The sequence below is a fragment of the Streptomyces avicenniae genome (assembly GCF_000719135.1).
GTDB lineage: Bacteria > Actinomycetota > Actinomycetes > Streptomycetales > Streptomycetaceae > Streptomyces > Streptomyces avicenniae.
Window position 1 is genome coordinate 1 of sequence record NZ_JOEK01000006.1, and the last position, 55646, is coordinate 55646.

At 74.0% G+C, this 55646-nt stretch carries 55 protein-coding genes and 1 riboswitch (1 of these 56 running past the window's edge); of the genes, 24 read left to right on the forward strand and 31 right to left on the reverse strand.

The genetic code is table 11. The annotated features are described in order from the left end of the window. Positions 1-153 precede the first annotated feature (153 nt). Positions 154-792, reverse strand: a complete 639-nt coding sequence (locus IF27_RS11375; protein ID WP_052849371.1) for a DUF305 domain-containing protein — start codon at positions 790-792, stop codon at positions 154-156. Between the two features lie 34 nt (positions 793-826). After that, positions 827-1732: a DUF1996 domain-containing protein gene (locus IF27_RS11380; RefSeq protein WP_052849372.1), complete on the reverse strand. Its 906-nt coding sequence runs from the start codon at positions 1730-1732 to the stop codon at positions 827-829. Positions 1733-1962: 230 nt separating this feature from the next. Beyond that, positions 1963-2073, forward strand: a riboswitch (TPP riboswitch). On the opposite strand from IF27_RS11380, the gene thiO reads away from it, so the two are divergent. The 7 genes from thiO (at position 2065) to IF27_RS11415 (ending at position 9909) form a co-directional block, all read left to right on the forward strand. Further along, positions 2065-3261, forward strand: a complete 1197-nt coding sequence (gene thiO / locus IF27_RS11385) for a glycine oxidase ThiO (protein WP_223291012.1) — start codon at positions 2065-2067, stop codon at positions 3259-3261. (Overlaps the previous riboswitch by 9 nt.) Further along, complete coding sequence (thiS, locus tag IF27_RS11390) at positions 3258-3485, forward strand: sulfur carrier protein ThiS (protein ID WP_052849373.1); 228 nt, start codon at positions 3258-3260, stop codon at positions 3483-3485. The genes thiO and thiS overlap by 4 nt, the downstream gene beginning before the upstream one ends. A 4-nt stretch (positions 3486-3489) precedes the next feature. Then, positions 3490-4320, forward strand: coding sequence for a thiazole synthase (locus IF27_RS11395; protein WP_052849374.1), 831 nt, complete (start codon positions 3490-3492; stop codon positions 4318-4320). A 291-nt stretch (positions 4321-4611) separates the two neighbouring features. Then, complete coding sequence (locus tag IF27_RS11400; RefSeq protein ID WP_052849375.1) at positions 4612-5586, forward strand: hypothetical protein; 975 nt, start codon at positions 4612-4614, stop codon at positions 5584-5586. Between the two features lie 105 nt (positions 5587-5691). After that, positions 5692-7599, forward strand: a complete 1908-nt coding sequence (gene pknB, locus IF27_RS11405) for a Stk1 family PASTA domain-containing Ser/Thr kinase (protein WP_052849376.1) — start codon at positions 5692-5694, stop codon at positions 7597-7599. Between the two features lie 464 nt (positions 7600-8063). After that, positions 8064-8924 (forward strand): lytic transglycosylase domain-containing protein, encoded by an 861-nt coding sequence (locus tag IF27_RS11410; protein ID WP_223291013.1) that lies wholly within the window; start codon positions 8064-8066, stop codon positions 8922-8924. 49 nt (positions 8925-8973) lie between these two features. Next, on the forward strand, positions 8974-9909 hold the full coding sequence (locus tag IF27_RS11415; RefSeq protein ID WP_420822000.1) for a deoxyribonuclease IV: 936 nt from the start codon (positions 8974-8976) through the stop codon (positions 9907-9909). A gap of 9 nt (positions 9910-9918) precedes the next feature. Here IF27_RS11415 and IF27_RS11420 read toward each other — a convergent pair whose 3' ends face one another. Beyond that, positions 9919-10557, reverse strand: a complete 639-nt coding sequence (locus IF27_RS11420; protein WP_052849379.1) for a sulfite oxidase-like oxidoreductase — start codon at positions 10555-10557, stop codon at positions 9919-9921. A gap of 165 nt (positions 10558-10722) precedes the next feature. Between IF27_RS11420 and bfr the strand changes: the two genes are divergently transcribed. Next, a complete protein-coding gene (gene bfr / locus IF27_RS11425; RefSeq protein ID WP_052849380.1) occupies positions 10723-11253 on the forward strand; it encodes a bacterioferritin in 531 nt (176 codons plus the stop codon). A gap of 16 nt (positions 11254-11269) precedes the next feature. Here bfr and IF27_RS11430 read toward each other — a convergent pair whose 3' ends face one another. Together IF27_RS11430 and IF27_RS11435 are read right to left on the reverse strand one after the other, a co-directional pair. After that, positions 11270-11542 carry a (2Fe-2S)-binding protein gene (locus IF27_RS11430; protein WP_052849381.1) on the reverse strand — a complete coding sequence of 91 codons (273 nt, stop codon included), beginning with the start codon at positions 11540-11542 and terminating at the stop codon, positions 11270-11272. A 164-nt stretch (positions 11543-11706) separates the two neighbouring features. Continuing rightward, the gene (locus IF27_RS11435; protein WP_052849382.1) at positions 11707-13062 is read right to left on the reverse strand and encodes a class II 3-deoxy-7-phosphoheptulonate synthase; all 1356 of its coding nucleotides are present in this window, start codon (positions 13060-13062) and stop codon (positions 11707-11709) included. Positions 13063-13309: 247 nt separating this feature from the next. Between IF27_RS11435 and IF27_RS11440 the strand changes: the two genes are divergently transcribed. Continuing rightward, positions 13310-15286 (forward strand): anthranilate synthase family protein, encoded by a 1977-nt coding sequence (locus IF27_RS11440; protein WP_110945774.1) that lies wholly within the window; start codon positions 13310-13312, stop codon positions 15284-15286. A gap of 76 nt (positions 15287-15362) precedes the next feature. On the opposite strand, the gene IF27_RS11445 is transcribed toward IF27_RS11440, so the two are convergent. Beyond that, entirely contained in the window at positions 15363-16166 is an 804-nt protein-coding gene (locus IF27_RS11445) for a lysophospholipid acyltransferase family protein (protein ID WP_420822001.1), read from the reverse strand. Positions 16167-16272: 106 nt separating this feature from the next. Between IF27_RS11445 and IF27_RS11450 the strand changes: the two genes are divergently transcribed. Continuing rightward, positions 16273-17064 carry an alpha/beta hydrolase gene (locus tag IF27_RS11450; RefSeq protein WP_052849572.1) on the forward strand — a complete coding sequence of 264 codons (792 nt, stop codon included), beginning with the start codon at positions 16273-16275 and terminating at the stop codon, positions 17062-17064. Further along, positions 17051-17536, forward strand: a complete 486-nt coding sequence (locus tag IF27_RS11455; protein ID WP_052849383.1) for a hypothetical protein — start codon at positions 17051-17053, stop codon at positions 17534-17536. Before IF27_RS11450 ends, IF27_RS11455 begins: the two co-directional genes overlap by 14 nt. Positions 17537-17559: 23 nt before the next feature. On the opposite strand, the gene IF27_RS11460 is transcribed toward IF27_RS11455, so the two are convergent. From IF27_RS11460 to IF27_RS11485, 6 genes are all read right to left on the reverse strand, one after another. Beyond that, on the reverse strand, positions 17560-18267 hold the full coding sequence (locus tag IF27_RS11460) for an endonuclease/exonuclease/phosphatase family protein (protein ID WP_052849384.1): 708 nt from the start codon (positions 18265-18267) through the stop codon (positions 17560-17562). A gap of 9 nt (positions 18268-18276) precedes the next feature. Next, positions 18277-19218 (reverse strand): ROK family glucokinase, encoded by a 942-nt coding sequence (locus tag IF27_RS11465; protein WP_052849385.1) that lies wholly within the window; start codon positions 19216-19218, stop codon positions 18277-18279. Between the two features lie 84 nt (positions 19219-19302). Next, positions 19303-19902, reverse strand: a complete 600-nt coding sequence (locus tag IF27_RS31550; protein WP_110945776.1) for a DUF5304 family protein — start codon at positions 19900-19902, stop codon at positions 19303-19305. A 63-nt stretch (positions 19903-19965) separates the two neighbouring features. After that, positions 19966-21174, reverse strand: coding sequence for an ArsA family ATPase (locus IF27_RS11475; protein WP_052849386.1), 1209 nt, complete (start codon positions 21172-21174; stop codon positions 19966-19968). Beyond that, positions 21171-21620, reverse strand: coding sequence for an SRPBCC family protein (locus IF27_RS11480; RefSeq protein ID WP_052849387.1), 450 nt, complete (start codon positions 21618-21620; stop codon positions 21171-21173). Before IF27_RS11480 ends, IF27_RS11475 begins: the two co-directional genes overlap by 4 nt. A 68-nt stretch (positions 21621-21688) precedes the next feature. After that, a complete protein-coding gene (locus tag IF27_RS11485; RefSeq protein ID WP_052849388.1) occupies positions 21689-22852 on the reverse strand; it encodes a glycosyltransferase family 4 protein in 1164 nt (387 codons plus the stop codon). A gap of 107 nt (positions 22853-22959) precedes the next feature. Here IF27_RS11485 and IF27_RS11490 point away from each other — a divergent pair, with 107 nt between their 5' ends. Together IF27_RS11490 and IF27_RS11495 are read left to right on the forward strand one after the other, a co-directional pair. Beyond that, positions 22960-23628 (forward strand): hypothetical protein, encoded by a 669-nt coding sequence (locus tag IF27_RS11490; protein WP_052849389.1) that lies wholly within the window; start codon positions 22960-22962, stop codon positions 23626-23628. Next, complete coding sequence (locus tag IF27_RS11495) at positions 23625-24911, forward strand: nucleotidyl transferase AbiEii/AbiGii toxin family protein (RefSeq protein WP_110945777.1); 1287 nt, start codon at positions 23625-23627, stop codon at positions 24909-24911. The genes IF27_RS11490 and IF27_RS11495 overlap by 4 nt, the downstream gene beginning before the upstream one ends. Positions 24912-24923: 12 nt before the next feature. Here the strand turns inward: IF27_RS11495 and IF27_RS11500 are convergent, their stop codons facing one another. From IF27_RS11500 to IF27_RS11510, 3 genes are all read right to left on the reverse strand, one after another. Next, positions 24924-25973, reverse strand: a complete 1050-nt coding sequence (locus IF27_RS11500; protein ID WP_110945811.1) for a C40 family peptidase — start codon at positions 25971-25973, stop codon at positions 24924-24926. Between the two features lie 269 nt (positions 25974-26242). After that, entirely contained in the window at positions 26243-27292 is a 1050-nt protein-coding gene (locus IF27_RS11505) for a C40 family peptidase (RefSeq protein WP_052849391.1), read from the reverse strand. A gap of 350 nt (positions 27293-27642) precedes the next feature. Further along, positions 27643-28968 (reverse strand): NYN domain-containing protein, encoded by a 1326-nt coding sequence (locus IF27_RS11510; protein ID WP_052849392.1) that lies wholly within the window; start codon positions 28966-28968, stop codon positions 27643-27645. Between the two features lie 274 nt (positions 28969-29242). On the opposite strand from IF27_RS11510, the gene IF27_RS11515 reads away from it, so the two are divergent. Then, a complete protein-coding gene (locus tag IF27_RS11515; protein WP_052849393.1) occupies positions 29243-29524 on the forward strand; it encodes an Lrp/AsnC family transcriptional regulator in 282 nt (93 codons plus the stop codon). A gap of 29 nt (positions 29525-29553) precedes the next feature. Here the strand turns inward: IF27_RS11515 and trpD are convergent, their stop codons facing one another. The 5 genes from trpD to ctaE form a co-directional block, all read right to left on the reverse strand. After that, a complete protein-coding gene (gene trpD, locus IF27_RS11520; RefSeq protein ID WP_052849394.1) occupies positions 29554-30618 on the reverse strand; it encodes an anthranilate phosphoribosyltransferase in 1065 nt (354 codons plus the stop codon). Between the two features lie 163 nt (positions 30619-30781). Beyond that, positions 30782-32437: a cytochrome bc1 complex cytochrome b subunit gene (gene qcrB / locus IF27_RS11525; RefSeq protein ID WP_052849395.1), complete on the reverse strand. Its 1656-nt coding sequence runs from the start codon at positions 32435-32437 to the stop codon at positions 30782-30784. Beyond that, entirely contained in the window at positions 32434-33501 is a 1068-nt protein-coding gene (gene qcrA / locus IF27_RS11530) for a cytochrome bc1 complex Rieske iron-sulfur subunit (RefSeq protein ID WP_052849396.1), read from the reverse strand. The genes qcrB and qcrA overlap by 4 nt, the downstream gene beginning before the upstream one ends. Next, a complete protein-coding gene (qcrC, locus tag IF27_RS11535; RefSeq protein ID WP_052849397.1) occupies positions 33498-34307 on the reverse strand; it encodes a cytochrome bc1 complex diheme cytochrome c subunit in 810 nt (269 codons plus the stop codon). Before qcrC ends, qcrA begins: the two co-directional genes overlap by 4 nt. Before the next feature lie 84 nt (positions 34308-34391). Further along, positions 34392-35012, reverse strand: coding sequence for an aa3-type cytochrome oxidase subunit III (ctaE, locus tag IF27_RS11540; protein ID WP_052849398.1), 621 nt, complete (start codon positions 35010-35012; stop codon positions 34392-34394). A 100-nt stretch (positions 35013-35112) separates the two neighbouring features. Between ctaE and IF27_RS11545 the strand changes: the two genes are divergently transcribed. Beyond that, entirely contained in the window at positions 35113-35514 is a 402-nt protein-coding gene (locus tag IF27_RS11545; protein ID WP_052849399.1) for a response regulator transcription factor, read from the forward strand. A gap of 95 nt (positions 35515-35609) precedes the next feature. Here the strand turns inward: IF27_RS11545 and IF27_RS11550 are convergent, their stop codons facing one another. The 4 genes from IF27_RS11550 to ctaC all read right to left on the reverse strand — a co-directional run bounded on the left by IF27_RS11550 (position 35610) and on the right by ctaC (position 40202). Beyond that, the gene (locus tag IF27_RS11550) at positions 35610-36950 is read right to left on the reverse strand and encodes a L,D-transpeptidase (RefSeq protein WP_110945812.1); all 1341 of its coding nucleotides are present in this window, start codon (positions 36948-36950) and stop codon (positions 35610-35612) included. A gap of 164 nt (positions 36951-37114) precedes the next feature. Continuing rightward, on the reverse strand, positions 37115-37513 hold the full coding sequence (locus IF27_RS11555; RefSeq protein WP_052849400.1) for a cytochrome c oxidase subunit 4: 399 nt from the start codon (positions 37511-37513) through the stop codon (positions 37115-37117). Beyond that, positions 37510-39237: an aa3-type cytochrome oxidase subunit I gene (gene ctaD, locus IF27_RS11560; protein WP_052849401.1), complete on the reverse strand. Its 1728-nt coding sequence runs from the start codon at positions 39235-39237 to the stop codon at positions 37510-37512. Before ctaD ends, IF27_RS11555 begins: the two co-directional genes overlap by 4 nt. Then, on the reverse strand, positions 39234-40202 hold the full coding sequence (gene ctaC / locus IF27_RS11565) for an aa3-type cytochrome oxidase subunit II (RefSeq protein WP_052849402.1): 969 nt from the start codon (positions 40200-40202) through the stop codon (positions 39234-39236). The genes ctaD and ctaC overlap by 4 nt, the downstream gene beginning before the upstream one ends. Positions 40203-40401: 199 nt before the next feature. Here ctaC and IF27_RS11570 point away from each other — a divergent pair, with 199 nt between their 5' ends. Then, the gene (locus tag IF27_RS11570) at positions 40402-41820 is read left to right on the forward strand and encodes a cysteine desulfurase/sulfurtransferase TusA family protein (protein WP_052849403.1); all 1419 of its coding nucleotides are present in this window, start codon (positions 40402-40404) and stop codon (positions 41818-41820) included. A gap of 35 nt (positions 41821-41855) precedes the next feature. Here IF27_RS11570 and IF27_RS11575 read toward each other — a convergent pair whose 3' ends face one another. Further along, positions 41856-42830 (reverse strand): carbohydrate kinase family protein, encoded by a 975-nt coding sequence (locus IF27_RS11575; RefSeq protein WP_052849404.1) that lies wholly within the window; start codon positions 42828-42830, stop codon positions 41856-41858. Between the two features lie 130 nt (positions 42831-42960). Between IF27_RS11575 and IF27_RS11580 the strand changes: the two genes are divergently transcribed. Next, the gene (locus IF27_RS11580) at positions 42961-44511 is read left to right on the forward strand and encodes a hypothetical protein (RefSeq protein WP_190232908.1); all 1551 of its coding nucleotides are present in this window, start codon (positions 42961-42963) and stop codon (positions 44509-44511) included. A 122-nt stretch (positions 44512-44633) separates the two neighbouring features. Here IF27_RS11580 and IF27_RS11585 read toward each other — a convergent pair whose 3' ends face one another. Next, positions 44634-44987 carry a HesB/IscA family protein gene (locus tag IF27_RS11585; RefSeq protein WP_052849406.1) on the reverse strand — a complete coding sequence of 118 codons (354 nt, stop codon included), beginning with the start codon at positions 44985-44987 and terminating at the stop codon, positions 44634-44636. A gap of 300 nt (positions 44988-45287) precedes the next feature. Here IF27_RS11585 and nadA point away from each other — a divergent pair, with 300 nt between their 5' ends. The 3 genes from nadA (at position 45288) to IF27_RS11600 (ending at position 48472) form a co-directional block, all read left to right on the forward strand. After that, on the forward strand, positions 45288-46478 hold the full coding sequence (gene nadA / locus IF27_RS11590; protein ID WP_052849407.1) for a quinolinate synthase NadA: 1191 nt from the start codon (positions 45288-45290) through the stop codon (positions 46476-46478). 56 nt (positions 46479-46534) lie between these two features. Continuing rightward, the gene (locus IF27_RS11595; RefSeq protein WP_052849408.1) at positions 46535-47389 is read left to right on the forward strand and encodes a GNAT family N-acetyltransferase; all 855 of its coding nucleotides are present in this window, start codon (positions 46535-46537) and stop codon (positions 47387-47389) included. Positions 47390-47485: 96 nt separating this feature from the next. Then, positions 47486-48472, forward strand: coding sequence for an alpha/beta fold hydrolase (locus IF27_RS11600; protein ID WP_052849409.1), 987 nt, complete (start codon positions 47486-47488; stop codon positions 48470-48472). Positions 48473-48490: 18 nt separating this feature from the next. Here the strand turns inward: IF27_RS11600 and IF27_RS11605 are convergent, their stop codons facing one another. The 4 genes from IF27_RS11605 to IF27_RS11620 all read right to left on the reverse strand — a co-directional run bounded on the left by IF27_RS11605 (position 48491) and on the right by IF27_RS11620 (position 51693). Next, on the reverse strand, positions 48491-49162 hold the full coding sequence (locus tag IF27_RS11605; protein WP_052849410.1) for a response regulator: 672 nt from the start codon (positions 49160-49162) through the stop codon (positions 48491-48493). Continuing rightward, on the reverse strand, positions 49159-50517 hold the full coding sequence (locus IF27_RS11610; RefSeq protein ID WP_110945778.1) for a sensor histidine kinase: 1359 nt from the start codon (positions 50515-50517) through the stop codon (positions 49159-49161). Before IF27_RS11610 ends, IF27_RS11605 begins: the two co-directional genes overlap by 4 nt. 11 nt (positions 50518-50528) lie before the next feature. Beyond that, positions 50529-50807, reverse strand: coding sequence for a PspA-associated protein PspAA (pspAA, locus tag IF27_RS11615; RefSeq protein WP_052849411.1), 279 nt, complete (start codon positions 50805-50807; stop codon positions 50529-50531). A gap of 82 nt (positions 50808-50889) precedes the next feature. Beyond that, positions 50890-51693: a PspA/IM30 family protein gene (locus IF27_RS11620; protein ID WP_110945779.1), complete on the reverse strand. Its 804-nt coding sequence runs from the start codon at positions 51691-51693 to the stop codon at positions 50890-50892. A 264-nt stretch (positions 51694-51957) separates the two neighbouring features. On the opposite strand from IF27_RS11620, the gene IF27_RS11625 reads away from it, so the two are divergent. Together IF27_RS11625 and IF27_RS11630 are read left to right on the forward strand one after the other, a co-directional pair. After that, a complete protein-coding gene (locus IF27_RS11625) occupies positions 51958-52554 on the forward strand; it encodes a DUF3043 domain-containing protein (protein WP_052849413.1) in 597 nt (198 codons plus the stop codon). A gap of 95 nt (positions 52555-52649) precedes the next feature. Continuing rightward, positions 52650-53723: a S1C family serine protease gene (locus tag IF27_RS11630; protein ID WP_052849414.1), complete on the forward strand. Its 1074-nt coding sequence runs from the start codon at positions 52650-52652 to the stop codon at positions 53721-53723. A gap of 58 nt (positions 53724-53781) precedes the next feature. On the opposite strand, the gene IF27_RS32045 is transcribed toward IF27_RS11630, so the two are convergent. Beyond that, entirely contained in the window at positions 53782-54129 is a 348-nt protein-coding gene (locus tag IF27_RS32045) for a hypothetical protein (protein ID WP_420822002.1), read from the reverse strand. Here IF27_RS32045 and IF27_RS11640 point away from each other — a divergent pair. Beyond that, a complete protein-coding gene (locus IF27_RS11640) occupies positions 54128-55309 on the forward strand; it encodes a bifunctional adenosylcobinamide kinase/adenosylcobinamide-phosphate guanylyltransferase (RefSeq protein WP_052849416.1) in 1182 nt (393 codons plus the stop codon). The two genes, IF27_RS32045 and IF27_RS11640, sit on opposite strands and share 2 nt — an antisense overlap. 71 nt (positions 55310-55380) lie before the next feature. Continuing rightward, positions 55381-55646, forward strand: partial view of a nicotinate-nucleotide--dimethylbenzimidazole phosphoribosyltransferase gene (locus IF27_RS11645; protein WP_052849417.1) — the 5' end (the start) only. Its footprint extends 862 nt past the window's final position; the window shows 266 of its 1128 coding nt (coding positions 1-266); the start codon lies at positions 55381-55383; its stop codon lies off the right edge, out of view.

The following is a 55646-nucleotide window of genomic DNA, read 5'->3' on the forward strand; positions in this document are numbered from 1 at the left end:
TAGAACACCTGGTCCGTCGAGCCGACCTCGACCGGCTTGCCCGCGTACATGACCAGCGTGCGGTGGGTGGGGCCTTGGTAGGGGTGGGCTGGGAGGTGAGGGAGGTGTGGGGGTGGGGCCGTGGGGGTCCCGTGGGGGGTGGCTCGGGGGGCGTCAGCCGCCGAGGGCGGTCAGCGTGTCGAGCTGCTCGGTGGCGGCGGTGTCGAGGTCGGCGGCCAGCGCGACGGCCTCGGGCGCCTGCCCGGCGTCCTGCTCGCCGGTCGAGACGGTGACGGTGTGTTCGAGGAATTCGCGGATGTGGGCGCGGGCCTGTTCCTCGAAGGCGTCGCCCTCCGCGGCCGTGACGGCGGCGAGTTCCTCCTCCGTCACCATGCCCGGCATGTTGTGCCCGGCGTGGACGTTCTCGTAGGGGACGCCGTCCGCCTCAAGCAGCGCGTGCAGGGCGGCCAGGTCCTCCTCGCCCGCCGCGGCGAGGTCGGTCGCGAAGGTGCCGAACGCGGGGTCGGCGGCCCGTTCCTCGACCAGGTCGAGCAGCGGGCGTACCTGGTCGGTCAGCGGGATCATCAGCTGGACCCACGCCAGGTCGGTGAAGTTGAGGGCGCGGTCCTCGGCGGGGACCGTCGCGGAGGGCGCGGCGGAGGGGGACGCGGCGGGAGGCTCCGTGGCCGGGTCGGTGGTGACGGGCCCTTCGGCGTCGTCACCACCGCCGTCCGAACCGCCGCCGCAGCCCGCGAGGAGCACGGCGGCCAGCAGGGTGCCGGCCAGGGCACGAGCTGTGGCGGCGGTCGTCATGAGGAGCCTCCCGGTCATACGGTGGTCGGACGGGTCAGGACGGAGTGCCGTTCGCGCCGCACTTGATGATCGGGCGGATGCAGTCCCGCACGCGCCGGTCCATCTCTGCGGTCGGCCAGGCGTTGAAGAAGTCTCCGTGCATCGTGTATCCGGGTCCAGAGGCCAGACGGAACCTGGACGGGTCACCGTTCACGGGGTAGCGCAGTACCTGACGGAGCTTCGGCACGGCCACCGGGTGCGTGGAGGGGCAGGTGCCGCCCACGGGGTAGGCCATGTGGCTCTTGTGGTCCGGGGAGTCCAGGTCGCGGCCGTTCCAGCACTGCGGGAAGTCGAGGTACGACTCCAGCGCCGTGCCTGCCGGGCAGTTCACGAAGTCCTGGGACGGGTTCACGTGTCCCGCGTGCAGACACGACCAGCGCGCGATCGTACCGGCCGGGCTGGTGGCCGTGGCGTTGCCCGCCACGATCTTCAGGCCCTGCGGCAGCGACTGGGTACGGGCGATCGTGGCGTCGTTCACGCCTTCGCCGAGGTAGTAGAACGTGGCGCTCTGCGGCTCCACCGGCTGGTTGTTCACGAACAGCGTGGGCACCCAGTACGAGGACAGGTCGATGGCCGGGTCACAGGTGCTGTCCGAGGCCAGGAGGTCGTCCAGGTTGGTGTACGCGTCCGTCACGGTGGCGCCGAAGAAGCTGTGCGAGTGCGACGCGCCCGGCAGGCCGGGGAAGATGATCGGGTCGTCGGGACGCCGGTGGCTGAACTCGCACTCGGCGAGGAACTCGGCCACCCGGACGACGTTGGGTCCGACGTCCGCCTGCTGCTGCTGGTTCTGGGCCGCACGGCCCGTCGATCCGGTGAACAGCTGCGAGGCGACCACGGCGGCGATGGCCAGGACGGCCAGCAGCGCCTGCCATGGCGGGCGCCGGACTTGGGTCAGGTTCACGGGCTCTCCTTACGGGTGGGGGGTGGCTCCGCGCAGGGTGTGCGGGTGCCAGAGAGCGCTCTCTGACGCCGGACACTAGGAGCGCCCCAGGGGGCCGTCAAGGAGTCCCGCACATTCCCGGAACTCGCCTGTCATTTCCCGGACATGGAGTTCCGGCGTCTTCCGGCCCGCCCGGCGCGCGGGGTGCGGCCCGGCGCGCGCGGTGCCCGCGTACTACGCTGGCCCGCGAGCAGCACACCCACGGGAGCCCGGCGCACCGGGCTGAGAGGGAGGCGGGCGGCCTCCGACCGTACGAACCTGATCCGGGTCATTCCGGCGAAGGGAGGAGTCGCGTGAGCACGCGCGTGTCCACGGCGGAGGACGGGCCTGGCGGCGGGACGGCGTACGACGCCGTGGTCGTCGGCGGTGGCCTGATCGGGCTGGTGACGGCCTGGCGGGCGGCCGGACGGGGGCTGCGCACCGCCGTCGCCGATCCGCGGCCAGGCGGTGGTGCGGCGCTGGTCGCGGCCGGGATGCTGGCCGCCGTCACCGAACTGCACCACGGCGAGGAGCGGTTGCTGGAACCGGCCCTCGCCTCGGCCGCCCGCTGGCCGGACTTCGCCGCGGAACTGGCCGAGGTGACCGGCACGGACGTCGGCCACCGCTCCTGCGGCACGCTCCAGGTCGCGCTGGACGCGGACGACCGCGCGCAGCTGCGCGAGTCGCAGCTGCTCCAGGAGCGCCACGGGCTCGGCACCCGGTGGCTCACCGGCCGCGAGTGCCGCCGTCTCGAACCGATGCTCGCCCCCGGCGTACGCGGCGGGCTGCGCGTGGACGGCGACCACCAGGCCGATCCGCGGCGGCTGGTGGCGGCGCTGCTGACGGCCTGCGAGCGCGCCGGGGTGACGCTGCACCGGTCGGCCGCGGTGCGCCTCACCGTCGCGGGCGACCGCGCCACCGGCGTCGTCCTCGCCGACGGGACGCGGCTGGTGGCGGAACGCACCGTGCTGGCGGGCGGCAGCCGCAGCGGCGAACTGGCGGGCGTGCCGCCCGGGGTGGCGGTGCCGGTGCGGCCGGTGAAGGGGCAGATCCTGCGGCTGCGGATGCCGCGGGCGCGCCCGCCGTTCCTGTCCAGGACGGTCAGGGCGGTCGTGCGCGGCGAGCAGGTGTACCTGGTGCCGCGCGTCAGCGGCGAGCTCGTGCTCGGCGCGACGGTCGAGGAGCGGGGCTGGGACACGGAGGTGACGGCGGGCGGGGTGTACGGGCTGCTGCGTGACGCGCACGAGCTGCTGCCGGGGCTGACCGAGCTGCCCCTCGTCGAGGCACGCGCCGGGCTGCGGCCCGTCAGCCCCGACAACGCGCCGCTGCTCGGCCCCACCGCGCTGCCGGGGCTGCTGCTCGCCACCGGCCACGGGCGCAACGGCGTGCTGCTCGCGCCGCTCACCGGCGACGCCCTGGCCGACACCCTGACGACCGGTGAACTGCCGGGCGAGGCGCGCCCGTTCGCCGCGCGGCGGTTCAGCCGCGACCATCGGGAGGTACCGGTATGACCGGCGGGAAGGACACGGGGCGGATCACGCTGTGGGTGAACGGCCGGGAGCGCGTACGCCCCGCCGGGACGACGCTCGCCGCGCTCGTCGCCGAGCTGAGCCGCGCGCCGTCCGGGATCGCCGCCGCCGTCAACGAGTCCGTGGTGCCGCGCGGCAGGTGGCCGCTCACGGCCCTCGCCGACGGCGACCGGATCGAGGTACTCACCGCCGTACAGGGAGGCTGACCGCATGACAGGGACCACCACCGAACAGGACCACGACCTCGACGAACCGCTGGTCGTCGGCCCGCTGCGGCTGACGTCCCGGCTGATCATGGGCACGGGGGGCGCCACCGGCCTCGCCGTCCTGCGGGACGCGCTGGCCGCCTCGGGCACCGGGCTGACGACGGTGGCGATGCGCCGTCTCGACCCGGGCGTGCGCGGCTCGGTGCTGTCGGTGCTGCGCGAGCTGGACATCGCACCGCTGCCGAACACCGCGGGCTGCTTCACGGCGGGCGAGGCCGTGCTGACGGCGCGGCTGGCGCGCGAGGCGCTGGGGACCGACGTCGTGAAGCTGGAGGTCGTCGCCGACGAGCGGACGCTGCTGCCCGACCCGGTGGCGACCCTGGAGGCCGCCGAGACGCTGGTGGACGACGGCTTCACCGTCCTGCCGTACACCAACGACGACCCGGTGGTGGCGCGGCAGTTGGAGGACGTGGGCTGCGCCGCCGTGATGCCGCTCGGCTCGCCCATCGGCTCGGGCCTCGGCATCCGCAACCCGCACAACTTCGCGCTGATCACCGAGCGCGCCCGCGTCCCCGTGATCCTCGACGCGGGCGCGGGCACGGCGTCCGACGTGGCGCTCGCCATGGAACTGGGCTGTGCGGGCGTGATGCTGGCGTCGGCGGTGACGCGGGCGCGGCGTCCGGTGACGATGGCGCGGGCGATGCGGCACGCCGTGGAGGCGGGCAGGCTGGCGCAGCTGGCGGGCCGTATCCCCCGGCGGCACTTCGCCCTGGCGTCCTCGCCGTGGGAGGGCATGGCCGCGCTCGATCCGGAGCGCCCGGCTTTCCCCGGCTGATATAGCATCCGGTGCACCTGGCCGGGGTGGACGCGCCGGGTGCACCGCGCATCGTTCCCCGGGGGGAAATCCGTGACGTCAGCTCCTGCTCCCGACCCCGAAAGACCCGCGGCTCCGGCGGGCGGGCCTCCCCTTCTTCCCCCTCCTCCCCTCCCTCCCGCTGCTCCTCCTCTCCCCCTGCCGCCCCACGCCCCCCATCCCGCGTACACGCCCCCGCGGCCCGCCGCCTGGGTCGCGCCGTACGGATGGCCGCGGCAGCGGCGGGGGCCCGGCACGAACAGCCTTGCGCTCGTGGCCATCTGCACGTGCCTGCTCGCGTTCCCCTTCGGGCTGATGCTCGGCGTCCTCGCGCTGCTGCGCTCCGAGCCGGGCGACACGGTGGGCCGCAGGCAGGCCGTCGCCGCGATCGCCGTCACCGGCGCGCTGGTCTGCTTCCTCGCCGTCCTCATCCCCACCTACGTGTTCCAGGACGAAGCCCACCGGAACGACCGGCCCCTGCTGTCCGGCGGCCTGCGGGCCGACGAGGCGGCCGGGGGCGGCGGCGTGGAGACGCCGGTGCTCGGCCTCTCGGCAGGTGACTGCTTCGAGGCCCCGGCCGAGCCGGACACCTCCGCGCCGGCCGTCTTCCTGACCAGCTGCGACGCCCCGCACACCTCGGAGGCGCTGGGCGTCGCCCAGGTGCCCGCGGGCGCGGCGTACCCCGACGTCGCCGTCCTCTCCGACACCTGCCTGCCGCTGATCGAGCCGTACGTCGTGGACTTCTGGGAGCTGCCGCTCGACGTCGGCCTCACCTACTACTACGACGACCGGGCGGGCGGGGCGGGCGGCGGCCCGTACGACGTGCTGTGCGCCCTGGAGACGTACGAGGGCGGGCCGCTGACGGTCCCGCTGCGCGGCGACCGCGCCGACTTCGGCGACGAGCAGCTGGCCTATCTCGCGGCGACCGGCCCGCTGGAGGCCAGGCTGTGGGACCAGCCCGCCCCCGAGGAGGGGCTGGCGGCGCAGCGGGCGTGGGCCGACGAGACGGCCGACGCCGTGGCGGCGGACGCGGCGGCGCTGGCGGCGTACGACTGGTCCCCCGCGGTGGCGGCGGACGTCGAGGCGCTGGTCGCGGCGCGCGGGCCCGGCGTCGTCTCCTGGCGGGAGGCGGCAGGGGCCGAGAGCCAGGACGCCTTCGACGCGGCCGTGTCCCGGGCGTACGACGCGATGGGCATCGACCAGGAGGTCGAGGCCAGGCTGTCGCTCGGGCTGACGCTCGGCGGCTGAACGCCCGTACGTGTGTGCGGGCTTCGTCACCGTATCGCTCCAGAACCGCCCCCGCGTCCTGCGTCACGGACGGGGGCGCGCGGGCGGCTCGTAGACTGGGGCGTCGTGGACACCACACTTCACGACCCGCTGATCGGACAGCTCCTCGACGCCCGCTACCGGGTGGACGAGCGGATCGCGGCGGGCGGGATGGCCACCGTCTACCGGGGGTTGGACACGCGGCTCGACCGTGTGCTCGCGCTGAAGGTGATGCATCCGTCGCTCGCGGGCGACGCGGCGTTCGTCGAGCGGTTCATCCGGGAGGCGAAGGCCGTCGCGCGGCTGGACCACCCCAATGTCGTCGGCGTCCTGGACCAGGGCAGGGACGGTCCGTACGTCTACCTGGCCATGGAGTACGTCGCCGGGTGCACGCTGCGTGACGTCCTGCGCGACCAGGGCGCGCTCCCGCCGCGCGCGGCGCTCGACATCGTGGAGCCGATGCTCGCCGGGCTCGCCGCCGCGCACGTGGCGGGGCTCGTGCACCGGGACGTGAAGCCGGAGAACGTGCTCATCGGGGACGACGGACGCGTCAAGGTGGCCGATTTCGGCCTGGTGCGGAGCGTGGACACGCACACCTCGGCGACGACGGGCGCGCTGCTCGGCACGGCGTCCTACCTGGCGCCCGAGCAGATCGAGGGCGGCGCGGTGACCGCGCGCTCTGACGTGTACGCGTGCGGCGTGCTGCTGTACGAGGCGCTGACCGGCGCCAAGCCGCACACCGGGGACTCCCCCGCGCGCGTCCTGTACGCGCACGTCCACGAGGACGTGCCCCCGCCGTCCGAGCGGGTCCCGGGGCTGGCGGACGGGCTCGACGGGCTCGTCGCGACGTCCGCCGCGCGTGACCCGCTGGCGCGCCCGGCGGACGCGGCGGCGCTGCTCGTCCTGGTCAGGATGGCGCGGGCCTCGCTGACGGACGCCGAGCTGGACGCCGTGCCGCCCGGGCACCGCGACCCGCGGGCGTCCGGCGCCGGGCTGCCCGGCACGACGGACCCCGAGGACAGCACGCGGATCGTGCCGCGTCCGGCCGGTGCGGGCGCCGGTGACGGGACGGACCGCACCGAGCGGTTCGCCGCGCCGCCGCCCGGCGGGCCGTGGGGGCGGCTGTCGCGCCGGGGCCGGGTGTCGGTGATCGTCGCCGCCGTGCTGCTGACGCTGCTCGGCACGGGCGTGTGGTACGTCAACTCGGGCCAGTTCCTGCGCACTCCGGGCGTGCTCGCGCAGACGCAGGAGGAGGCGGTGGAGACGCTGGAGGACGCCGGGCTGCGCGTGGACGTGGCCGAGGACTTCTCGGAGACCGTGGACGCGGGCCGCGTCATCGCCACCGATCCCGAGCCGGGCGAGCGCGTCCGGCGCAACGGGACCGTGACCGTCACCGTCTCGCAGGGGCCGCGGGTGTCCGTGGTGCCCGACCTGCGGGGCGTCCCGCTGGAGGACGCGCGGCGGCTCCTGGACGAGGCCGGGCTGGCCGTGGGCGAGGAGACGCGGGAGTTCTCCGACGAGATCGAGCGCAACGCGGTCATCTCCAGCGACCCCGGCGCCGGGCGGGAGCGGCGGCCCGACTCGGCCGTGGACCTCGTCGTCAGCCGGGGGCGCGCCGTCACCGTCCCGGCCGTGATCGGGCTGCCGGAGGACGAGGCGCGCGCGGAGCTGACGGAGGCGGGATTCGAGGTCGTGATCGCCCCCGAGCGTGACTTCTCCGAGCACGAGGCGGGGGCGGTGGCCGGGCAGTCGCCGCCGGGGGACGGCCGGGCCTCCGAGGGCGACACCGTGACGCTCCTGCTGTCCCAGGGCCCCGAGATGGTCGAGGTGCCCGACGTGCGCGGCATGTCGGAGGACGAGGCGCGCACCACGCTGGAGGCGGCCGGGTTCGACGTGAACGTGAACCAGGTCTTCTTCACCGGGACGGTCTTCAACCAGTCGGTGTACGACGAGCCGGCGCCGCGCGGCTCGACCATCACCATCTGGGTCCGCTGAGGCCCTCGCACGCCCACCGCCCCGGCCCGCCCTCGCGCGGGCCGGGGCCGACGCGTTCGCGGGCACCCCGCCCGGGCCCTGCGCCCCGCCGTTCCCGGGCCGGAGGTCCCGGGCGCGGCAGGGTCTTCCGTCCCTGGGAATCCGAGGTGGTTCCGCAGGGGTCCCGATTCGGCCCAAGCGCGCTTGTCGGCCATTCCGCGTAATTGCCGCGAAGAAACCTCCGACCCCCTGTGACGCCAATCATAGGAGGTGGATCACATACGAAAGTACTTAGTGCTCGAATGGCGGCCGGAAACCCGTTTCCCACCGGCCGGTCAGGTGATTCCACGGCGTGCCGCGCACTAAGACTTCTAGTACATAGGGTCATTGCATTTGGTTTTCAAGGGCTGTTAACAAGGTCCATCGCCATCCACGCGAGGAACAGAGGACCCCCCATGCCCGCTCATCCCCGCCCCCGTCCCCGTATGACCCGTCTCCAGCGAACCGCCACCGCCGCGCTCACCACGGCGGGCGTGGCCGCCATGGCGCTGATCGCCGTCCCCGCCTCGGCCGACGCCGAGGACGCGCCGCCCGGCGCCCAGGACGCCCGCGCCGTCCACTGGGACGTGAAGGCGTCCGAGGTGCCCGGCCAGGCCGCCGGTTCCGACCCGGCGGGCGCCGTCGCCCGGCGGCACGCCGCCGACCGCAGCGACCTCCTGCTGAGCGCCGAGGTGGCCGGGCGCCAGCAGCGCGCCGAGAAGAAGGCGTCCGACGAGGCCGCCCGTCAGGCCGAGGAGGAGCGCGCGGCCGACGAGGCGCGGGAGGAGCAGGCCGCGGACGCCAGGGCCGAGAAGCGGACGCACGCGCCGCGCCGCCAGGCGCAGCCGCCCGCCGCCGAGACCCCCGAGCCCGCGCCCGCCCCGGCCGCCACGACCGACGCGAAGCCCGCCGAGCCCGCCGCCCCCGCGCCGACGGCCGCGCCCGCGACCCCGCGGCCCGCCGCCGCCCCGGCCGCCGAGACCTACCCCGACACGCTCGACGGCTGGATCAGGGAATCGCTCGCCGTCATGGCACGCGAGGGAATCCCCGGCACGTACGACGGCCTTTACCGCAACATCATGCGGGAATCCAGCGGGAATCCGAACGCCATAAATCTCTGGGACATCAACGCGATCAACGGGACGCCGTCCATCGGCCTCCTCCAGGTGATCCAGCCGACATTCGACACGTACCACGTGCCGGGTACCCCTGTGGACATCTACGACCCGGTCGCCAACATCACGGCGGCGGCCAACTACGCCTATCACCGGTACGGTTCGATCGACAACGTCAACGGCCCGTACTGACCGGCACCCGCCGGAATCCCGCATTCCGCGCCCTGGCATGCTGGTCGCCGTGCGCCGTCCCCCCTGCCAGAACCCCGCCGCCCCGTCGTCCTCGCCGTCCCCCGCGGCGTCCGGCGGGGCGGCGGTCCGCAATCCGACGGGCGGTCACATCCCGGTCGCCGGTGGCCTCGCCACCACAGGACTGCCCTACGCCCGCGCGATCGGCGCGGAGGCCGTGCAGGTGTTCGTCGCCAACCCCCGCGGCTGGGCCACCCCGCCCGGCAGGCCCGCGGAGGACGAGGCGTTCCGCGCGGCCTGCGCGGCGGAAGGGCTGCGGGCGTACGTCCACGCGCCGTACCTGATCAACCCGGGCTCGCACGACCCGCTGACGGCGGAACGCTCCGTGGTCTCCCTGCGCCACTCGCTGCGGCGTGCCCGCGCGATCGGCGCGTCAGGCGTCGTGGTCCACACCGGCTCGGCGACCGGCGGGCGGCCCCGTGAGGTCGCCCTCGCCCAGGTACGCCGCCTGCTGCTGCCGCTGCTCGACGAGCTGACGCACCCGGACGACCCGTGGCTGCTGCTGGAGCCGACCGCGGGCCAGGGCGCGTCGCTGTGCTCCCTGATGGCCGACCTCGGCCCGTACACCGAGGCGCTGGACCGCCACCCCAGGCTCGGGGTCTGCCTCGACACCTGCCACGCCTTCGCGGCGGGCCACGACCTGACGGCGCCGGGCGGCGTGGCGGCGCTGCTGGACGAGCTGGTGCGGGTCGCGGGCCCAGGGCGGCTGCGCCTGGTGCACGCCAACGACTCGCTCGACGTGAGCGGCGCGCGCAAGGACCGGCACCGCAACATCGGCGCGGGCCACATCGGCGCCGCGCCGTTCGGCGACCTGCTGCGGCACCCGGCGACGGAGGGCGTCCCCTTCGTCGTGGAGACGCCGGGGGGCCTGGACGGGCACGCGGCGGACGTCGCGCTCCTCAAGGAGCTGGGGCGCGGGCCCGCGTAGCCGCCCGCGTCAGGTCTCGGGCCCGTCGCCCGGCACCTCCTGGTAGGAGTACCGCTGCTCACGCCAGGGGTCACCGAGGTTGTGGTAGCCGCGCTCCTCCCAGAAGCCGCGCCGGTCGGCCGTCATGTACTCGACGCCGCGTACCCATTTGGGGCCCTTCCACGCGTAGAGGTGCGGCACGACCAGCCGCAGCGGGAAGCCGTGCTCGGCCGTGAGCTGCTCGCCGTCGCGGTGGCTGGCGAAAAGGGTGTGGGGAGCGGTGAAGTCGGACAGGCGGAGGTTGGCGCTGTAGCCGTACTCGGCCCACACCATCACATGGGTGACGTCGGGTGCGGGCGGCGCCAGACCGAGCACGGTCGTGGCCCTGACCCCGCCCCATTCGGAGCCGAGCATGCTGAACTTCGTCACACAGTGCAGATCGCCGACCACCGTCTCGTACGGGAGGGCGGAGAACGCGTCATGCGTCCAGCAGTGCTTGTCGCCGTCCGCCGTCGCGCCGAAGACGCGGAATTCCCAGCGTTCCGGCCGGAAGCGCGGCACGGGACCGTAGTGCGTCACCGGCCATCCGCGCTGGACCCGCTGCCCCGGGGGGACCCGCTCCCCGGGCGGCCCCGGCACCTCCCCCACGCGACTGTCCGGCTGACCCATGTCTCCATGGTGACAGACCTCGGACAGGCCACCGCACAGCCACCACACCCCGCGCACGACAAACCGGGCATCCATGGGTAAGGGTTCACTTACTGGACGCGACGGCCCGGTGATGCCACGATGCGCGCACGACCCCCCGCCAGCGCCCCGGAAGGAGCACGCCGCATGCAGGGCGACCCCGAGGTCATCGAGTTCCTGAACGAGCAGTTGACCGCCGAGCTGACCGCGATCAACCAGTACTTCCTGCACGCCAAGATGCAGGACAACTTCGGCTGGACGAAGCTCGCCGCCTACACGCGGGCCGAGTCGTTCGACGAGATGCGGCACGCCGAGGTCCTGACCGACCGCATCCTCTTCCTGGAGGGGCTGCCCAACTACCAGCGGCTGTTCCACGTCCGGGTGGGGCAGACCGTGACCGAGATGTTCCGCGCCGACCGGCAGATCGAGGTGGAGGCCATCGACCGCCTGCGCCGGGGCGCCGAGGTGATGCGCGCGAAGCACGACATCACGTCGGCGAAGCTCTTCGAGGACATCCTGCGGGACGAGGAGCACCACATCGACTACCTGGACACGCAGCTCGAACTGATCGAGCACCTGGGCGAGCAGCTGTACCTCGCGCAGCAGATCAGGCAGCCGGGCCAGGGCGGTGACGGGCACGGCGACCACGGGGGTGACCACGGCGGTCACGAAGGGTAGGGCCGGGGCCGAACCGCTACGCGGGGACCTCGACGGCTGCCCCCAGCGGGGCCACGCCCGCGGCTGCGGCAAGGGCGACGGGCACGGACGCGGGCGCCGCCGCGGCCTCCACCGTCTCCCGGCGAGGGCAACCGCCCCGGCCGAGCAGCCCCTGGATACGGCGCACGCAGGAGCCGCAGTCCGTCCCGGCGCCGCTGCGCGTGGCGATCTGGCGCGGCGTGCAGGCACCGGCGGCGGCGTGCTCCCGCACATCGGCCTCGGTGATCCCGAAGCACGAGCAGACGTACACGCGCGCCGCCCTCCTCGCCGTTCTCCGTGGGGTCCGGCGGCCGGGTCGAGCGGCACCGGAAGATTCAGGTAAGCCTTACCTTACTTCCCGGCGGCCGGACACGACAGAGCCCCGCGGTGTGGCGCGTGCCACGCCCCGGGGCTCCGTGCGGTCCGGCTTCCGCCTCAGGCGCGGTACATCTCCGCGACGAGGAACGCGAGGTCGAGCGACTGGCTGCGGTTCAGCCGCGGGTCGCAGGCCGTCTCGTACCGCTGGTGCAGGTCGTCCACGAAGATCTCGTCGCCGCCGCCGACGCACTCGGTGACGTCGTCGCCGGTCAGCTCCACGTGGATGCCGCCCGGGTGCGTGCCCAGGCTCTTGTGGACCTCGAAGAAGCCCTTCACCTCGTCCAGCACGTCGTCGAAGCGGCGCGTCTTGTGCCCGGACGCGGCCTCGAACGTGTTGCCGTGCATCGGGTCGCACACCCACGCGGGCCGCGCCCCCGACGCGGTGACCCCCTCGATCAGTCCTGGCAGCGCGTCCCGGACGCGGTCGGCGCCCATCCGCGTGATGAACGTCAGGCGGCCGGGCTCGCGCTCGGGGTCGAGCCGGTCGATCAGGGCCAGCGCCTCGTCGGTGGTCGTCGTCGGGCCGAGCTTGACGCCGATGGGGTTGCGGATCGTGGCGGCGTACGCGATGTGCGCGCCGTCGAGCTGCCGGGTGCGCTCGCCGATCCACACCATGTGGCCCGAGACGTCGTACAGCGTGCCGCTGCGCGAGTCCACCCGGGTCATGGCCGCCTCGTAGTCGAGGAGCAGCGCCTCGTGCGAGGCGTAGAACTCGACGGAGTGGAACTCGGCCGGGTCGGCCCCGCACGCCTTCATGAAGTTCAGCGCGTTGTCGATCTCCCGGGCGAGCGCCTCGTAGCGCTGCCCGGAGGCCGAGTTGCGGACGAAGTCCTGGTTCCACGCGTGGACCTGGTGCAGGTCGGCGTAGCCGCCGGTGGTGAAGCCGCGCACGAGGTTCAGCGTCGAGGCGGACGCGTGGTACATCCGGCGCAGCCGCTCCGGGTCGGGGACGCGCGCCTCCTCGGTGAACTCCGCGCCGTTGACCGAGTCGCCGCGGTACGTCGGCAACGTCACGCCGTCGCGCGTCTCGGTCGGCTTGGAGCGCGGCTTGGAGTACTGGCCCGCGATACGGCCGACCTTCACGACCGGCACGGCCGCCGCGTACGTCAGCACCGCGCTCATCTGGAGGAGCGTCTTCAGCTTCGCCCTGATCTGGTCGGCGCCGACCTGGTCGAACGCCTCGGCGCAGTCACCGCCCTGGAGCAGGAACGCCTCGCCACGCGCCACCGACGCCATGCGGTCGCGCAGCTGGTCGCACTCGCCCGCGAAGACGAGCGGCGGATACCCCTGGAGGTCGGCCGTCACGGCGCGCAGGGCCTCGGCGTCGGGGTAGTCGGGCTGCTGCGCCGCGGGCAGGTCACGCCACCCGGCGTGCGCGGAGCTGCTGGTGCTGGTCTCGGCGTTCACGGTCACAGGCCCCAGATTACGGGGTGGTGTCCACCCGGATTCGCCCGTGCTCGGGTAGTGAGACGAGCGCCACTGTCGTGTACAGTCCCGGGCATGTTCGCGCAGCGACTCCAGGACTGGTGGTGGCGCCTCCCCGAGGCGGCCCCTCCTGCTGCGCGTCCCTGAACCGGACCGACGTGAAGGCCGCCCGAGGGGCGGCCTCCGTCGTTTCCGGGGGCGGTCCCTCCCCCCGTCTCAGGAAGGGACACCCCGCATGAACCCCGCCCCGGACCAGCCCCACCGCCGACGCCCCGCCCCCGCGCCCACCCCGGCCGGTGCCGAGGGCCCGGCCGCCGTCGTCGCCGAACTGCTCGCGGGCCACGCCCCGTTCGCCCTGCTGCGCCGCCGTACGCCGGGCCATGACGCGGACGTCGTGGAGGTGCTGACCGGCCGCGTGACCGAGGCCGCCCGCCTCGCCGACCTGCCGGGCGAGGGGACGGCGCTGGCGCTCGTGCCGTTCCGGCAGATCGCGGAGCGCGGCTTCCAGGTGACCGACGACGCCGCGCCGCTGTCCGTGCTGCTGGCCGACCGGGTGCGCGAGCTGCCCCTCGACGGGCTGACCGCCGCGCTGCCGGGCCACGAGGTGACGGTCAGCGGCGGCGCCTTCGACGTGCCGGACGACGCGTACGCGCGCACCGTCGCCGAGGTGCTGCGGGACGAGATCGGCGCCGGGCAGGGCGCCAACTTCGTGATCCGCCGCACCTTCACCGGCCACATCCCCGGCTTCGGCCGCGCCGACGCGCTGGCGCTGTTCCGCCGCATGCTGGCCGCCGAGCGGGGCGCGTACTGGACGTACGTCGTCCACACGGGGCAGCGGGTGCTGGTGGGCGCGAGCCCCGAGGTGCACGTCAGGATGAGCGGCGGCACCGTCGTCATGAACCCCATCAGCGGCACCTACCGCTACCCGGCCGAGGGCCCGTCCGTGGCCGGGCTGCTCGACTTCCTCGACGACCCGAAGGAGCGCGAGGAGCTGTCGATGGTGGTGGACGAGGAGCTGAAGATGATGTGCGCCGTGGGCGACCAGGGCGGCGTCGTCGTCGGCCCCCGGCTGCGGGAGATGGCGCACCTGGCGCACACCGAGTACGAGCTGCGCGGGCGCAGCACGCTGGACGTGCGGGAGGTGCTGCGCGAGACGATGTTCGCCGCGACCGTGACCGGCAGCCCGGTGGAGAACGCCTGCCGCGTCATCGCCCGCCACGAGCGCGGCGGCCGGGGCTACTACGCCGGGGCGCTGGCCCTGCTCGGGACCGACGCGGGCGGCGCGCGGACGCTGGACTCCCCCATCCTCATCAGGACCGCCGACATCAGGACGGCCGACGGGCGGCTGCGCGTGCCGGTCGGCGCGACGCTGGTGCGCGACTCGGACCCGGCGGGCGAGGTCGCCGAGACGCACGCGAAGGCGGCGGCCGTGCTCTCCGCGCTCGGCGTCGTCCCGCCCGCGCCCGAGCCGGAGGGGGCCGGGCCGCGCCCCGCGCTGGCGGACGACGAGCGGGTGGTCGCCGCGCTGGCCGCGCGCCGTTCGGGCCTCGCGCCGTTCTGGCTGCGGATGCGGACGCCCAGCGGGGACGTCACGCCGCGCGGGCGGGTGCTGGTGGTGGACGCGGAGGACACGTTCACGTCGATGCTGGCCCATCTGCTGCGCTCGGCCGGGCCGCGCGTCACGGTCGTGCGGCACGACGCGCCGGGCCTGCGGGAGCGGGTCCTCACCCATCAGGGCACGGTCGTCCTCGGCCCGGGCCCCGGCGACCCGGAGGACCGGGACGACCCGAGGATGCGGGCGCTGCGGGCGCTCGCGGACGACCTGCTCGCCGGGCACGCGCACCCGGTCGTCGGCGTGTGCCTGGGCCACGAGCTGATCGCGGCGGCGTACGGCCTGCCGCTGGTGCGCAAGGACCGGCCCTACCAGGGCGCGCAGGAGACCGTCGATCTGTTCGGGCGGCGCGAGACGGTCGGCTTCTACAACTCGTACGCGGCGCGCTGCGACGACCTGGCCGCCGCCGCGCTGGCGGAGCGCGGGGTCGAGGTCAGCCGCGACGCGGTGACCGGCGAGGTCCACGCGCTGCGCGGCCCGGGGTTCCGCAGCGTCCAGTTCCACCCGGAGTCGGTGCTGACGCTCGACGGGCCCGGCATCGTCGCCGATCTGCTGGCCCTCACGCCCGCCGCCGTCCCCGGTGACGTGACGGCACACTGACGCCCCGCCGAACCACCCGTACGGGTTCCCGCCGGGCGGCGACGCGCAGGCGTACGCCGCCCGGTGCCCGTGCCGATCAGGCGCGCGGGCGGGGCTCCTCGTCCCCCTCGGCGCCGTCCTTCCGGCCCTCGGCGCCGCCCTCGGAGCGGTCGCGCAGCCCCGACAGCCGTTCCCTGATCCGCTCCTGCGGGCCGACCCTGGCCGCCGCGGCCTCCTCGGCCAGCGCCCGTTTCGCGACGCTGGCGTAGACGTCCACGTACTCCTGGCCGGAGAGTTTCATGATCGCGTACATGACCTCGTCGGTGAGCGAGCGCAGGATGAAGCGGTCGTTCTCCATGCCCTCGTAGCGGCTGAAATCCAGCGGCGCGCCGATCCTGATCCCGGGGCGCATCAGCTTGGGCATCACCTTGCCGGGGGGCTGGATCTTCTCCGTGTCGATCATCGCGACGGGGATGACCGGGGCGCCGGTGGCCAGCGCGACGCGGGCCAGGCCGCCCGGCCTGCCCCGGTAGAGCCGCCCGTCGGGCGAGCGGGTGCCCTCGGGGTAGATGCCGAACAGCTCGCCGCGCTCGATGACGGAGATCCCGCTGCGTATGGCCGCCTCGGCGGCGTCCCGGCCGCCCTCACGGTCCACCGGGAGCTGGCCGACGCCCTTGATGAACGCCGCCGTCAGCCGCCCCTTGACGCCCGGCGAGGTGAAGTACTCGGCCTTCGCGATGAAGGTCACCTTGCGGTCGAGCATGATCGGCAGGAAGAAGGAGTCGGAGAACGAGAGGTGGTTGCTGGCCAGGATGGCGGGGCCCTCCGCGGGCACGTGCTCGCGGCCCTCGACCCATGGCCGGAAGGCGAGCCTCAGACCCGCTCCGAGTGAGTGTTTCATCGCCCCGTACAGCACCTGGTGACCTCCTGTGGTTGACCGGTGCCCGACCCTAGCGGTCCTACACGCCCGTGGCGCCCCCGCGAAGAGCCCGCGTAGGGTGGAACGCGTGCGGCTTCTTCCCGGGGCTGAGCCCTTCTTCTTCTCACCGGCGGGGGACTTCGACGGGCCGGAGGCGAGCGGCATGCTGCTCTGCCACGGCTTCACCGGAACCCCGCAGTCCCTGCGTCCCTGGGCGGAGCACCTCGCCGCCCGCGGCGTGCATGTGTCCCTGCCCCTGCTGCCGGGCCACGGCACCCGCTGGCAGGACATGCAGGCCACCGGATGGCAGGACTGGTACGCGACGGTCGATCGCGAGCTGGCGCGGCTGCGCGAGCGCTGCGCGCACGTCTTCGTCGGGGGCCTGTCGATGGGCGGCGCGCTGGCGCTGCGTCTCGCGGCGCGGCACGGCAACGCCGTCAGCGGACTCGTCCTGGTGAACCCCGCGATCACATTTCCGCGCGCCCAGGGGCTCGCGCTGCCGGTACTGCGGCATCTGGTGCCCAGTACGCGCGGCCTGATCTCGGACATCGCGCGGCCGGGTGTCGCGGAGTCGGGCTACGACCGCGTGCCGCTGCACGCGGCGCACTCCCTGCGTGCGCTGTTGTCGCTGGTCCGCGCCGAACTCCCCCAGGTGACACAGCCGTTGTGCCTGCTGCGCAGCCGGGTGGACCATGTGGTACCGGCGTCGGACGCGGCCCGCGTACGGGAGTCGGTGTCGTCGGTGGACATGGTCGAGCACGTGCTGGAGGACAGCTATCACGTGGCGACCCTGGACCACGATGCGGAGCGTATCTTTCAGATGACGGACGCCTTCATCACCCGGCTCGCGACAAGGAAGACAGCCCGTGACGGAACGTGACCCAGGGCTCGGCGACGGCCGTGACCCGATCGACGAGGAAGCCGCCTGGGCGCAGATCGTCGCCGGGTACGGCGACGAACCCGCGGACCCGCCGGGCGTGTGGCCGAAGGCGGCCGAGATCGACCTGACCGACACCGTGGACCGGGTGCTGCCCAGCGGCGAGAGCGCCGCGGCGCCGCCGCTCGGGCCGCGCGACTGGGACGCGGCCGAGGACGAGGAGGAGGCCCACTTCGTCCCGCCCGAGCCGCCACCGCTGCCGGAGGCGGCGCTGTCCACCAAGCTGGCGTGGGTGGCGGTGATCGGCGGACCGCTGCTGCTGATCGTCACGGTGCTGCTCCAGCAGCGGATGACCTGGTGGATCGTCACGCTGGGGGTGGGCGGTTTCCTGGGGGGCTTCGCCACGCTGGTGACCCGGCTGCGGGACGGGCACGACGACGACTGGACGGAACCGGGCAACGGCGCCGTCGTCTGAGTCCGGGACCACGCGGCGCCGCTTCAGGGCAGCCGCAGCCGCGCCCGTACGGGCAGGTGGTCGCTCGCCCGCCGCGGATCGTCGGGCCCCGGGCCGTCCGGGACCCCGCAGCCGGTGACGCGGACGGCCGCCGTCGTCAGGACGGCGTCGATACGGCGGTCGGGGGCGCGGGCGGGGAAGGTCGCGGCGCCGCCCTCGGGCGCGACGCGCCAGGCGTCGTACAGCCGGTCGTCACCGGTGAGGAGGCCGCGGAACGCCGGTCCTTCCGGCCGTTCGTTGAAGTCCCCCGCGAGGACCGCGTACGGGGTGCCGAGGGCCGCGAGGTGGTCGCGCGCCAGCCGTGCGTGGACGCGGCGTTCGGCCGCGCGCAGGCCGAGATGACAGGAGATCACCCCGAGCCTGGCACCGTCCGCCGTGCGCAGCACGGCCGTCGCGAGGCCGCGCCGGTGCAGCCCCGGGGTGTGCGGCAGCAGCAGGTCTGCGGCCGACTCGACGGCGATGCGGGGCGCGCACAGGATCATCGTGCCGCAGGAGGGCGCGCCGCCCGTGACGAGGAACAGGCCCGTCGCCCGCGCCAGCCGGGACGCGTGGCGGCGCCAGCCGGGGAAGCGGGGGGCCTCCTGGAGGCAGACGACGTCGGGGGCGCAGGCCAGGATCACCCGGGCCAGCGCCCCCCTGTCGTCACGCAGCGAGCGGACGTTGTAGCTGAGCAGCGTGACGTCCGCCGCCATCGCGGCGGGTCAGCCCTGCCGGGCGAGGTCGGCGGCGCCGACGAGTCCGGCCCGGCCGCCGAGCTGCGCGGCCAGCACCTGGGCGTGCGGCCTGAACCGGCCGCCGACCAGCCAGCGGCGGAACGACTTGCGGATCGGGTCGAGGACGAGGTCGCCCTCGTCCGAGACGCCGCCGCCGACGATGAACGCGGCCGGGTCGAACAGCGAGGCCAGGTCGGCGAGTCCCGCGCCCGCCCAGCGGGCCAGCTCGCGGAAGGAGTCCACGGCGACCGGGTCGCCCTGCCGGGCGGCGGCGCTGACGTGGCGGCCCTCGATGCCCTCCGGCGTGCCGTCGCCCTGCGCGAGCAGGATCTCGGCGGAGTCGGGGGTGGCCGTGGCGCGCTGCTGCGCGTAGCGGACGAGGGCGCGTCCTGACGCGTACTGCTCCCAGCAGCCCTGGCTGCCGCAGCCGCACAGCAGGCCGTCCGGCACGACCCGGACATGGCCGAACTCGCCCGCGACACCGAAGCGTCCGCGGTAGAGCCGCCCGCCGATGATGATGCCGCCGCCGATGCCGGTGCCGAGCGTCACGCAGATGACGTCCTCGTGGTCGGCCCCGGCGCCGAAGCGGTACTCGCCCCAGGCGGCGGCGTTCGCGTCGTTCTCCACCACGACGGGGAGGCCTACGCGCTGTTCGACCTTGTCCTTGAGCGCCTCGTGGCGCCAGTAGATGTTGGGGGCGAACAGGACGGTGGCGCGCTTGTCGTCCACGTAACCGGCCGCGCCGATGCCCACCGCGTCCACGGACGTCCCCTTGCCGACGGCCTTGACGGCGTCGGCGATGGCATCCACGACGCCTTCGGGAGTCGGCGGAGTGGCCACCTGGCTGGTGTCGAGAATCGTGCCGTCCTCGTCCACGACGCCGGCCGCGATCTTCGTGCCGCCGATATCGACACCGATGGTCAGTCCCATATGTCCCTCAAGTGATGTCAGAGAATGCCAGCTTCGACCACCGTACCGGAGCAAGGTCGGCCGCACCGCCCCTCTCCGGCGGCATCAGTCGAGGTCGATCCGCTGGGGGCCGCCCTGATCGCCGTTATCTCCGTCTTCGTCACCTTCGCCCCGGTCGGGTCCTGGGCGGTCGCCGCGCTTGCCGAGGTGCACGCCGTCGTCCGCGCGGCCGTCATCCGCACGGTCGGTGTCGGCTCGATCGGTGTCGGCGCGTTCGGTGTCGGCGCGCTCGCGGGGGGCGTCGCCCGTCCTCGTCCAGCGCTGCTCCTGCGAGAGCGCGGCGGCGCGGTAGGCGGCGAGGAGTTCCTGCCCGGCGTTGGCCAGGTGCTGGAACGCCTCGGCGTTGCGCTCGATGACGGGCTCGATCGCCGCGCGGGCCTGCGCGGCGAGCGGGCCGGTGGCGAGCCCGAGGCCGAGCCCGGCGAGACGGTCGGTCACGGCGTCGGCCAGCTTGCGCAGTTCGTCGGCCGCGCTGCCGGGTGGCGGCGGGCCGTAGCGGGCGCGGCGGCGTTCCCGCTCCGCCGCGAGGTCCTCCTCGGCGGCCCGTGCCCAGGCGTCGGCCTCCGGCGCCTCGGCGTCCTCGGGCCGCGGCTCGTCCCGCTGTCCGCCTGCCTCGTGGTCCCGGCCTGGCGTGCTGTCGCTCATGGTGGCCTCCTGGCGCGTCACCGTCCCTTCCGACGGTACCCCGGCCCGGGCACCGGGCGCCGCTCAGCCCTCCCGCTCCCCCGCGCCACGGGGCGCGGGCCAGCGCGCGGGGTCGGGGGCGAAGCGTACGGCCAGCTCGCCGGGGGCCGTCAGCGCGGCGCCCGCGACGGTGCAGCGGCGCAGCGCGGACGGCAGCGGCAGCGCGCGGCGGAACGGGCCCGTGGTGACGAGGAGTTCGTCGCCGCGGCGGACGAGGCCGACCTCCTCGCGGGCCGCGCCTGGCAGCGGCAGCCGCCAGATCAGCAGCCCCTCGGCCGCCAGCCGGTCCTCCAGCACGGGCGCGGGACGGACGGCCTCGTCGTACGGCGGCGGGACGGCCGCCCCCGTCAGGTCGTCGGGGCCCGGCTCGCCGTCGAGCAGCGGCAGTTCGGCGAGCGGCACGGGCAGGTCGAGGGCGGCGAGCACGGCCCGCTGGCGGGCGGCGCGGGCGGTCCAGCGCGGGTCGGGCGAGTCGGCGGGCAGCAGCCGGTTGGCGACGACCGCGTCGAGCGCCAGGCCGTGCAGGGCGAGCCCGGCGCGGGCCGCGTCCAGGGCGGTGGCGGAGCGGGGCCCCGGGTCGATGACGAGGCGTACGGCGGCGCGCGGCCCCGTGACGACGCGTTCGAGCGCGCCGAGGGCCTCGTCCCAGCGGGCCGCCGTGCCGTACAGGCCGTCGGCGGGCATCGGCAGCCCGACGAGCTGGGCGAGGAACGGCCGCAGCGCGCGGGCGCTCTGGCGTTCCGGCGGCAGGAGGCGGCGCAGGTAGCGGCGCAGCTGTTCCGGTAGGGCGAGGAGCCGCAGGGCGTCGGCGTACGGCGGCAGATCGACCACGACGAGCGCGTGGTCCCCCGCGTCGTGGGCCGTGCGGACGGCGTGCAGGAGGGCGAGGTCGCGGGCGCCCGGCAGCTCCGTCAGCTCGTCGTCGTCGAGCGCGTCGGCGCCCAGCGCGTCGAGGAAGGGGCGGGCGTGCCGCTGCCCGGCGAGGACGGCGGCCCTGAAGTCGGCGGCCGGGTCGATGCGCGCGGCGGACGGCCCGGTGGCCGCCCGCCGGACGGCGGGCCAGACGGGCGGCGGGGCGCCGAGCAGCGCCGCGAGCCGCGCGGGCGGCTCGGCGGACAGCAGCAGGGTCGCCGTCCCGGCGCGGGACGCGGCGTGCGCCGTCGCGGCGGCGACCGTGCTCGTCCCGTCGCCGCCCGGACCGGTGACGAACAGGACGCGGGGCGCGGGGGTCATGACCCGGGCAGGCTCTCCACGCGCTTCTTCAGCCCTTCGAGGGCACGGTCGATGATGACCTTCTCCGCCTTGCGCTTGATGCTGCCGAGCATGGGGATCTTGACGTCCACGGTCAGCTGGTAGGTGACCTCGGTGCGGGTGCCGTCCGCGACGGGCGCGAGGCGGTACGAGCCGTCGAGCGCGCGCAGCATCCTCGACTTGACCAGCGACCAGCTCACCTCCTGCTCGCCGTGCCAGGCGTAGCGCAGGGTGTGCTCGTCCTTGATCGCCCCGGCGTCGAGGAGGAGGCGGACCTCTTCCGCGCGGCCCGTGGCGTCGGCGGCCAGGACCTCCGCCTCCTTGACCTCACCCGTCCAGTCCGGGTAGCGGCCGAAGTCGGCGATCACCGCCATCACTTCGGCCGGGGTGGCCTCGATGGTGGTGCTCGACCTGGTGTGTTCGGCCATCGCCCTCGCTCCTTGGGGTCGCTCCCGCGCCGTCGAGCGAAGGCTACCGCGCCCCGGGGGCGGCTCCGTCAGGACGGCCCGTCGAGAAGGCCGCGCAGGCGCTCGACGAGGAGGTCCCAGCGCCACTTCTCCTCCACCCAGTCCCGGCCGCGCGCGGCCATCCTGGCGCGCAGTTCCGGGTCGCCGAGGAGGGCGACGAGCCGGTCCGCCGTCTCGGCGGGGGCCGTGCGCTCGCCGCCGCGCACCACCCAGCCGGTCTCGCCGTCCAGCACGGCGTCAGGCGCCCCGCCCGAGTCGCCCGCGACGACGGGCAGGCCGCTGGCGGACGCCTCCAGGTAGACGATGCCGAGGCCCTCGACGTCCAGCCCGCGGCGGCGGGTGCGGCAGGGCATGGCGAAGACGTCGCCCGCGCCGAAGTGGGCGGGCAGCTCCGACCAGGGCACCTCGCCGGTGAAGACGACCGCGTCGGCGACGCCGAGCGAGCGGGCGAGCTTCTCCAGGTCGGCGCGGTACGGGCCGCCGCCGACGACGAGCAGCGCCGCCGCGGGCTCGGCGGCGAGCACGCGGGGCAGGGCGCGGATGAGGGTGTCCTGCCCCTTGCGCGGCACGAGGCGGGACACGCAGACGACGACCGGTCGTTCCGTCAGGCCGAGGGCGGCCCGTACGGCGGCGCCGCCCGCGTCGGGGTGGAACGTCTTCTCGTCCACGCCGGGCGGCAGGTGCGTCATGCGGGCGGCGGCCTCGGGGCTCAGCGCGGGCGCGATGCGCGAGCGGGTGTAGTCGCCGAGGTACGTGAGGGTGTCGGTGACGTCGCCGACGCGGCGCAGAAGGCGGCGCGCGCCGGGCAGCTGGGCCCAGCCCGCCTCGTGGCCGTGCGTGGTGGCGACGATGCGGCGGGCGCCCGCCGCGCGCAGTGCGGGGGCCATCAGCCCGAGCGGCGCGGCGGCGCCGAACCAGACGGCGGTGCAGCCGTGTTCGCGCAGCAGGGCGGTGGCGCGCCGGGTGGCGGCCGGGGTGGGCAGCAGCATGGTGGTGCGGTCACGGACGACCGGGTACGGCTGTTCCGCGTCGAACGCGGCGGTGGCGGCGCGGCCTTCGGCGTCCCGCTTCCACGTCGAGGCGTAGACCACGACGCGGTCGGGGTCGAGGCGCGTGGCCATGCTGTGGAGGAATGCCTGGATACCACCGGGCCGTGGCGGGAAGTCGTTGGTGACGATCAGCGTCTTACGCATCGGACGAGACGATACCGAGCCGGGACGCGGCGTCCGCGCGCCGGTGCCCCGCACCGGCCGCCGGATCCGGGTGGCGGGGGCGGCTCCCGTCCTGCGAGAGTTCGGCCATGCGCGAACAGTCGTACGAAGAGGCGGCCTTGGGGATCCCCCTCGTACGGGGCGCGTGGGAGGCCCATCTGACCGTGGACTGCCCGGAGCCGGAGACGGCGGAGCTGGCGGCCTGGGCCGCCGGGCGTGGCCTCGGGTTCGTCCACATCGTGCTGGCCAGGGGCCGCGTCCGGTCCCAGCCCATGATCACCCTCACGGGGACGGGCCCGGCCGACGCCCCGGCCCGTACGGCGGGCCCGCTGGCCGCCGAACTGGCCGCGGCCGGGCGGCCCGTGACGCGGGTCAAGGTCGAGACACCGCCCTGGGCCGAGGGCGTCCCGCAGGACGACGCGGTGCCGGGCGCCCGGCACCCGGCCCGCTACTTCGAGCACCACGTGAAGCTGCTGCTGCCGGGGCGCCGCGACAGCGCCGCGCTGGAACGCCTGGCCACCCCGCACGGCGCGCACCTCTCCCGGAACGCGCGCCGCACCCGCGCCGACGGCCGCGAGGAGCGGTTCGTCACCCAGCGCTGCGCGGGCGTGGGCCGCGCCACGGCGGAACGGCGCCTGGCCGCCCTGCTCGACGCCCTGACGCCCTACCGGATCGCCGAGGTGGAGCGGGAGTACGTCGTGCACGACAGCAACCTCGCCCTGGACGACGGCTGGATCACCGAGGAGACCACCCCATGACGACCCCGCCGCCCGAAGGGCGCGCCTCCTGGCGCCACCTGTTCGTCTCCGAGGTGCCGCACGAGCCCCTGGACGAGGAGTCCAGGCGCCGGTACGCACTGCCGCGCACGATGCTGCCGTCCCCCGAGGGGCTGCGGCAGCTCCCCGTCTTCGACCCGGCCCTCAAGCAGTTCGCCAACGCCTACCGCTCGGGCGACCCCGCGTTCGCCGACGACGCCGCCCGCCTGGCCTGGCACCGCGCCCGCCGCACCGCCCTCGACCTGGTGCTCGCCGGGCTCGCGGACGGCCCCTGGGCGGAGCACCTGGTGCTGCGCGGCAGCGTGCTGATGGCCACCTGGTTCGGCGGGGCGGCGCGCGACCCGGGCGACCTCGACCTCGTCGTCACGCCGGCCGCGTGGACCATGGACGGGCCGGAGACGGCCGGGCTGTTCGACGACGTGGCGCGGGACGCCGAGGCGGCCTCCCTCGCGCACGGCGGCGTGAGGATCGACGCGTCCGGGCGCGTCACCGAGGACATCTGGACGTACGAGCGCGTGCCGGGCCGCCGGATGCTGCTGCCGTGGAGCGCCCCGGGGACGGCGGGCGGCACGGTGCAGCTCGACGTCGTGTTCGAGGAGCGGCTGCCCGCCCCGCCGGAGTACGTCACGCTGCGCCCGCTCGGGGACGGCCCGGGCGCCACCGTGCTCGGCGTCTCGCCCGCCCTGTCGCTCGCCTGGAAGCTGCTGTGGCTGGTGACCGACAGGTACCCGCAGGGCAAGGACCTGTACGACGCGGTCCTGCTGGCCGAGCACACGCCCCCGGTCTACGGGCCGGTGCGCGACGCGTTCCTCGCGGCGGGCGGCGAGGGGCTGCGTCCGCCGGGACAGGGGTGGACGCGGCTCGACCACGGCGAGGGCTGGCGTCACTTCGCGGCCGACCACCCGGAACACGACGGCAGGTCGGCCGACTTCGCCGCCCGGCTCGGCCGCGCGCTCGGCCCGCTCCTCGCCGAGGCCGAGCGGCCGGGCGACACCACGCACGACCGGTGGGCGCGCTGGCTGGAGCCGCTGGTGCACGCGACATGCGCGGAGGCGGCGGCCGACCGGGCGGGCGCCCTCGGACGGCTCGCCGCGGACGGCGCCGAGGGCCTGCTCGCGGCGGTCACCGTCCTGCGCGCGATCGAGGGCCCAGGGAACCTGTCCCCGGACGAGGCCACCCGGGCGCTGCTCGACTCCGACGAGCGGTGGGAGCACTGGCGGAAGTACCCGCGGGTGTGCGCGACGGTGCTGGCGCGGCTCGCCTGACGCCGGGGCCCGTCACGGCCTGACCACGCCGCTGACGTCCATCATGCCGACCGGGTCGTACCGCACCGAGGCGCCGGGGTAGGGCGCGTGCACGACCTGCCCGCCGCCCACGTACAGGGCGACATGGCTGGCGTCCGCGCGGTAGACGACGATGTCGCCCGGCTGCGCGGCGCTCAGCGGCACGCGGCTGCCCGCGCCCGCCTGGGCCTGCGACGTCCGGGGCAGCGAGACGCCCGCGCGCGCCCAGGCCCACTGGACGAGCCCCGAGCAGTCGAAGGCCGACGGGCCCGCCTGCCCCCAGCCGTACGGCAGGCCGACGGCGCTGACGGCCGCGGCGACGGCCGTACCGGCGCGGCCCGACGCGGCGGGCGCCTGCGGGGGCTCCTGCGCGGCGGCGGCGGGCGCCGGGGCGTCACGCTCCTCGCGGGCGCTCCTGGAGGCGCGTTCGGCGCGCTCGGCCCGTTCCGCCGCGCGCGCGGCGCGTTCCTCGTCGGTCAGCCGCTCGTACTCGGCGCGCGCCTCGGCCAGGCGGCGCTGGACGGCCTGCTTGCGCCGCTCCAGTTCGTCCTTCTCCGCGGTCAGTTCGGCGAGCCGGTCGCCCGCCTCGGCGCGCTGGCCGTCCAGCGTGCGCTGGGCGGCCAGCAGGTCGCGCAGCTCGCCGGTGCGCCGGTCGCTGGCCCGCCGGAAGGCGCCGACGCGCTCCAGGTAGGAGTCCGGGTCGTCGGAGAGCATCAGCGTCAGCGTCGGGTCGATGCCGCCGACCCGGTAGTGGGCCGCCGCTGCGGCGCCGAGGACGCGCCGCAGGTCGTTGACCGCCTGCTGCCCACGGGCGACGCGGTCACGGACGCGCTCCAGCTCGGTTTCCAGGTCCGCGACCCGTTCCACCGTGCCGTTGTACGCGTCCACGGCGCGCTCGGCCTCGGCGAACAGCCGGTCAACCGAGCGGGCCGCCGAGGCGCTGTCGGCGGGTGGGCGGGCCGGGTCGGCGAGGACGGGTCCTGCGGTGATGGCCGCCGCCGCGGTCGCGGCTGCGGACAGCGCGGTGAGCCGCGCGGCAAGCATCGTACGGGCGTGCGGATGACGTCGGTGGGTGACCACTGCGGGCCGCGCTCCCTTCGGTGGGGACCAAAGCGGAGCAGAATGTAGCCCTGGGAAGACGCGAGCCGGTGCTCGCGCGACACGGGGCGCGTCCGGTCTCGGACGACGCTCCCGCAGGTCACGTGGGGGGCGCCTGGGGCGCGGCTCCACGCCCCCACCACCCGAGCGGCCGAGCCGGACCAGGTTTCGGTCCGGCTCGGAAGGGTGCGGGCGGGTCCGCGCGGCGGCGCGGGTCAGGCGACGCGCACGCCGAACTGGAACGGCATGACGTTCAGGCCGATGTACTCGACGCTGGAGCCGGGGCGGGGCGAGTGGACGACCTGCCCGTTGCCCGCGTACAGGCCGACGTGGTGGAGGTCGCCGTAGAAGAACACCAGGTCGCCGGGGGCGAGTTCGCTCGCGCTGAGGCGGGCGCCCATGCCCGCCTGGGACTGCGAGGTGCGCGGCAGCGCGACACCGGCCTGGCCGTAGGCCCAGCTGGTGAGGCCCGAGCAGTCGAACGAGTTCGGGCCGGTGGCGCCCCAGACGTACGGCGAGCCGAGCTTGCTGATGGCGTTGTTGAGGGCCTGGACCGCGTAGCCCGAGCCCTCGACCGGGGTGATGTCGCCACGGGGCTCGGCGCGCGAGGCGCGCTCGGACTCCGCGCGGTCGGCGGCCTCCTGGGCGGCGATCTCGGCCTGCTGCTCGGCCGTCAGCTCGTTGAGCAGGGCCTGCGCCTCGCTCAGCTTGCCCTGGATCGTCTCCTTCTGGTCGGCCAGGTCGGAGCGCAGGGTCTCCAGTTCGGCCAGCGCGTCGGCGGCCTCGGCACGCTGCTGGTCCAGGGTGCGCTGCTGGTCCTCGATGAGCTGGAGCGTCTCGGCCTGGCGCCCGCTGACCTGGTCGAGCGTGGACGCCCGGCTGAGGTACGCGTCCGGGTCCGAGGAGAGGAACAGCTGCACGGACGGGTCGAGCCCGCCGTTGCGGTACTGGGCGGCGGCGAGCGAACCGAGGCTGCTGCGCAGCTCGTTCAGCTCGTCCTGCCCCCGGGCCGCGGCGTCCTGGAGGTCCTCGACGGCCGCCTCCAGCTCCTCCTCACGCTCCTTGGCCCCGTTGTACTCCTCGGTGATCGCCTCGGCGTCCTGGTAGAGACCGTCCACCTCGGACTGGACCTCGTCGATGCTGGGCTGCGGCGCGGCCTGGGCGGAGGTCGCGGTGATGCCGACGGTGGCGGCAGCGGTGGCGGCGGCGCCGAAGAAGGTCACGCGGGCACGGCTCGGCTGCTTGGGACGACGGTGGGACGCCACTGGGGCGAGCTCCTTCTTCCTCAGCCGCCTGCCGGGTTGGGGGGACCGACGTACCCCGGCCCGCGGCGGGCCGCGGATTCGGCGGTTCCTTCGCGGACGCCCTGGATGAGCGATCTACCGCGCGAAGGTTCGACGACCGACCCTAGCGACAGGGGTTTACCGGGTTCAAATCCTCGCACCGACTTTTTACCCGGCGAGTACCCGCTGCGTCCAATTCCCCACGCTGTGTGGGTGATCGAGATCCGGAAACCATCCCTGACCGGCGCGAAGCGTTCGAACGGCACCGAATCGGGCGAAGAGCGCGGACACCGGCGCGAAGCGCGCGGACGGCGCATCACGCCCGCGGGCGGTCAGGTCCTGGCAAGTCGTTTCAGCAGCAGCACGGAAGGCACCGGCCGCGCGCCCGACCTGGCCACCCCGTCCGCGACCTCGCGGTCGGTGGAGACGACCACCACGGGCCGCCCTGGCGGCTCCGCCCGCACCAGCCGCCTGATCAGCTCGTCCGCCGTCTCCCCCGGCTTGCTGAACAGCACCCGCACACCGCGCGGCGGCGTCAGCAGCACAGGCGCGGCCAGCTCGGCCCCGTCGAAGACACAGGTCATCTCCGCGCCCGTCTGCGCGGCCAGCACCGCGAGCCCGCCCATCAGCCGCAGCCGCTGCTTCTCCAACGGCATCGACGGATAGCCGGACTTGGTGACGTTGTACCCGTCCACGACCAGGTGCGCCTGCGGGAGCGCGAGCAGCTGGTCGAGCAGCGCCGGGTCGTCACCGGCCAGCGCGCGGTGCGCGATCGTCTGGGGGTCGGGGTCGCCCGGCTCGACCGCCTCGACCGTCTGGGCGGGCTTCAGGCGCGTGGGCGGCAGGGCCAGTTCGCGCCGCAGCCCCTGCGTCGCGTCCAGGACGGTGTCCAGCAGCAGCCGCAGCCGCATGTCCTCGATGCCGCGCCCCTCGCGGACCGACTTGCGGCTCGCCTCAAGCGCCGCCTCCGCCTCCGCGAGCCGGGCGCGCAGCCGCCGCGCCTCGCCGTCCGAGGCCGCACGCGCCGCCGCGGCGTCGGCCCGCGCCTCGTCCAGCTCCGCCCGCAGCTTCCGCAGCGCCGCCTCCCCGCGCCGCACGTCGCTGAGCGCGCTGCGCAGCTTGCGGTGGACGGCGTCCGTCTCCTTGCGCGCGGCCTCCAGCTCGACGCGCAGCCGCTCCCCGTCCGTGCGGGCGGCGGAACGTGCCTGCGCCAGCTCGTCGCGCAGCCTGGCCAGTTCGCGTTCCCGCTCCTGCCCGACGCGTTCCTCCTGGGCGCGCTGCGCCTCCTCGCCCGCGGCGGCGACCAGCTTGGCCCAGCCCGCGGGCCGCAGGACGAACGCCACGGCGGCCACCTCGACGGGGTCGGCGGCGGGCGGTGGCGAGCCGTGCTCCACGGCGTCGGCCAGCTCGGGGGCCGTCTCCCGCAGCCGCGCGCCGACGCGGACGCGGAAGCCCGCGTCGTTCTCCAGCGCGGCGGCCATGGCGTTGCCGCCGAACCTGACGCGGCGGGACGGGGTGAACCGCGCGTACTGTCGCAGGGTGACGGGCAGATCGGCCAGGGTCAGGCTGCCGAACGCCTCCCCCGCCAGGGCGATCACACGGTGCCGGACACGCTCGGGCAGCGGGCGGTCCAGGGTCTCGGCCGGCTCGGCGGGCATGTCCTCCGCCTCCGGCCGCTGCGTCCCCTCCCCACTCCGTGCCCCCTCAGTCGGTTCCGTCACCGCGCACACCGTCCGTCAGCCTGTCACTCGTCCCCGTTCACCCTACGGCCTGGTAGCGGTCACGTCTGCCGCGGCGGGCTATGGTGAAGCCTGCGTCACCGCGCCCGGCGCGCCGTCCGGCCACCCGGTGGGCGGCCCGGGGACGCGGCGCCGTCACAGCGGACCGCCGCCACGCGCGCAGAGCAGGACCACCGCCGGAAGGGACCCATCCGTGATCACCTCGATCGTGCTGATCAAGACCAGTGTGGACCGCGTTCCCGAGGTCGCCGAGCGGATCGCGTCGCTTGAGGGGGTCAGCGAGGTCTACTCCGTGACCGGGCCGCACGACCTCGTCGCCATGGTGCGCGTGCGCGGCCACGAGGAGTTGGCCGAGATCATCCCCGGGCGCATCAGCAAGATCCCCGGCGTCGTCGCCACCGAGACGCACATCGCGTTCCGCACCTACTCGCAGCACGACCTGGAGGCGGCCTTCGCCATCGGCCTGGACGCGTAACCGCGCCCGAGGCCGACGGCGGGCCAGGCTCAGCGCCTGCTGGCGGCGACCCAGCGCTCCAGCGTGGCACGCGCCGCGCCGCTGTCGATCGACTCGGCCGCCCGCGCGATGCCCTCGGCGAGCTGCTCCTCAAGCGGCACGTCCCGCGGGTCCAGCGCGGTCAGGGCGGCGGCGGCGTTCAGCAGCACGGCGTCCCTGACCGGCCCGGCCTCGCCGTCCAGCACCCGGCGGGCCACCTCGGCGTTGTACGCCGCGTCGGCGCCGCGCAGCGCCTCGACGGGCACCAGGTCGATCCCCACGCTGCGCGGGTCGAACGCCTGCTCGCGCACCTTCCCGTCCCTGACGACCCAGACGGTGGACGTGGCCGTCACCGTCAGCTCGTCCAGGCCGTCGTCGCCCCGGAAGACCAGCGCGGAGCTGCCGCGCTCGGCGAGCACACCGGCGATGATCGGCGCCATCCGCGCGTCCGCGACGCCGGTGGCCTGCGCCGTGACCCGTGCCGGATTGGTCAGCGGGCCGAGGAAGTTGAACGGCGTCGCGATCCCCAACTCGCCGCGCGCCACCGCGACATGACGCAGCGCCGGATGGAACTTGACGGCGAAACAGAAGCTGATGCCCGCCTCAAGCGCCACCTCGGCGACCCGGGCGGGCGACAGGTCCAGGTTGACGCCCAGCTCCCCCAGCACGTCGGAGGCGCCGCTCGCGCTGGACGCGGCGCGGTTGCCGTGCTTCACGACGCGGGCGCCCGTGCCCGCCACGACGATCGACGCCATGGTCGAGATGTTGACGGTACGGGCGCGGTCGCCGCCGGTGCCGACGATGTCCACGGTCGGGCCCGGCACCTCGATGAGGTTGGCGTGCGCGTACATGGCACGGACGAGACCGGCGATCTCCTCCACCGTCTCGCCCTTGGCCCGCAGCGCGACGGCGAACCCGGCGATCTGCACGTCCGTCGCCTCGCCCGCCATGATCCGGTCCATCGCCCACGCGGTGTCCGCGGTGGTCAGGTCCACTCCGGCGACGAGGGTGCTCAGCACGTCGGGCCAGGTGCGCGCCGCCGCGTGGTCGCCTCCTGCGGGGGTCACAGCGCTCATGGGAATCACTCCTGGCGTGGATCGGCTGACGGGATGTCGGGGGGTGAGGCGTCGGTACGTGCCGCGGTGCGGCGGCCCGGGGGCCACGCCGAGCCTAGCCGAGCGCCGCGGCCCCCACCCGGAGAGGTGGGGGCCGCGGCGGCTGACGGGGCGGAGCGGACGGTCAGTGGTGCTCGTGACCGCTCGTGATCTCCTTGTACTCCTCGCGCGACGGCTTGGGGATCTGGCCGTGCTCCCCGTAGTAGCCGCGGCTGACGCGGGCCCGCGCCCGCTCCAGCGGGCCGACCTTGCGCCGGACGCCGTTCTCGTCGGTCTCGGGACCGATCTCGTACGGCGTGAGCTGGTCGTGCGCGGTGAGGGTGTGGAGCGTCTCCTGCGGGAGCGGCTCGTGCACCTCGATGAACTCGCCGTGCGGCAGCCGCTTGATGACCCCGGTCTCCCGCCCGTGCAGCACCTTCTCGCGGTCCCGGCGCTGGAGGCCGAGACAGATACGGCGCGTGATGATGAACGCGATCGGCGGCAGGACGAAGAAGCCGATCCGGCAGAACCAGGTGATCGCGTTGATCGACAGGTTGAAGTTGATGGCCCACACGTCGTTGCCACCGGCCAGCATGGTGACGCCGAAGGCGGTGAGCCACGCCATGCCGAAGGCGGTGCGGGTCGGCGCGTTGCGCGGCCGGTCCGCGATGTGGTGCTCGCGCGGATCGCGGTTGCCCCAGCTCTCGAAGAAGGGGTAGGCGCCGATCACGACCAGCAGGCCGGGGAAGACGGCCAGCGGCACCAGCAGGCCGAAGTTCAGCGTGTAGCCGCCGGGGATGACCCATTCGAGACCCGGCATCATGCGCACCAGGCCCTCGGAGAAGCCGAGGTACCAGTCCGGCTGGGCGTCCGTGGACACCTGGTCGGGCCGGTAGGGGCCCATGACCCAGATCGGGTTGATCGTCACGGTCGCCGCGATGGCCGCGATGACGCCGAAGACCAGGAAGAAGAAGCCTCCGGCCTTGGCGATGTACACCGGGAGCAGCGGCATGCCGACGACGTTCGTGTTGGTCCGTCCTGGACCGGCGAACTGCGTGTGCTTGTGGTAGAAGACCAGGATCAGGTGCGCCACCACGAGGCCGAGCATGATGCCGGGCAACAGCAGGACGTGCGCGACGAAGAACCTCGGGATGATGTCGTGCCCGGGGAACTCGCCGCCGAAGATGAACATCTGGAGGTAGGTGCCGACGATCGGCACCGCCAGGATGGCGCCCTCCATGAAGCGGATGCCGATGCCCGACAGCCCGTCGTCGGGGAGCGAGTAGCCGGTCAGACCGGTGAAGATCGCCAGGACCAGCAGCAGGAAGCCGAAGAGCCAGTTGATCTCACGCGGCTTGCGGAACGCGCCGGTGAAGAACACGCGGAACATGTGGCAGAACAGGCCGACCACGAAGATCAGCGCGGCCCAGTGGTGGATCTGCCGGACCAGCAGACCGCCGCGGACGTCGAAGTTGATGTCCAGGGCGGAGGCGTACGCCTCCGTCATCATGATGCCCTGCATCGGCTTGAACGAGCCGTGGTACTCGACCTCGGCCATGCTCGGCACGAAGAAGAGCGTCAGGTACACGCCGGTCAGGATGATGATGATGAAGCTGTAGAGGCAGATCTCGCCCAGGAGGAACGACCAGTGGTCGGGGAAGATCTTCCGCATGTTGGCCTTGGCGAGGCCGTAGATGCCCAGCCTGCCGTCGGCCCAGTCCGCGACGCGTTCACCCGCGGGTGCCTTGCTCCCCCGTCGCGGCGCTTCCGCGGGCTTCGGGGCGTCCGTTGCCGTACTCATCCGCGCTCCCAGAAGCTCGGGCCGGGGGGCTCGTCGAAGTCGCCGCGCGCTTCGAGGAATCCGTCGTCGTTCACAGTGATACGCAGCTGCGGCAGCGCGTGGCCCGCCGGTCCGAAGAGCACCCGGGCGCCGTCCGACAGGTCGAACGTGGACTGGTGACAGGGGCACAGCGCGTGGTGCGTCTGCTGCTCGTACAGCGTCGCCGGGCAGCCGATGTGGGTGCAGATCTTCGAGTAGCACAGGATGCCCTCGTGACCCCACTCGGCCGACTTCGCGTCCTTGATGTCGTCGGGCTGGAGACGGACCAGCATGACCGCGGCCTTGGCGATCTCGACGTGGAAGTCCTCGTCGTGCGGGCTCATCCCCTCGGGCATGGCCTGGGTGAGCGAGCCGACGGTGATGTCCTCGGGGCGCAGCGGCTGCATGGTGGACTCGTTGATGATCAGCGAGCCCGCCTTCCACTTGGTGTGGCGCAGCTTGTCGTGCGGCAGCGGGCCGAGGTCGCGCAGCAGGACGACGCCCGCGAGCGGGACGACGGCGACCGCGCCGAGCATCGTGTTGCGCACCAGCTTGCGGCGGCCGATCTGCGACTCGGCGGCGCCCTTGCGGAACTCCGCGAAGACGTGCGCGCGGACCTCGGGCGTCGCCTCGATCGGGTGGCGCTCGTCCGGGGTCTCGACGTCGCTCATCAGGGTGCGTGCCCAGTGCACGGCGCCCGCGCCGATGCAGAAGAGGGCGAGCCCCAGCGTCAGGCCGAGCGAGAAGTTCAGGCCGCTGACATGGCCGAACGGCCAGATGTAGACGATCCGGTCGATCGGGATGGCGACGTAGGAGGCGATGAAGCCGATCGTCGCGAGGATCGAGACGGTGAACAGGAGGGCCACGGTGCGCTCGGAGCGCTTGGCCGCCCGTTCGTCGATGTCCTGCCTGCGGTGCTCGTGCGGCGGCAGACCCGGGTCGGCGAACGGGTCGTCCGCCGGGGTCAGCGCACCGTCGGACCGGTGCTCGGGGAGGTGCTCGCCCGCGGCGCCGTGCTGGGGTTCGGGTTCGTCGTGGCTAGTCATGACTTCCTGGCCTTCGTGCTCCGGGCGCCGATCCAGACGGCGACGGCGATGAGGGCGCCGATGCCGATCGTCCAGGCGAACAGACCCTCGCCGACCGGGCCGTAGCCACCGAGCGCGAAGCCGCCTGGCTGCGCGGAGTCCGAGGTGTTGACCTCGTCGAGCCAGGCGATGATGTCGCGCTTGTCCTGCTCGGTGAGCGTGGTGTCCGGGAAGGAGGGCATGTTCTGCGGGCCGGTGAGCATGGCCTCGTAGATGTGGCGGGGTTCCACGTTGTAGAGGTTGGGTGCTTCCTTGCCGTGCGTCAGGGCACCGCCCTCGCCGGTGAAGTTGTGGCACTGGGAGCAGTTCGAGCGGAACAGCTCCCCACCGCGTGCCACGTCGCCCTGCGCCGGGTCGTACACGTCGGGGTCGGGGACGGCGGGGCCGGGGCCCAGGGAGGCGATGAACGCGGCGAGCTGGTCGATCTCGGCCTGCGTGTAGACCGCGGGCTTGGCCGGGGCCTGCGGACCGGGCTGCTGGAGCGGCATGCGCCCGGTCGCGACCTGGAAGTCCACGGACGCGGCGCCGACGCCCACCAGCGACGGCCCGTCGCTGCCGCCCTGACCGTTGCTGCCGTGGCAGCTGGAGCAGCCGACGTCGTACAGCTGCCTGCCCTCCTCGATGGCGAGGGACTGGGCCGAGTTGTCGGCCTGCGCCTCACCGGCGGGGGCGAACGCGGCGTACAGCCCCCCTGTGGCCGCCAGCGCGAGGAGGAGGACGACGAGCGCCGCCAGCGGATGGCGCCGTCGTGCGGAGAGCTTTTTCACGGATTACCCCGGTATCAGGATCTTCTGCGTCGGTGCTGATGGGTCGGGCATGCGGACGTGCGGTGAGGCAGCGGCGACCGACGCCTACTTGATCAGGTAGATGGTGGCGAAGAGGCCGATCCACACGACGTCCACGAAGTGCCAGTAGTAGGACACGACGATCGCCGTGGTGGCCTGTTCGTGCGTGAACCGCCGGGCCGCGTAGGTCCTGCCGAGGACGAGGAGGAACGCGATCAGGCCGCCGAGGACGTGCAGGCCGTGGAACCCGGTGGTGAGGTAGAACGCCGAGCCGTACGGGTCGGAGGAGATCGAGATGCCCTCGTGCTTCACCAGCTCGGTGTACTCCGTCACCTGCCCGCCGATGAAGATCGCCCCCATGGCGAAGGTGACCACGAACCAGCCGCGGAGCTTCTTGACGTCGCCACGCTCCGCGGCGAAGACGCCGAGCTGGCAGGTCAGGGAGGAGAGCACGAGGATCGTGGTGTTCCCCAGCGAGAAGGGCACGTTCAGCGTGTCGGCCTTCTCGCTCCAGAAGTCAGGACCCATCACCGAGCGCAGGGTGAAGTACATCGCGAAGAGGGCCGCGAAGAACATCAGCTCGGAACTCAGCCAGATGACCGTTCCGACGCTGGTGACGTTCGGTCGGTTGACCGAGGGGGTCGCGTGCCCTGTTTCTACTGCTGTTGCTGTCGCCACGCCCGTCATTATGTCGGTCGCCGTTCCGGCACTTGTCTCGGGGGTGGGGTTCGGTGTGTCCACGGAGTAGCATCCGCGGAACGGAACACTCGCGACCCGCGGAGGAACGATGGGACGCACCGCAACGGTGCTGGTCTACAGCGACGACTCGAACACCCGCGAGCAGGTGCGCCTCGCGGCGGGCCGCCGTCCGGCCGCGGACCTTCCCGAGATCACGTACGTGGAGTGCGCGACGCTCCCCGCGGTGCTCTCCGAGCTGGAGAAGGGCGGCATCGACGTCTGCGTCCTGGACGGCGAGGCGACCCCGGCGGGCGGGATGGGCGTGTGCCGCCAGATCAAGGACGAGATCTTCGCGTGCCCGCCGGTGCTGGTCCTGATCGGCCGCCCGCAGGATGCCTGGCTCGCCACCTGGAGCCGCGCCGAGGCGGCCGTGGCTCACCCGATCGACCCCGTGGATCTCGCCGCGGGGCTGACGGCACTGCTCCGTACGGCCCTGCCCGCCTCCGTCTGACGGGTCCCGCGCACGGCGCTCAGCGGCGCCCGGGGGCGCCGCTGAGGGGGCCGGGGCCCGCGGGCCCCGGTGTCGGTGTCCGGCCGACGGACGGGTCAGACGGCCGGGGTGAGACGGGCCTCGGCCGGTTCCCCGTTGCCGCCGTCCGCGTCCCCACGCCCGGTCCCGGCCTTCTTCTTCGTGGTCTTCCCCGCCTCGCCGGTGCCGCCCGTCTCCCCGGCCGGTGCGTCGGCGGCGGTGTTCTGGAGCGCGCTCCCGGCCAGCCACTCGTCCCAGCTCAGGTTCCAGTCGCCGAAGCCGTTGCCGAACGGCGCCATGTCCTCGCCGAAGCCGTTGACGTGCTCGACGATGTCACCCGGCTTGACGAGTTCGTAGAACCACTGGGCGTTGTCCGTGCTCAGGCCCGTGCAGCCGTGGCTGACGTTGGCCGAGCCCTGCGACCCCACCGACCACGGCGCGCCGTGCACGTACTCGCCGCTCCACGTCAGCCGCGCGGCCCAGTACACGGGCAGGTCGTAGGAGTCCGCCGAGCCCGCCGGGATGCCGATGCTGGTGCCGGTCATCCGGACGTACTGCTCCCGGCCGAGGATGACCTTCTTGCCGTTGCGGGTCGCGAAGCCCTCCTTGCCCGTCGTGATGGGGAGGGTCTTCACCTCCTCGCCGTTGACGGAGACCGTCATGTGGTGGGAGCCGATGTCGGCGACGGCCTCGACGCGGTCACCGGTCGTCAGCTTGAGCTTCTTGCTCTCGCCGCCGCGCAGGTTCTTGCCGACGGCCAGGCCGTCGAGCTGCGAGGTGACCGTGATGGTGGCGTTCGCGGGCCAGTACTCCTGCGGCCTGTAGTGCAGCTCCTTGTCGTCCACCCAGTGCCAGGCGCCCTCGACGGCGGGCTCCGAGGTGACGTTCAGGGCCGCCTCGACCACGGCGCGGCCCGCCTGGTCGCCGACGCCCTTGCTGAGCGTCGCGGTGAGCGGCTGGCCGACGCCGTAGGTGCCCGCGTCGGGGCCGAAGGTGACGTCGAGGCGCTGGGCGTCGGACTCACGGGTACGGAACGTGTGGACGCCGCGGCCCGGTGAGCCGCCGCCGTTCTCCGTACTCACCTTGACGGTGTACTCCGCGCCCGCGGCGAGCGGCGTCGTGCTGCGCCAGCCGCGGCCGTCGGCGGTGAGTTCGCCGGTGAGGGTGCGGCCGTCGCCGTCGGTGGCGACCACGTCGGTGATCCGCGAGCCCGACCCCTTGGCGGTGATGCTGAGGGGCGTGTCGGGATCGACGTCGGCACCGTCGCGCTTGCCTGCGGTACCGAAGGAGAGCTGTCCGGCGGCGTCGTACGCCTCCCCGGCCAGGGGCTTCGCGCCGCCACCACAGGCGGTGAGCCCGGCCATCAGGGGGGCCAGTACGAGAGCGCAGCCGAGCTGTATCCGCGTTTTCTGACTCATGACCACAACGTAAGGACACTCACCCGAGGCGGCACGCTGAGTGACTGCATACGGGTGGGAGGGTGCGCCGGACGGTGGAGGGAACGCGAAAGGTGGCCCGCGCGGAACCCGCGCGGGCCACCCTTCCTGATCAGTACCGGTCTGCCCGGGACGTCACGCGGACGTCACTGGTTCTGGTTCTCGCCCCGGTAGTACTCGTAGACCCACAGCCACAGGCCCACCAGGAGCAGCGGGGCCGTGAAGTAGAGCAGCCACCAGCCGAAGACCGGGGACATGAAGGCGAACAGACCGCCGCCCGCCAGGGCCAGCGGCGCCCAGCTGTGCGGGCTGAAGAAGCCGACCTCACCGGCGTCGTCGGCGACGTCGGCGTCCTTGTTGTCCTGGGCCCCGGCGTCCACCCGGCGGGCGGTGAAGACCAGGTAGAAGCCGATCATGGCGCTCAGCGCGAAGGCCAGGAAGAGGCCGGTGGTACCGACCGGCTCCTGGGACCACACGCCGTAGACGATCGCCACGGCCAGCATGAAGACCGCGAGCCAGCTGAAGAGGTGTCCCTGGATTCTCACTGGCCGGCCTCCTTGCCGGTGAGGGCCTCCAACTCGTGGCGGGCGTCGTTCTCCAGCGAGTCGAGCGCGGCGACCTCGGGGTGGTGCAGGTCGAACGCGGGCGACTCGGACCGGATCTTGGGCAGGGTGAGGAAGTTGTGCCGCGGCGGGGGCGACGAGGTGGCCCACTCCAGGGAGCGGCCGTAGCCCCACGGGTCGTCGGCGTTGACCGGCTCGCCGTACTTCCACGTCTTCCAGACGTTGTAGAAGAACGGCAGCATCGACAGGCCGAGCAGGAAGGAGCTGATGGTCGAGATGGTGTTCAGCGCCGTGAAGCCGTCGGCCGCCAGGTAGTCGGCGTACCGGCGGGGCATGCCCTCCGCGCCGAGCCAGTGCTGGACGAGGAACGTGCCGTGGAAGCCGATGAACAGCGTCCAGAACGTGATCTTGCCGAGCCGTTCGTCCAGCATCTTGCCGGTCCACTTGGGCCACCAGAAATGGAATCCGGCGAACATCGCGAAGACCACCGTGCCGAAGACCACGTAATGGAAGTGGGCGACGACGAAATAGCTGTCGGAGACGGCGAAGTCGAGCGGCGGGGACGCCAGGATGACACCGGTCAGACCACCGAAGAGGAAGGTGATCAGGAATCCGATGGACCAGAGCATCGGTGTCTCGAAACTCAGTGATCCCTTCCACATGGTGCCGATCCAGTTGAAGAACTTCACACCGGTCGGTACCGCGATGAGGAAGGTCATGAAGGAGAAGAACGGCAGCAGGACCGCGCCCGTGACGTACATGTGGTGCGCCCACACCGTCACCGAGAGACCGGCGATGGTGATCGTCGCGGCGACCAGGCCGATGTAGCCGAAGATGGGCTTGCGGCTGAACACCGGGATGACTTCGGAGATGATGCCGAAGAACGGCAGGGCGATGATGTACACCTCTGGATGGCCGAAGAACCAGAAGAGGTGTTGCCACAGGATCGCGCCGCCGTTGGCCGCGTCGAAGATATGGGCCCCGAAGGTCCTGTCGGCCTCCAGGGCGAAGAGCGCGGCGGCCAGCACCGGGAAGGCGAGCAGGACGAGGACACCGGTCAGCAGGACGTTCCAGGTGAAGATGGGCATCCGGAACATCGTCATGCCGGGTGCGCGCATGCAGATGATGGTCGTGATGAAGTTGACCGAGCCCAGGATCGTGCCGAAGCCGGAGAACGCGAGACCCATGATCCACATGTCGGACCCGAGTCCTGGTGATCGGATCGCGTCCGACAGGGGTGAGTAGGCGAACCAGCCGAACCCGGCCGCGCCCTGCGGCGTCAGGAAGCCGCCGACGGCGAGCAGGCTGCCGAAGAGGTACAGCCAGTACGCGAACATGTTCAGCCGGGGGAACGCCACGTCGGGCGCGCCGATCTGAAGGGGCATGATCCAGTTCGCGAAGCCCGAGAACAGGGGCGTCGCGAACATCAGCAGCATCACCGTGCCGTGCATGGTGAAGAGCTGGTTGAACTGCTCCTTCGAGACCATCTGCATGCCCGGCCGGGCCAGCTCGGCGCGCATGACGAGCGCCATGATGCCGCCGAGGATGAAGAAGGCGAACGAGGTGATCAGGTACAGCGACCCGATCGTCTTGTGGTCGGTGGTCGTCAGCCACTTGATCACGGTGGAGCCGGGCCGCTTGGGCCGCGCGGCCGGTGGCGGCGGCGCCACGGTGTCGGCCGCCTGCCGTTCTTCGAGGATACTCACGCTCGCCCCTCGTTGGTCTCGGCGTTGCGGGCCGCATCGGTCTGCTCGATACCGGCCGGCACGTAGCCGGTCTGCCCCTCGTCCGCCAGGTCCTGGAGGTAGTCGTCGTACTCCTCGCGGGAGACGACCCTGACGTTGAAGAGCATGCTGGAATGGTCCACGCCGCACAGCTCCGCGCACTTGCCCCGGAAGGTGCCCTCACGGGTGGGGGTGACCTCGAAGCTGTTGGTGTGGCCGGGGATGGCGTCCATCTTCATGAGGAACGGCAGCACCCAGAAGGAGTGGTTGACGTCCCGTGAGGTGATGATGAACTGGGTCGGCTCGTCCACCGGGAGCACCAGGGTCGGGCCCGGGTCGCCGGTGTTCGGGTCGTGGTCGGCGGGGGTGCCCACCTCGTACACGCCGTCCGCGTTGTCGGGGAAGCGCTCCTGGAACCGGTCCGGGATGGACTCCAGCTCGGGCGCGTCCTCGGCGAACACGTCGGTGGCGCCGACCGGCTGGATGTAGTTGAACGCCCAGCTCCACTGGAAGCCGACGACGTTCACGACGTTCGGCGGCCGGTCTGAGGTCTCCAGCAGTTCCGTCTGGTCGCGCGCGGTGAAGTAGAACAGCACCGAGACGATGATGAGCGGAACGAGCGTGTACAGCGCCTCGATCGGGAGGTTGTACCGGTTCTGCGGCGGTACCTCGACCTTGGTCCGCGAACGGCGGTGGAAGAACACGCTCCACAGGATCAGGCCCCAGACCAGCACGCCTGTGACGAGAGCGGCGGCCCACGAACCCTGCCAGAGGGACAGGATGCGCGGCGCCTCCTCCGTCACGGGAGTGGGCATGCCGAGGCGGGGGAAGTCCTCGGATGTGCAACCTGTGGCGGTTGCCAGGACCAGGCCCGCAAGGAGCGCCTGCGGCAGAATCCTCCGCCGCATCGGGCGCCGCGACGAGCGGTCGGAGCCGTTGGGACTCACGTAGCGCCTTCCCGGAGTCTCGCCCATGGTCCGGGATGCCTTCGCACGGAGCGGGGGCCGGCCCTGACACGGGCAGGGGTTTGGATGTTTATGCGGACCAAACCCTACTGGACGCTTCCGGGCGCCACGCGAGGAGGGTGCGCCTAACGCGCCGGACGCGGCCGGGGGCATCGGCCGGTGAGGTATTAGCGTTCCGGGCGTGCCCTACTTCGACGCGGCCTCGTCGCTGCCGCTCCACCCGATCGCCAGGGAAGCCCTCCTCGCCGCGCTGGACGACGGCTGGGCCGATCCCGGCCGCCTGCACCGCGAGGGCCGCCGCGCGCGGCTCCTGCTGGACGCCGCCAGGGAGACGGCCGCGGCTCAGATCGGCTGCCGCCCCGACGAGCTGGTGTTCACGGCGTCGGGGACGCGGGCGCTGCACACCGGGATCGAGGGCGCGCTCGCGGGCCGGGCCCGGGTGAGCCGCCGTCTGCTGGTCTCGGCGGTCGAGCACTCGGCGGTGCTGCACGCGGCGGACGCCCACGCGGACGCGGGCGGCACCGTACGGACGGTCGGGGTGGACAGGGGCGGGCGCGTGGACCCGGCCGAGGTCGCGGCGGCGATCGACGAGGGTCCCGGCGCGGCGCTGGTCTGCGTGCAGTCGGCGAGTCACGAGGTGGGGACGCGGCAGCCGGTGGAGGAGACGGCGCAGGAGTGCCGGGCGCGCGGCGTGCCGTTGCTGGTGGACGCGGCGCAGTCGCTGGGCTGGGAGGAACCGGCCGGGGCGTGGTCGCTGCTGGCGGCGAGCGCCCACAAGTGGGGCGGTCCCGGCGGCGTGGGGTTGCTCGTGGTGCGCAAGGGGGCGCGTTTCGCGCCGCGCGCGCCGGTGGACGAGCGGGAGTCGGGGCGTGCGGCGGGCTTCGAGAACATCCCGGCGATCGTCGCGGCGGCGGCCTCGCTGCGCGCGGTGCGGGCGGAGGCGGCGGCCGAGGGGGCGCGGCTCGCGGCGCTCGTGGACCGGATCAGGACGGAGGTACCGCGCCTCGTGCCGGACGTCGCGGTCGTGGGCGACCCGGTGCGGCGGCTGCCGCACATCGTCACCTTCTCCTGCCTGTACGCGGACGGCGAGGCGCTGCTGCACGCGCTGGACCGGGCGGGCTACTCCGTGTCGTCCGGGTCGTCGTGCACCTCAAGCACACTGACGCCGAGCCATGTGCTGGTCGCGATGGGCGTGCTGTCGGAGGGGAACGTCCGGGTGTCGCTGCCGCCGGGGACGACGGAGGAGGAGGTGGGGCGCTTCCTGGCCGCGCTGCCCGGCGCGGTGGCCGGGGTGCGGGCCGAGCTGGCGCCGCCGCCGGTCGCGGAGGCGGGGCCCGCGGACGAGGGGACCGACGGGCCCGACGGACCGGCGACGCTGACGCTGGACGCGCTGGGCAAGCTGTGCCCGCTGCCGGTGATCGACCTGGCCCGCGAGATCGGCCGCGTGCCGGTGGGCGGGGTCGTCACCGTCCTGGCCGACGACCCGGCGGCCCGGCTCGACATCCCCGCCTGGTGCGGCATGCGGGGGCAGACGTTCCTGGACGAGCGGCCGAACCCCGCGGGGCCAGGCACCGCGTACCGGGTGCGGCGCGAGAGCTGAACCGCGCCGCGCGGGCCGCCCGTCCGGGGCGCGGCTCAGCCCAGGTGCGCCCGGACCTCGGCGGCGGCCTCGTCGCCGTACGCCTTGGTGAAGCGCTCCATGAACGCGTCACGGCCGAGGGTGTACTCCTGCGTGCCGACGGTCTCGATGACGAGGGCGGCGACCATGCAGCCGACCTGCGCGGCGCGCTCCAGCGGGACGCCCCAGACGAGGCCGGCGAGGAAGCCGGCGCGGAAGCCGTCGCCGACGCCGGTGGGGTCGGCCTTGGCGCGCTCCTCGGCGCAGCCGACCTCGATCGGGGGCTCGCCCGCACGCTCGATGCGGACGCCGCGCGCGCCGAGGGTGGTGACGCGGACGCCGACGCGGGCGAGGATGTCGTCCTCGCCCCAGCCGGTCTTGCTCTCGATGAGCGCCTTCTCGTACTCGTTGTGGAAGAGGTAGGCGGCGCCCTCGGTGAGGGTCCTGATCTCCTCGCCCTCCATGCGGGCGAGCTGCTGGGAGAAGTCGGCGGCGAACGGGATGCCGCGCGTGCGGCACTCCTCGGTGTGCCGCAGCATCGCCTCGGGGTCGTCGGCGCCGATGTGCACGAGGTCGAGCGTCCCGACGCGGTCGGCGACGGTCTGGAGCTCGATGAGGCGGGCCTCGCTCATGGCGCCGGTGTAGAAGGAGCCGATCTGGTTGTGGTCGGCGTCGGTGGTGCAGACGAAGCGGGCGGTGTGCAGGAGTTCGGCGATGCGCACCGAGCCGGTGTCCACGCCGTGCCGGTCGAGCCAGGCGCGGTACTCCTCGAAGTCCTGCCCGGCCGCGCCGACCAGGACGGGGGCGGCGCCGAGCTGCCCCATGCCGTACGCGATGTTGGCGCCGACGCCGCCGCGCCGCACGTCGAGGGAGTCCACCAGGAAGGAGAGGGAGACGGTGTGCAGCTGGTCTCCGACGAGCTGATCGACGAACCGGCCGGGGAACGTCATCAGATGGTCGTGGGCGATCGAACCCGAAACAGCGATACGCACGGTGGTGTGGCTCCCCTGGGAGGCGGCTGCGGAAAGGCCCCAGGCTACCCGGAGGGAACCGATCGGCACGCGGCCCCGTCCAACCGGCGTAACGCAGACGGCACTTCCGAGAGCGCGAGGAGCGATGGTCGTGGCTGAGGACGAGACCCCCGGGACGAAGGACGAGGAGGAGCCGGCGGCGGGACCCGCGGGACGCCGCCGGTGGTCCGTGGCGATCGCCGCGGCGGTCGCCGGAGCGGTGATCGCGGGCGGGGTCTGGGGCGCCGCGGCGCTGCGCGGTGACGACGAGGGTGACGGCGCGTCGGGCGCCGCGGCGGACGGCAGCAGCGCCTCCGAGGTGCTCGCGCTGGACGCGGCGGGCGGGACGACGGAGGCGGGCGCCGCCGAGCCCGCGGGCGGGATCGCTCCGGCGGGCGTCGAGCTGACGGCCGAGGGCACGCTGCCCGACGGGCCCGACCTGGCGAGCGTGCAGCGCTTCGACGGCGGCGTGGACGAGGGGACGGCCGCCGGGCTGGCCGCCGCGCTGGGCGTCGAGGGCGAGGTGCGCGAGAACGCGGGCGCCTGGACGGCGAGCGGCCCCGACGCGGACGGCGGCGTCCTCACCGTGCAGCAGGCGGCGCCAGGCGGCTGGAGCTACGGCACCTCGGTCGTCGCGGCCGACCCGGACACCCCGGTCGAGCAGGACGCGGCGGCGCAGGTCCCGGCGGGGGACGTGCCGGGTGAGGACGAGGCGCTGGACGCGGCGGGCCCGCTGCTGGCCGAGCTGGGGCTCGCCGGGGGCGACGACGCGGTGGTGGACGCGTCGGCGACGGCCGGGGGCGTGCGGCTCGTGCGGGTGGTGCCGCTGGTGGACGGCCTGCCGGTGAGCGGCATGGAGACGACGGTGCACGTCGCGACGGGCGGCGCGGTCGTCGCGGCGTACGGCTCGCTGGCCGAGCCGGTGGCGGCCGAGGAGCGGGCGGCGATCGGCGCCCAGGAGGCGCTTGAGGAGTGGAACGCGGCGCTGACGGCGGGCGGCCCGGCGGATCTGCCGTCGATCGAGCCCTGCTTCCCGGTCGAGACGCTGCCGGTGCCCGAGGGCGGGACGCAGGCGGAGCCCGACGGCGGCGCGGCGGACGCGCCCGACATCCTGCCGTGCGCGGTCGATCCCGCCCCGGCCGCGGCGGAACCGCTCGCGGTGACGGCGGAGTTCGGCCTCGCGCTGCGCTACTCGGCGGACGAGCCGGTGCTCGTGCCGTCCTGGCTGTTCCGCCCGGCGGACGCGGCGCCCGGTGACCCCTATCCGGTGCAGCAGCCCGCGGTGGCGTACGCGTACGTGCCGTCCGACGGCTCGGGCGGCGGTTCGGGTGACGACGGCGGTTCCGACACACCGCCCCAGCAGGCACCGGCCGAGCCGGGGGACGGCACGCAGCTGCCCGACACCGGCATGTCGGTGGCTCCCTACGAGGAGGACGACCGCGCCCTGACGCTGACCTTCTGGGGCAGCCCGTGCGACGAGTACACGGGCGCGGCGGACGAGTCGGCTGACGCGGTGTTCGTGTCGCCGGTGGCGGAGGAGCGCCCCGAGGAGACGGCGTGCATCATGCTCGCCGAGGAGCGGACGGTCGAGGTGGCGCTGGACGCGCCGGTCGGCGGGCGTCCGGTGCTGGCCGAGGACGGCTCGGAGCTGCCGGTGCGGTGATCCATGTGGGGTGATCCCGCCCGGTGGCCCGGGCACGACAGAGGCGGCGGTCCCTGGGGGATCGCCGCCTCCGCGTCGCCTCGCGGCCGGATCGGGGGCCGGGGCGTGCCCGGCCCTTCCGGTCAGCTGAAGGAGTCGCCACAGGCGCAGGAGCCGGTGGCGTTCGGGTTGTCGATGGTGAAGCCCTGCTTCTCGATGGTGTCCACGAAGTCGATGGACGCGCCGCCGAGGTAGGGGGCGCTCATGCGGTCGGTGACGACCTTGACGCCGTCGTAGTCCTTCACGACGTCGCCGTCGAGGGAGCGCTCGTCGAAGAACAGCTGGTAGCGCAGACCGGAGCATCCCCCGGGCTGGACCGCGACACGGAGCGCGAGGTCGTCGCGCCCCTCCTGGTCAAGGAGGCTCCTGACCTTGTCCACGGCCGTGTCGGAAAGAATGATGCCGTCGCTCACGGCGGCCTTTTCCGTAACGGACATCTGCGTCTCTCCCGGGTACTCGTTCGGAATGCACTGGCAGCGGGCTGCAACAGCGGCCCTGCGGGTTTTATTCCGGCCGCCCGCCACGTCTTTCCGGTGCTCAGGCGCCGGAGTCCCCGGACGCCGCTTCTCCTGCCATGCTCGCACACCGGGCGGGGCGCGGGCAGGGCGTGCCGGAGCCGGAGTGACGTAATCCGCATCGTCACACTGACGCGAAGAGGGTTATCATCCATTGTGTCAGTACGACGAAAAGGGCGGCTGACACTCCGGATCACCGCTAACGAAAGAAGGGTGGATGCCGTGACCACCGCCCAGAGCCTGGACGTCAAGCCCTCTCCCCTCGCGCTGCTGCTGCTCGGCCGCGGGACCGACCCGGCCAGCGAGCGCGGCGTGGACTGTCCCGGGGACCTGCCCGCGGCCTCCGACCCCGACCTCGTGGAGCGCGCCCGTGCCGCGAAGGCGCGCCTGGGGGAACGGGTGTTCGTGCTCGGCCACCACTACCAGCGCGACGAGGTCATCCAGTTCGCCGACGTGACCGGCGACTCCTTCAAGCTGGCGCGCGACGCCGCGGCCCGTCCGCAGGCCGAGTTCATCGTCTTCTGCGGCGTGCACTTCATGGCCGAGTCCGCCGACATCCTCACCTCCGACGCGCAGCAGGTGATCCTCCCCGACCTCGCCGCGGGCTGCTCGATGGCCGACATGGCGAACGCCGAGCAGGTCGCCGAGGCGTGGGACGTCCTGACCGAGGCGGGCGTCGCCGACGTGACGGTCCCGGTCACCTACATGAACTCCTCCGCCGACATCAAGGCGTTCACCGGCCGCCACGGCGGCACGGTCTGCACCTCGTCCAACGCGAAGCGCGCCCTGGAGTGGGCCTTCGGGCAGCGCCCCGAGGGGGCGGGCAAGGTCCTCTTCCTGCCCGACCAGCACCTCGGCCGCAACACGGCCGTCCGCGACCTCGGCCTCTCGCTCGACGACTGCGTCGTCTGGAACCCGCACAAGCCGCACGGCGGCCTCACCGCCGACGCGCTGCGGCGCGCCCGGATGATCCTGTGGCGCGGGCACTGCTCGGTGCACGGCCGCTTCTCGCTCGAATCGGTGAACGAGGTGCGCGAGCGCGTCCCCGGCGTCACGGTGATGGTGCACCCCGAGTGCCGGAACGAGGTCGTCGCCGCCGCCGACCTGGTGGGCTCGACCGAGCACATCATCGCCGCCCTGGAGGCCGCCCCCGCGGGCAGCCGCTGGGCCATCGGGACGGAACTGAACCTCGTCCGGCGCCTGGCGAACCGTTTCGCCCCGGACGGCAAGGAGGTCGTCTTCCTCGACCGCACCGTCTGCTTCTGCTCCACCATGAACCGCATCGACCTCCCCCACCTCGTGTGGGCCCTGGAATCCCTGGCGGACGGCAAGGTCGTCGGCCGCATCCAGGTGGACGCGGAGACCGAGCACTTCGCCAAGCTCGCCCTGGAACGGATGCTCGCCCTGCCGTGACACGCGGGCCGCCGGGCGGTGTGGCGAAGACGCCGCCCGGCGGGGAGGATCGGCGCATGCTGCTGCGCCGTGTCCGGGACACCCGCGAGGACGCCGATGCCGTACGCGCGGTGGCGGCGGCGGCCGGGGAGGACGCCGCCGTCTGGTCGGCCGCCCGCGCCGCCTGGCACCAGCGCGTCACCCGGCACTTCGCGGGCACCGACCCCGAGGGCTGCTGGCTCGCCGAGGACACCTCGGGCCGCCCGGTCGGCGCCGCGCTCGCCGGGCGCCGCGACACGCTCTGGGGCCTCACCCTCCTCGCCGTCGTCCCCGAGGCCAGGGACAAGGGCGTCGGCACGGAGCTGCTGCGCCGCGCGCTCGCGTACGCCAGGGGCACCCTGCGCGGCATGATCTGCGCCGGGACGCACCCCGTCGCCGTCCGCGTCTACCGGCGCGCCGGGTTCGCGCTGCACCCGCTGATGCGGCTGACCGGCCCCGTGGACGCGTCACGCCTCACCGTCCCCGACGGCCCGGCGATCGAGGGCGGCACCGTCCACCGCGACCTCATGGACTCCGTGGACCGGCGGCTGCGCGGCAGCGCGCACGGCCCCGACCACGAGGAGCTGCTGCGGCACTGCCGGGTCGTCGTCGCCGACGACCTCGCCGGGAGCGGCTACTGCTACCTGGACGACGCGGGCGGCGTCGAGCTGCTGGCCGCGACGTCGCAGCGCATCGCCGTGCGCCTGCTGTCCTCCGCGCTCCTCAGCCTCCCGCCGGGCGCCACGGCCACCATCCCCCGGCTCACGGCCGAGCAGGAGTGGGCGGTGGACGTCGGGCTGGCGGCGGGCCTCTCGCTGGACGCGGGCGGCTTCCTGTGCCTGCGCGGCATGCGCCCGCCACGCCCGTACATCCCCTCGGCCGCCTTCCTCTGAGCCGCCGACTTGCCGGAACGGCACGATTGCTCGCGCCGCGCCGCAGGGGCGTCGCATGATCGCCGTGACGACGTCAGGCACGTACGAGGAGGACCGATGACCCACCACACGCCGCTCCCGGGGACGACCCACCGCCTGGTCCCGTCCCCGGCGGGACGCGTCCACCTGGTCGAGCAGGGCAGCGGCCCGCTGGTCCTGCTGCTCCACGGCTTCCCCGAGAGCTGGTACTCGTGGCGCCACCAGCTCCCGGCGCTGGCCGCCGCCGGGTACCGCGCCGCCGCCGTGGACGTGCGGGGCTACGGGCGCTCGTCACGCCCCGGCGACATCGCCGCCTACCGGATGCTCGACCTGGTGGAGGACACCGCCGCCGTCGTGCACGGCCTGGGCGAGCGGACCGCCGTGGTCGTCGGCCACGACTGGGGCTCGTCCATCGCCGCGCACTGCGCCCTGCTGCGGCCCGAGACGTTCCGCGCCGTCGGGATGCTGAGCGTGCCGTACACGCCGCCCGGCGGGCCGCGCCCGAGCGAGACGTTCGCCGCGATGGGCGGGGGCGACGAGTTCTACGTCCGCTATTACCAGGAGCCGGGCCGTGCCGAGGCCGAGATCGAGCCGGACGTGCGCGGCTGGCTCGCCGGGGTCTACGCGGCGCTCTCCGCCGACACGGCGCCGGGCGCCGACGCCCCCGACCCGCACTTCGTCTCCCCCGGCGGGACGCTGCGCGAGCGCTTCCCCACCGGCGGGCTGCCCGGCTGGCTGGGCGAGGACGACCTCGCCTTCTACGCCGGGGAGTTCGAGCGGACCGGGCTGAGCGGCGCGCTGGCCCGCTACCGGAACATGGACCGCGACTGGGAGGACCTGGCGCCCTGGGCTGGCGCGCCGATCGCCCAGCCGTCCCTGTTCGTGGGCGGCACCGAGGACGCGTCCACCACCTGGCTCGCCGACGCCATCACGGCCTTCCCGACGACGCTGCCCGGGCTCGTCTCCTCACACCTGCTCGACGGCTGCGGCCACTGGGTCCAGCAGGAGCGGCCGGACGAGGTCAACCGGCTGCTGACCGACTGGCTCGCCGCCCTGCCCGGCTGACGCGCGCGGCGGCCCGGGTCAGGCGCCGCGCGGGCGGACGAGCCCCGTCTCGTACGCCGTGACGACGAGCTGCGCCCGGTCGCGGGCGGAGAGCTTGGTGAGCAGCCGGTTGATGTGCGTCTTCACCGTGAGCGGGCTGACGTTGAACCGGCGCGCTATCTCGTCGTTGGACAGGCCACCGGCCACCTCGACCAGCACCTCGCGCTCCCGGGCCGTCAGGACGTCGAGGGCGGAGCCGTCCAGGTTCTCCCCCGCCGCCTCGGCCGAGGAGAGGAAGCGCGCGATCAGGCCGCGGGTGGCCGCCGGGGAGAGCAGGGACTCGCCCGCTGCCGCGAGCCGGATGGCCTGGAGCAGCTCGGCAGGTTCCGCGCCCTTGCCGAGGAAGCCCGACGCGCCCGCGCGCAGGGCCTCGGCCACGTAGTCGTCCGACTCGAAGGTGGTGAGGATGACGACCTTCACGTCGGCCAGGGTGGGATCGGCGCTGATGGCGCGGGTGGCGGCCAGGCCGTCCATGCCGGGCATGCGGATGTCCATCAGCACGACGTCGGCGCCCGCCTCGCGGACGACCCGCAGGGCCTCGGCGCCGTCGGGCGCCTCGCCCGTCACGGTCATGCCGGGGTCGGAGTCCACCAGGACGCGGAAGGCGCTGCGCAGGAGGGCCTGGTCGTCGGCCAGGACCACACGGATCACGCGGGCCGCCCCGCGGGGTCGGCGGCGCGGCGCGGCCCGACGCGTGCCGGGGGCGGCGCGTCGGGGGCCTGGGCCGTGGTCACGCCGGGCTCTGGCGGGCGGGGCGCGAGCAGCGGCAGGGTCACGCGGACGCGGAACCCCTGGTCGTCACGCGGCGCCGCCTCGCAGGTGCCGCTGAGGGCGGCGGCCCGCTCGCGCATGCCGGTCAGGCCGTGGCCGCTGCCGTACCCGGCCGGGACGCTCCGGTGCGCCGCCCCGGCGGGGGCGGGGCCGTCGTCGTCCACGGTGACGGTCAGCTCGGGTGAGGAGGGGCCGCCCGTGCGGACGATGCGGACCCACGCCTTCGCCTCGGGCCCGGCGTGCTTGTGCACGTTGGTCAGCGCCTCCTGCACGACGCGGTACGCGGTCAGGTCCACCGCGGAGGGCAGCGGTCCCCCGGCCGCGGGCGCGTGCACCGAGACCGTCATGCCCGCCTTGCGGAAGCCGTCCACCAGGTCGTCCAGCACGGCGAGGCCGCGGGCGGGCTCGGTGGGGGCGATCGGCTCGTCCTGCTGGCGCAGCAGCCCGACCGTGCTCTGCAACTCCCCGAGGGCGCGGCGGCTGGCGTCCCTGATGTGGCCGAGCGCCTCCTTGGCCTGGTCGGGGCGCGAGTCCATGACGTGCGAGGCGACGCCCGCCTGGACGTTGACCAGCGCGATGTGGTGGGCGACGACGTCGTGCAGCTCGCGCGCGATCCGCATGCGCTCCTCGGCGACGCGGCGGCGTGCCTCCTCCTCGCGGGTGCGCTCGGCGCGCTCGGCGCGTTCCCTGATGGCCTCGAACATGGCGCGGCGGCTGCGCGCGGCCTCGCCGGTCACGGCGGCGAGGGCCGTCCAGGCGAAGACGCCGAGGTTGTCGGAGGAGTACCAGGGGCGTGTGCCGAAGACCATGGCGACCGGCGTGAGGACGATGACGGTCGCGACGGCGGCGCGGCGCGTGGTGTTGCGGTCGGTGCGCAGCGCGACCGTGAACAGGGCGATGACGACGGCGATGACCAGCGAGGAGCTGCGCTGCCCGGGCAGGTAGGTGAAGCTGCCGAGGACCAGCTCGGTGATGACCAGCGCCGACACCGCGCCGAGGACGCAGACCGGGTAGCGGCGGCGCCCGACGAGCACGGCGCAGGCGGCGACCGAGATCAGCACGGTGTGCCCGGCGAGGTGGCGCTTGCCGAACCCGGCGGTGCCGCCCGGGTGCCCGTAGACGGTGACGGCGGCGAACAGGATCCCGACGAGGACGAACGCGGCGAAGATCACGTCGGTCGCCAGCGGGTGACGGCGTACCCACTGGCCGACGCGGATGCCTTGCTCGGGATTCACGGCGGGCCGGCTCAGTCCGGGATGAGTCCGTCGTCGGTGAGCATGGCGCGCACCTCGTCGATGGACGCGTCGGCGGCGGGCAGGATCAGCTCGGACGGCTCCAGGGAGTCGTCGGGCAGCGGGGTGCCCAGCTCGCGGACGGCCGCCAGGAGGGCGTCGAGCGTGCCGCGGAAGGCCGCGGCGTCGCCGCCCTCGACCTCCGCGAGCAGCTCGTCGTCGAGCTTGTTCAGTACGGGCAGGTGGCTGTCGTCCAGCCGCACCTGGCCCTCCCCCATGATCCGCACGATCATGTCGCTCCACCACTCCCGGGCATCATTCGTCGGTCACCGGCGCGTCGCGCGCGGGACGCCGTGCGTCACCGCGTGCGGGGCGTCACTGCTTGTCGAACTTCGGGGACTCCTGCTGGGCGGCCTGGCCCTGCTGGGTCCCGGCGGCGTCGCCGCCCTCGATGGCCTGGCGGCCCGACGAGCTGCCACCGGCGAGTTCGGCCTTCATGCGCTCCAGCTCGAACTCTACGTCCGAGTTGCCCGCGATCCGGTCCAGCTCGGCCGTCAGGTCGTCCTTGGTGGTGCCGGTCGGGTCGTCGAGCGCGCCGGAGGCGAGCAGCTCGTCGATGGCGCCTGAGCGTGCCTGGAGCTGGGCGGTCTTGTCCTCGGCGCGCTGGATGGCCATGCCGACGTCGCCCATCTCCTCGGAGATGCCGGAGAACGCCTCGCCGATGCGGGTCTGGGCCTGCGCGGCGGTGTAGGTGGCCTTGATCGTCTCCTTGCGGGTGCGGAACGCGTCCACCTTCGCCTGGAGCCGCTGGGCCGCGAGGGTGAGCTTGTTCTCCTCCGTCTGGAGCGTCTCGTGCTGCTGCTGGAGGTCCGAGATCTGCTGCTGGAGTCCCGAGCGACGGGTCAGGGCCTCGCGCGCCAGGTCCTCACGGCCGAGGGCGAGGGCCTTCTTGCCCTGCTCGCCGAGCTTGTCGGACTGGTTGTTCAGCTGGTTCAGCTGGAGTTCGAGGCGCTTGCGGGACGTGGCGACGTCCGCGACCCCGCGCCGCACCTTCTGGAGCAGCTCCAGCTGCTTCTGGTACGAGTAGTCGAGGGTCTCGCGCGGGTCCTCGGCCCGGTCCAGGGCTTTGTTGGCCTTCGCGCGGAAGATCATTCCCATCCGCTTCATGACACCGCTCATGGACTTCGCGCGCCCCCTTCATACCGGGCTCGAACCTGTGACCCATCGTGTGATCCCCTACTACCCTACGGGGCCCGTCTCCATTAGCGCACCGCCCGGCGCCCTGTGGCTTCCTCCCTCAGGACGATCAGCCGCGCCGCCGTCTCCCGCCTGGGGAGGAGACGCGGGTTCAGGGTGGTCCGGGGGACGGGTGGGGAGGCCGTTGCGGATTCGTGCCCCGCACGCCCGGGGGGACTCGGGCGGCGGCCCGTTACGCTGGGAGACGTGTTCCGAAGCCGTTCGAAAGAAGATTCCACCAGCACCCCCGCTCTCACGGGGGACGAGCAGGTGCGCGACCCGCAGGCGCCCAAGGGGCGGCCGACTCCCAGGCGCAGCGAGGCCGAGGCGCAGCGACGTGCCACTGCCAAGGCGCCCGCGAACCGCAAGGACGCCACCCGGCGTGCGCGGGAGCAGCGGCGCGTCGCGCTGACGAAGCAGCGCGAGGCGCTGCTCTCGGGCGACGAGCGGCACCTCCCGGCCCGCGACCGTGGCCAGGTGCGCCGGTTCGCGCGGGACTACGTGGACGCGAAGTGGCACGTGGCGGAGTACTTCCTGCCGATCGCGGTGCTCATCCTGGTGCTGAGCATGGTGCCGTCGATGCAGACGAGGAACATCGCGCTGCTGCTGTGGGTGGTCGTGATCCTGGCGATCGTCTTCGACTCGATGCTGCTGTCGCGGCGGCTGAAGAAGGAGCTCCAGCAGCGGTTCCCGGACGAGAGCATCCGTGGTGCCAGGCCGTACGCGCTGATGCGCACCATGCAGATGCGCCGGATGCGGCTGCCGCGCGCGCAGGTCAAGCGGGGCGAGGCCCCGCGCCGCTGAGGTGCGGACGGCGCCGCGTGCGCCGCTCGGGTGCCGTGCGGCGGTGGGCGTGCCACTCCCCGGCGTGACGGCGGGAAGCGGACACAATGCGGCATATGTCGCAGTCGCAGACCTCGCCGTCCCTGACCCGGCTCACGGCCGCCGCGCTGTGCGCGGCGGCGCTGCTCGCCGGTGCGTCCGGCTGTACCGCGGACACGACCGCAGCCGAGGAGGCGGGCAGCGGCCGGGCGGCGTCCGACCCGCCGGAGCCGACCCGCTCGGGCGAGTTGCAGGACGCCTACGAGGACGTCGTCCAGGAGGTGCTGCCGTCCGTCGTGCAGATCACGACCGAGGACGGCCTCGGCTCGGGCGTGGTCTACGACGACGACGGCCACATCGTCACGAACGCACATGTGGTGGGTGAGGGCGAGGAGTTCGAGGTGCTGCTCGCGACCCGCCAGCAGCCGGTCCCCGCGCGGCTCGTCACGGCGTACCCGCAGCAGGACCTCGCCGTCATCGAGCTGACCGAGAAGCCGGACCGGCTGCGGCCCGCGACGTTCGGCGACTCGCGGAAGGTCGAGGTGGGCCAGATCGTGCTGGCGATGGGCAACCCGCTGGGGCTGTCCTCCAGCGTGACGCAGGGCATCGTCTCGGCGGTCGGCCGCTCCGTCAGCGAGGGCGAGGGGCAGGCCACGCTCGGCAACATGGTGCAGACCTCGGCGGCGATCAACCCGGGGAACAGCGGGGGAGCCCTCGTCAATCTGTCCGGACAGGTCATCGGCATCCCGACGCTGGCCGCCCGCGACCCGGGGCTCGGCGGCGGGCAGGCGCCCGGCATCGGCTTCGCGATCCCCGCCTCGACCGTCACGTTCCTGGCCGACCAGATGATCGAGCACGGCCGGGTGGTGGACTCGGGGCGCGCCGCGCTCGGCGTGACCGTCCGCACGGTGCTCGGCGACGGTTTCGAACCGGCGGGCGCGGCCCTCGTGGACCTCACGGACGACGGCCCGGCGGAGCGCGCCGGGCTGCGCCCCGGGGACGTGATCGTCAGGCTGGGCGGGGAGGACGTCACCGACGTGGTGTCGCTGTCCGAGGCGCTGGCCGCCGAGCGGCCGGGCGAGCGGGTGGAGCTGACGTACGTGCGGGACGGCGACCGGCGCGAGGCCCGCGCCACCCTCGGCGAGGTCTGAGGTGCCTGGCGGACCTGCCGCGCCGCCCGCGCGCCGGGCGCGGGCGGCGGACGGGGCGTCAGCTCTCGGCGGCGTGGAGGTCCATCGGGCCGTAGACGGCGGTGCCGCCGTCGAGCAGGAAGACCTGGTCCACACCGGCCTCGACCAGCTCGGGCCAGCTCTCGCCGATCCACGACTCGGCGTCACCCTGGGTCCCGAAGTCGCCCGGGTCCTGCGGGGGTTCGACCGCCGTGCCGTCCGCGCGCTCGAAGCGCCACTCCCACGCCATCTCCGCCTCCTGCTCCCCTGCCGCGACTACCTGCCCGCAGACTAAATCACGGCACGCCGTGCGGCGCACACCCGCGCGCACCCGCCCCGACGGGCGCCGCGCGAGCCCGTCCGCACGGCCGGAGAGGATCGACGCCATGGAGGTCACCGCCCTCGGCACCGGCGCCCCCACGGGCCTGCCGCTCCCCGGCTGCCCCTGCGCCGCCTGCGCCCGCGCCCTCGGCGCCGAGGCGCGCACCGCCACGGCGCTGCTGATCGACGGCGTCCTGCTGCTCGACCTGACGCCGGGCACCGCGCTGTCCGCCGCGCGGGCCGGTACGTCGCTGACCGGCGTACGGCGCGTGTTCCTGACGCATCCGCACAGCGGGCCGCTCCCCGAACCGCCGCCAGGACTGCCCGCGCCGCTGCGGCTGCCCGACGGCCGGGAGGTGACCCTGCCGGGCGGCCACCGCGTGCGCGCGGTCGCCGTGGACGAGCCGGGCACCGGCTACGCCGTCACCGGGCCGGACGGCGCGCGGCTGCTGTACCTGCCGCCGGGCGCGGCCCCGGCGGGCACGGGCGACGGCGTGCCGTACGACCTGTGCCTCCTCGACGTGGCGGGCAGGCCGGAGGCGCTGGCCACGCTGCGGGCGGCGGGCGCCGTCGCGCCGACGACGGACCTGATCGCCGTCCACCTGGGCCACGACGTGCCGCCGGGGCCCGAGCTGCACCGGCGGCTCGCGGCGGCCGGGGCGCGCGCGGTGCCCGACGGGACGACCGTGACGGTCGGCGACTTCCGGCACGTCCCCGACCTGCCGCGCCGCACGCTGGTGCTCGGCGGCGCGCGCTCCGGCAAGTCGGCCGAGGCGGAGCGGCGGCTCGCCGCGTTCCCCGGCGTCACCTACGCCGCGACGGGCGGGCGGCGCGCGGGCGACGCGGAGTGGGCGGAGCGCGTCGCCGCCCACCGGGAGCGCCGCCCGGCGTCCTGGACGACCACCGAGACCACCGACCTCGTGCCGCTCCTCGCGGACGACGAAGGGCCGCCGCTGCTCATCGACTGCCTGGCCCTGTGGCTGACGGACGCGATGGACGCGGCCGGGGCCTGGGAGGGGCCGCCGCGCGGGCTGGCGGAGCGGACCGCGGCCCTCGTCGCCGCCGTGCGCGCCACCCGCAGGACGGTCGTCCTGGTCAGCAACGAGGTGGGCTCGGGCGTCGTCCCCGCGACCCGCGCCGGGCGCCTGTTCAGGGACGAACTCGGCCGCCTGAACGCGGCGGTGGCCGCCGAGTGCGAGCACGTCCTGCTGACCGTCGCGGGCACGGCGCTCACGCTGCGGGGCTGACGCGGCGGGCCCGCCCGTACGGGGCGGCGGGCAGCGGTGGCGGCACGTACGCGGGCGGTAGTCTCGTGCGCATGAGTGACGGCGGTCTCAACCTCGACGACTTCGGCGATCTCATCGAGCGCCCGAGCGCCCGCCTGCGGCGCTCGGCCGAGGAGCGGCGCGCCCGTACGGGTCTCGCGCCCGGCGCCCTCGGCAGGCTGGACGAGGTCGGCGGCTGGCTGGCCGCCGCGCAGGGACGGGTGCCGGTGACGCCGCTTGAGCGGCCGAGGGCCGTCGTCTTCGCAGGGGACCACGGCGTCGCCGCGCTCGGCGTCTCGGCGCGTGCCCCGGGCAGCGC

Coding starts and splice junctions, on each gene's coding strand:
- IF27_RS11375 (WP_052849371.1), bottom strand. CDS start 792: ATGACGACCGCCGCCACAGCTCGTGCCCTGGCCGGCACCCTGCTGGCC.
- thiS (WP_052849373.1), top strand. CDS start 3,258: ATGACCGGCGGGAAGGACACGGGGCGGATCACGCTGTGGGTGAACGGC.
- IF27_RS11395 (WP_052849374.1), top strand. CDS start 3,490: ATGACAGGGACCACCACCGAACAGGACCACGACCTCGACGAACCGCTG.
- IF27_RS11410 (WP_223291013.1), top strand. CDS start 8,064: ATGACCCGTCTCCAGCGAACCGCCACCGCCGCGCTCACCACGGCGGGC.
- IF27_RS11420 (WP_052849379.1), bottom strand. CDS start 10,557: ATGGGTCAGCCGGACAGTCGCGTGGGGGAGGTGCCGGGGCCGCCCGGG.
- bfr (WP_052849380.1), top strand. CDS start 10,723: ATGCAGGGCGACCCCGAGGTCATCGAGTTCCTGAACGAGCAGTTGACC.
- IF27_RS11440 (WP_110945774.1), top strand. CDS start 13,310: ATGAACCCCGCCCCGGACCAGCCCCACCGCCGACGCCCCGCCCCCGCG.
- IF27_RS11445 (WP_420822001.1), bottom strand. CDS start 16,166: ATGAAACACTCACTCGGAGCGGGTCTGAGGCTCGCCTTCCGGCCATGG.
- IF27_RS11460 (WP_052849384.1), bottom strand. CDS start 18,267: ATGGCGGCGGACGTCACGCTGCTCAGCTACAACGTCCGCTCGCTGCGT.
- IF27_RS11465 (WP_052849385.1), bottom strand. CDS start 19,218: ATGGGACTGACCATCGGTGTCGATATCGGCGGCACGAAGATCGCGGCC.
- IF27_RS31550 (WP_110945776.1), bottom strand. CDS start 19,902: ATGAGCGACAGCACGCCAGGCCGGGACCACGAGGCAGGCGGACAGCGG.
- IF27_RS11475 (WP_052849386.1), bottom strand. CDS start 21,174: ATGACCCCCGCGCCCCGCGTCCTGTTCGTCACCGGTCCGGGCGGCGAC.
- IF27_RS11480 (WP_052849387.1), bottom strand. CDS start 21,620: ATGGCCGAACACACCAGGTCGAGCACCACCATCGAGGCCACCCCGGCC.
- IF27_RS11485 (WP_052849388.1), bottom strand. CDS start 22,852: ATGCGTAAGACGCTGATCGTCACCAACGACTTCCCGCCACGGCCCGGT.
- IF27_RS11490 (WP_052849389.1), top strand. CDS start 22,960: ATGCGCGAACAGTCGTACGAAGAGGCGGCCTTGGGGATCCCCCTCGTA.
- IF27_RS11495 (WP_110945777.1), top strand. CDS start 23,625: ATGACGACCCCGCCGCCCGAAGGGCGCGCCTCCTGGCGCCACCTGTTC.
- IF27_RS11500 (WP_110945811.1), bottom strand. CDS start 25,973: ATGCTTGCCGCGCGGCTCACCGCGCTGTCCGCAGCCGCGACCGCGGCG.
- IF27_RS11510 (WP_052849392.1), bottom strand. CDS start 28,968: ATGCCCGCCGAGCCGGCCGAGACCCTGGACCGCCCGCTGCCCGAGCGT.
- trpD (WP_052849394.1), bottom strand. CDS start 30,618: ATGAGCGCTGTGACCCCCGCAGGAGGCGACCACGCGGCGGCGCGCACC.
- qcrB (WP_052849395.1), bottom strand. CDS start 32,437: ATGAGTACGGCAACGGACGCCCCGAAGCCCGCGGAAGCGCCGCGACGG.
- qcrA (WP_052849396.1), bottom strand. CDS start 33,501: ATGACTAGCCACGACGAACCCGAACCCCAGCACGGCGCCGCGGGCGAG.
- ctaE (WP_052849398.1), bottom strand. CDS start 35,012: ATGACGGGCGTGGCGACAGCAACAGCAGTAGAAACAGGGCACGCGACC.
- IF27_RS11545 (WP_052849399.1), top strand. CDS start 35,113: ATGGGACGCACCGCAACGGTGCTGGTCTACAGCGACGACTCGAACACC.
- IF27_RS11550 (WP_110945812.1), bottom strand. CDS start 36,950: ATGAGTCAGAAAACGCGGATACAGCTCGGCTGCGCTCTCGTACTGGCC.
- IF27_RS11585 (WP_052849406.1), bottom strand. CDS start 44,987: ATGTCCGTTACGGAAAAGGCCGCCGTGAGCGACGGCATCATTCTTTCC.
- IF27_RS11595 (WP_052849408.1), top strand. CDS start 46,535: ATGCTGCTGCGCCGTGTCCGGGACACCCGCGAGGACGCCGATGCCGTA.
- IF27_RS11600 (WP_052849409.1), top strand. CDS start 47,486: ATGACCCACCACACGCCGCTCCCGGGGACGACCCACCGCCTGGTCCCG.
- pspAA (WP_052849411.1), bottom strand. CDS start 50,807: ATGATCGTGCGGATCATGGGGGAGGGCCAGGTGCGGCTGGACGACAGC.
- IF27_RS11620 (WP_110945779.1), bottom strand. CDS start 51,693: ATGAGCGGTGTCATGAAGCGGATGGGAATGATCTTCCGCGCGAAGGCC.
- IF27_RS11630 (WP_052849414.1), top strand. CDS start 52,650: ATGTCGCAGTCGCAGACCTCGCCGTCCCTGACCCGGCTCACGGCCGCC.
- IF27_RS11640 (WP_052849416.1), top strand. CDS start 54,128: ATGGAGGTCACCGCCCTCGGCACCGGCGCCCCCACGGGCCTGCCGCTC.
- IF27_RS32045 (WP_420822002.1), bottom strand. CDS start 54,129: ATGGCGTCGATCCTCTCCGGCCGTGCGGACGGGCTCGCGCGGCGCCCG.